50 protein-coding genes and 1 riboswitch (1 of these 51 only partly in view) are annotated in these 56536 nt (G+C 73.1%); of the genes, 33 read left to right on the top strand and 17 right to left on the bottom strand.

Annotated features, from left to right (window positions below):
• On the top strand, nucleotides 1-4118 hold the 3' portion of the coding sequence (locus AC07AZ_RS05610) for a ricin-type beta-trefoil lectin domain protein (protein WP_478844104.1). The gene continues 787 nt to the left of window position 1, outside the view; 4118 of the gene's 4905 nt are visible here — the last part of the coding sequence; the start codon falls outside the window, past its left edge; the stop codon is at nucleotides 4116-4118.
• A 65-nt stretch (nucleotides 4119-4183) separates the two neighbouring features.
• The gene (locus AC07AZ_RS05605; RefSeq protein WP_478844102.1) at nucleotides 4184-4780 is read left to right on the top strand and encodes a hypothetical protein; all 597 of its coding nucleotides are present in this window, start codon (nucleotides 4184-4186) and stop codon (nucleotides 4778-4780) included.
• Between the two features lie 223 nt (nucleotides 4781-5003).
• Here AC07AZ_RS05605 and AC07AZ_RS05600 read toward each other — a convergent pair whose 3' ends face one another.
• The 3 genes from AC07AZ_RS05600 to AC07AZ_RS05590 form a co-directional block, all read right to left on the bottom strand.
• Entirely contained in the window at nucleotides 5004-5672 is a 669-nt protein-coding gene (locus AC07AZ_RS05600; protein WP_478844100.1) for an 8-oxoguanine DNA glycosylase OGG fold protein, read from the bottom strand.
• 88 nt (nucleotides 5673-5760) lie between these two features.
• Nucleotides 5761-5961 carry a hypothetical protein gene (locus AC07AZ_RS05595; RefSeq protein WP_478844098.1) on the bottom strand — a complete coding sequence of 67 codons (201 nt, stop codon included), beginning with the start codon at nucleotides 5959-5961 and terminating at the stop codon, nucleotides 5761-5763.
• Between the two features lie 328 nt (nucleotides 5962-6289).
• Nucleotides 6290-7321 (bottom strand): medium chain dehydrogenase/reductase family protein, encoded by a 1032-nt coding sequence (locus AC07AZ_RS05590; protein ID WP_478844096.1) that lies wholly within the window; start codon nucleotides 7319-7321, stop codon nucleotides 6290-6292.
• A gap of 167 nt (nucleotides 7322-7488) precedes the next feature.
• Between AC07AZ_RS05590 and AC07AZ_RS05585 the strand changes: the two genes are divergently transcribed.
• A complete protein-coding gene (locus AC07AZ_RS05585) occupies nucleotides 7489-8148 on the top strand; it encodes a TetR/AcrR family transcriptional regulator (protein ID WP_478844094.1) in 660 nt (219 codons plus the stop codon).
• An 88-nt stretch (nucleotides 8149-8236) separates the two neighbouring features.
• Here the strand turns inward: AC07AZ_RS05585 and AC07AZ_RS05580 are convergent, their stop codons facing one another.
• Nucleotides 8237-10732, bottom strand: coding sequence for an ATP-binding SpoIIE family protein phosphatase (locus tag AC07AZ_RS05580; protein ID WP_478844092.1), 2496 nt, complete (start codon nucleotides 10730-10732; stop codon nucleotides 8237-8239).
• Between the two features lie 563 nt (nucleotides 10733-11295).
• Between AC07AZ_RS05580 and AC07AZ_RS05575 the strand changes: the two genes are divergently transcribed.
• The 13 genes from AC07AZ_RS05575 (at nucleotide 11296) to AC07AZ_RS05515 (ending at nucleotide 21879) form a co-directional block, all read left to right on the top strand.
• The gene (locus tag AC07AZ_RS05575) at nucleotides 11296-11499 is read left to right on the top strand and encodes a cold-shock protein (protein ID WP_045556499.1); all 204 of its coding nucleotides are present in this window, start codon (nucleotides 11296-11298) and stop codon (nucleotides 11497-11499) included.
• Between the two features lie 297 nt (nucleotides 11500-11796).
• On the top strand, nucleotides 11797-13404 hold the full coding sequence (locus AC07AZ_RS05570) for a DEAD/DEAH box helicase (RefSeq protein WP_478844089.1): 1608 nt from the start codon (nucleotides 11797-11799) through the stop codon (nucleotides 13402-13404).
• 44 nt (nucleotides 13405-13448) lie between these two features.
• On the top strand, nucleotides 13449-13832 hold the full coding sequence (locus AC07AZ_RS05565; protein ID WP_478844087.1) for a CBS domain-containing protein: 384 nt from the start codon (nucleotides 13449-13451) through the stop codon (nucleotides 13830-13832).
• Between the two features lie 6 nt (nucleotides 13833-13838).
• A complete protein-coding gene (locus AC07AZ_RS05560) occupies nucleotides 13839-14156 on the top strand; it encodes an SCO5918 family protein (protein WP_478844085.1) in 318 nt (105 codons plus the stop codon).
• Nucleotides 14157-14362: 206 nt separating this feature from the next.
• Nucleotides 14363-14731 (top strand): helix-turn-helix domain-containing protein, encoded by a 369-nt coding sequence (locus AC07AZ_RS05555; RefSeq protein WP_478844084.1) that lies wholly within the window; start codon nucleotides 14363-14365, stop codon nucleotides 14729-14731.
• Nucleotides 14732-15253: 522 nt separating this feature from the next.
• Nucleotides 15254-15580: a MerR family transcriptional regulator gene (locus tag AC07AZ_RS05550; protein ID WP_478844082.1), complete on the top strand. Its 327-nt coding sequence runs from the start codon at nucleotides 15254-15256 to the stop codon at nucleotides 15578-15580.
• Nucleotides 15581-15889: 309 nt separating this feature from the next.
• A complete protein-coding gene (locus AC07AZ_RS05545) occupies nucleotides 15890-16093 on the top strand; it encodes a cold-shock protein (RefSeq protein WP_033176054.1) in 204 nt (67 codons plus the stop codon).
• A gap of 323 nt (nucleotides 16094-16416) precedes the next feature.
• On the top strand, nucleotides 16417-17928 hold the full coding sequence (locus AC07AZ_RS05540) for a DEAD/DEAH box helicase (RefSeq protein WP_478844079.1): 1512 nt from the start codon (nucleotides 16417-16419) through the stop codon (nucleotides 17926-17928).
• Nucleotides 17929-18020: 92 nt separating this feature from the next.
• The gene (locus tag AC07AZ_RS05535; protein ID WP_478844077.1) at nucleotides 18021-18410 is read left to right on the top strand and encodes a hypothetical protein; all 390 of its coding nucleotides are present in this window, start codon (nucleotides 18021-18023) and stop codon (nucleotides 18408-18410) included.
• A 169-nt stretch (nucleotides 18411-18579) separates the two neighbouring features.
• Nucleotides 18580-18975, top strand: coding sequence for a luciferase domain-containing protein (locus AC07AZ_RS05530; RefSeq protein ID WP_478844075.1), 396 nt, complete (start codon nucleotides 18580-18582; stop codon nucleotides 18973-18975).
• 211 nt (nucleotides 18976-19186) lie between these two features.
• A complete protein-coding gene (locus AC07AZ_RS05525) occupies nucleotides 19187-19375 on the top strand; it encodes a hypothetical protein (protein WP_478844073.1) in 189 nt (62 codons plus the stop codon).
• A 261-nt stretch (nucleotides 19376-19636) separates the two neighbouring features.
• The gene (locus AC07AZ_RS05520; protein WP_478844071.1) at nucleotides 19637-21112 is read left to right on the top strand and encodes an MFS transporter; all 1476 of its coding nucleotides are present in this window, start codon (nucleotides 19637-19639) and stop codon (nucleotides 21110-21112) included.
• 113 nt (nucleotides 21113-21225) lie between these two features.
• Nucleotides 21226-21879 carry a hypothetical protein gene (locus tag AC07AZ_RS05515; RefSeq protein WP_478844069.1) on the top strand — a complete coding sequence of 218 codons (654 nt, stop codon included), beginning with the start codon at nucleotides 21226-21228 and terminating at the stop codon, nucleotides 21877-21879.
• Between the two features lie 110 nt (nucleotides 21880-21989).
• Here the strand turns inward: AC07AZ_RS05515 and AC07AZ_RS05510 are convergent, their stop codons facing one another.
• The 3 genes from AC07AZ_RS05510 to AC07AZ_RS05500 are packed head-to-tail and all read right to left on the bottom strand — an operon-like array spanning nucleotide 21990 to nucleotide 25459.
• Nucleotides 21990-24530, bottom strand: a complete 2541-nt coding sequence (locus tag AC07AZ_RS05510) for an FtsX-like permease family protein (protein WP_478844067.1) — start codon at nucleotides 24528-24530, stop codon at nucleotides 21990-21992.
• A gap of 6 nt (nucleotides 24531-24536) precedes the next feature.
• Nucleotides 24537-25292, bottom strand: coding sequence for an ABC transporter ATP-binding protein (locus tag AC07AZ_RS05505; RefSeq protein ID WP_478844065.1), 756 nt, complete (start codon nucleotides 25290-25292; stop codon nucleotides 24537-24539).
• Nucleotides 25289-25459 carry a hypothetical protein gene (locus AC07AZ_RS05500; protein ID WP_478844063.1) on the bottom strand — a complete coding sequence of 57 codons (171 nt, stop codon included), beginning with the start codon at nucleotides 25457-25459 and terminating at the stop codon, nucleotides 25289-25291. Before AC07AZ_RS05500 ends, AC07AZ_RS05505 begins: the two co-directional genes overlap by 4 nt.
• A 516-nt stretch (nucleotides 25460-25975) precedes the next feature.
• Here AC07AZ_RS05500 and AC07AZ_RS05495 point away from each other — a divergent pair.
• From AC07AZ_RS05495 to AC07AZ_RS05485, 3 genes are all read left to right on the top strand, one after another.
• Nucleotides 25976-27112, top strand: coding sequence for a sensor histidine kinase (locus AC07AZ_RS05495; protein ID WP_478844061.1), 1137 nt, complete (start codon nucleotides 25976-25978; stop codon nucleotides 27110-27112).
• Entirely contained in the window at nucleotides 27100-27759 is a 660-nt protein-coding gene (locus tag AC07AZ_RS05490) for a response regulator (protein ID WP_478844059.1), read from the top strand. Before AC07AZ_RS05495 ends, AC07AZ_RS05490 begins: the two co-directional genes overlap by 13 nt.
• A 243-nt stretch (nucleotides 27760-28002) precedes the next feature.
• Complete coding sequence (locus tag AC07AZ_RS05485; RefSeq protein WP_478844057.1) at nucleotides 28003-29940, top strand: YncE family protein; 1938 nt, start codon at nucleotides 28003-28005, stop codon at nucleotides 29938-29940.
• Between the two features lie 250 nt (nucleotides 29941-30190).
• Here the strand turns inward: AC07AZ_RS05485 and AC07AZ_RS05480 are convergent, their stop codons facing one another.
• A complete protein-coding gene (locus AC07AZ_RS05480; protein WP_046247661.1) occupies nucleotides 30191-30394 on the bottom strand; it encodes a cold-shock protein in 204 nt (67 codons plus the stop codon).
• A gap of 411 nt (nucleotides 30395-30805) precedes the next feature.
• On the opposite strand from AC07AZ_RS05480, the gene AC07AZ_RS05475 reads away from it, so the two are divergent.
• A complete protein-coding gene (locus AC07AZ_RS05475; protein ID WP_478844055.1) occupies nucleotides 30806-31177 on the top strand; it encodes a DUF6479 family protein in 372 nt (123 codons plus the stop codon).
• A gap of 200 nt (nucleotides 31178-31377) precedes the next feature.
• Here AC07AZ_RS05475 and AC07AZ_RS05470 read toward each other — a convergent pair whose 3' ends face one another.
• The gene (locus tag AC07AZ_RS05470) at nucleotides 31378-31881 is read right to left on the bottom strand and encodes a DUF7144 family membrane protein (RefSeq protein ID WP_478844053.1); all 504 of its coding nucleotides are present in this window, start codon (nucleotides 31879-31881) and stop codon (nucleotides 31378-31380) included.
• Between the two features lie 216 nt (nucleotides 31882-32097).
• Between AC07AZ_RS05470 and AC07AZ_RS05465 the strand changes: the two genes are divergently transcribed.
• Both AC07AZ_RS05465 and AC07AZ_RS05460 read left to right on the top strand, forming a co-directional pair.
• Nucleotides 32098-32634 carry a hypothetical protein gene (locus tag AC07AZ_RS05465; protein WP_478844051.1) on the top strand — a complete coding sequence of 179 codons (537 nt, stop codon included), beginning with the start codon at nucleotides 32098-32100 and terminating at the stop codon, nucleotides 32632-32634.
• Nucleotides 32635-32701: 67 nt separating this feature from the next.
• The gene (locus tag AC07AZ_RS05460) at nucleotides 32702-33826 is read left to right on the top strand and encodes a M24 family metallopeptidase (protein ID WP_478844049.1); all 1125 of its coding nucleotides are present in this window, start codon (nucleotides 32702-32704) and stop codon (nucleotides 33824-33826) included.
• A gap of 62 nt (nucleotides 33827-33888) precedes the next feature.
• Here the strand turns inward: AC07AZ_RS05460 and AC07AZ_RS05455 are convergent, their stop codons facing one another.
• Nucleotides 33889-34581: a DUF6445 family protein gene (locus tag AC07AZ_RS05455; protein WP_478844047.1), complete on the bottom strand. Its 693-nt coding sequence runs from the start codon at nucleotides 34579-34581 to the stop codon at nucleotides 33889-33891.
• 294 nt (nucleotides 34582-34875) lie between these two features.
• On the opposite strand from AC07AZ_RS05455, the gene AC07AZ_RS05450 reads away from it, so the two are divergent.
• Entirely contained in the window at nucleotides 34876-35571 is a 696-nt protein-coding gene (locus AC07AZ_RS05450) for a DUF4142 domain-containing protein (RefSeq protein ID WP_478844181.1), read from the top strand.
• Nucleotides 35572-35615: 44 nt separating this feature from the next.
• Here the strand turns inward: AC07AZ_RS05450 and AC07AZ_RS05445 are convergent, their stop codons facing one another.
• Entirely contained in the window at nucleotides 35616-37277 is a 1662-nt protein-coding gene (locus tag AC07AZ_RS05445) for a glycoside hydrolase family 13 protein (RefSeq protein WP_478844045.1), read from the bottom strand.
• 332 nt (nucleotides 37278-37609) lie between these two features.
• Between AC07AZ_RS05445 and AC07AZ_RS05440 the strand changes: the two genes are divergently transcribed.
• On the top strand, nucleotides 37610-38542 hold the full coding sequence (locus AC07AZ_RS05440; RefSeq protein WP_478844043.1) for an LAETG motif-containing sortase-dependent surface protein: 933 nt from the start codon (nucleotides 37610-37612) through the stop codon (nucleotides 38540-38542).
• A 108-nt stretch (nucleotides 38543-38650) separates the two neighbouring features.
• Here the strand turns inward: AC07AZ_RS05440 and AC07AZ_RS05435 are convergent, their stop codons facing one another.
• The gene (locus AC07AZ_RS05435) at nucleotides 38651-39001 is read right to left on the bottom strand and encodes an ArsR/SmtB family transcription factor (protein WP_478844041.1); all 351 of its coding nucleotides are present in this window, start codon (nucleotides 38999-39001) and stop codon (nucleotides 38651-38653) included.
• Nucleotides 39002-39080: 79 nt separating this feature from the next.
• A riboswitch (cobalamin riboswitch) is annotated at nucleotides 39081-39286 on the top strand.
• Nucleotides 39287-39314: 28 nt separating this feature from the next.
• Here AC07AZ_RS05435 and nicT point away from each other — a divergent pair.
• Nucleotides 39315-40421, top strand: coding sequence for a Nickel transporter NicT (nicT, locus tag AC07AZ_RS05430; protein ID WP_478844039.1), 1107 nt, complete (start codon nucleotides 39315-39317; stop codon nucleotides 40419-40421).
• A 45-nt stretch (nucleotides 40422-40466) separates the two neighbouring features.
• On the opposite strand, the gene AC07AZ_RS05425 is transcribed toward nicT, so the two are convergent.
• Entirely contained in the window at nucleotides 40467-41429 is a 963-nt protein-coding gene (locus AC07AZ_RS05425; protein ID WP_478844037.1) for a nucleoside hydrolase, read from the bottom strand.
• 252 nt (nucleotides 41430-41681) lie between these two features.
• On the opposite strand from AC07AZ_RS05425, the gene AC07AZ_RS05420 reads away from it, so the two are divergent.
• Nucleotides 41682-42464, top strand: coding sequence for a hypothetical protein (locus AC07AZ_RS05420; RefSeq protein ID WP_478844035.1), 783 nt, complete (start codon nucleotides 41682-41684; stop codon nucleotides 42462-42464).
• A gap of 727 nt (nucleotides 42465-43191) precedes the next feature.
• Here AC07AZ_RS05420 and AC07AZ_RS05415 read toward each other — a convergent pair.
• Nucleotides 43192-44535 carry a helix-turn-helix domain-containing protein gene (locus AC07AZ_RS05415; RefSeq protein WP_478844033.1) on the bottom strand — a complete coding sequence of 448 codons (1344 nt, stop codon included), beginning with the start codon at nucleotides 44533-44535 and terminating at the stop codon, nucleotides 43192-43194.
• A 110-nt stretch (nucleotides 44536-44645) separates the two neighbouring features.
• Here AC07AZ_RS05415 and AC07AZ_RS05410 point away from each other — a divergent pair, with 110 nt between their 5' ends.
• Entirely contained in the window at nucleotides 44646-44933 is a 288-nt protein-coding gene (locus tag AC07AZ_RS05410) for a hypothetical protein (protein ID WP_478844031.1), read from the top strand.
• Nucleotides 44934-45028: 95 nt separating this feature from the next.
• Nucleotides 45029-46267, top strand: coding sequence for an amidohydrolase (locus AC07AZ_RS05405; protein WP_478844029.1), 1239 nt, complete (start codon nucleotides 45029-45031; stop codon nucleotides 46265-46267).
• Here the strand turns inward: AC07AZ_RS05405 and AC07AZ_RS05400 are convergent, their stop codons facing one another.
• Together AC07AZ_RS05400 and AC07AZ_RS05395 are read right to left on the bottom strand one after the other, a co-directional pair.
• On the bottom strand, nucleotides 46268-47413 hold the full coding sequence (locus AC07AZ_RS05400) for a hypothetical protein (RefSeq protein WP_478844027.1): 1146 nt from the start codon (nucleotides 47411-47413) through the stop codon (nucleotides 46268-46270).
• Between the two features lie 153 nt (nucleotides 47414-47566).
• The gene (locus AC07AZ_RS05395; RefSeq protein ID WP_478844179.1) at nucleotides 47567-48775 is read right to left on the bottom strand and encodes a PP2C family protein-serine/threonine phosphatase; all 1209 of its coding nucleotides are present in this window, start codon (nucleotides 48773-48775) and stop codon (nucleotides 47567-47569) included.
• A gap of 317 nt (nucleotides 48776-49092) precedes the next feature.
• On the opposite strand from AC07AZ_RS05395, the gene AC07AZ_RS05390 reads away from it, so the two are divergent.
• Nucleotides 49093-49542 carry a hypothetical protein gene (locus AC07AZ_RS05390; protein ID WP_478844025.1) on the top strand — a complete coding sequence of 150 codons (450 nt, stop codon included), beginning with the start codon at nucleotides 49093-49095 and terminating at the stop codon, nucleotides 49540-49542.
• Nucleotides 49543-49875: 333 nt separating this feature from the next.
• On the opposite strand, the gene AC07AZ_RS05385 is transcribed toward AC07AZ_RS05390, so the two are convergent.
• The gene (locus AC07AZ_RS05385) at nucleotides 49876-50430 is read right to left on the bottom strand and encodes an SH3 domain-containing protein (protein ID WP_478844023.1); all 555 of its coding nucleotides are present in this window, start codon (nucleotides 50428-50430) and stop codon (nucleotides 49876-49878) included.
• A gap of 179 nt (nucleotides 50431-50609) precedes the next feature.
• Here AC07AZ_RS05385 and AC07AZ_RS05380 point away from each other — a divergent pair, with 179 nt between their 5' ends.
• The 4 genes from AC07AZ_RS05380 to metG all read left to right on the top strand — a co-directional run bounded on the left by AC07AZ_RS05380 (nucleotide 50610) and on the right by metG (nucleotide 56398).
• Entirely contained in the window at nucleotides 50610-51560 is a 951-nt protein-coding gene (locus AC07AZ_RS05380) for a hypothetical protein (RefSeq protein ID WP_478844021.1), read from the top strand.
• A 42-nt stretch (nucleotides 51561-51602) separates the two neighbouring features.
• On the top strand, nucleotides 51603-52604 hold the full coding sequence (locus AC07AZ_RS05375) for an endonuclease/exonuclease/phosphatase family protein (RefSeq protein WP_478844019.1): 1002 nt from the start codon (nucleotides 51603-51605) through the stop codon (nucleotides 52602-52604).
• Between the two features lie 259 nt (nucleotides 52605-52863).
• Nucleotides 52864-54678 (top strand): VWA domain-containing protein, encoded by a 1815-nt coding sequence (locus AC07AZ_RS05370; protein WP_478844017.1) that lies wholly within the window; start codon nucleotides 52864-52866, stop codon nucleotides 54676-54678.
• 103 nt (nucleotides 54679-54781) lie between these two features.
• Nucleotides 54782-56398, top strand: coding sequence for a methionine--tRNA ligase (gene metG / locus AC07AZ_RS05365; protein ID WP_478844015.1), 1617 nt, complete (start codon nucleotides 54782-54784; stop codon nucleotides 56396-56398).
• The last annotated feature ends 138 nt before the right edge of the window (nucleotides 56399-56536 follow it).

Here is a 56536-nt window from a genome sequence, read left to right as displayed (position 1 = left end):
CGGAATTCCGTATCGCGGTCGAGGACATGAAGGCCCGCTTCGCGTCGTGCGCGTGGCACGCGCCGATCGACCCGAACCGGGTGCTCGGCAAGGAGGTGGCGCAGGCGTCGGCGGAGTGGCAGCAGGAGATCGCCGCGCAGGCCACGCAGCGCCAGCAGATCCTCGCCCGCAACGTCACCGCGACGAAGGCGTTGCAGGACGGCACGTTCACCCTGGGGCAGGTCCTCGGACAGTCGTGGCTGGCGGACTACTCCACCCGCTGGCAGGACTACTGGTCCGCGGGCGGCCTGGGCTGGATCGGCGACAGCTATGTGACGATCGAGGTTCCGGGCGCGGCGGGCAGCTGCCTGGACGTTCAGGGCGGCGCGAAGACCAACGGCACGCCCGTCCAGATCTACACCTGCAACAGCGCCGCGTCCCAGCAGTGGACGCTGGAGGGCAGCGAGGACGACCTCCACCTGCGCAACGTCGGCTCGCAGAAATGCCTGGACGTGGCCGGGAACGCGTCGGCGAACGGCACGAAGATCCAGATCTCGGACTGCTACAAGTCCGCCGGTCAGTCGTGGCAGGGCGACGTCCGTGCCAGTGCTCCCCTGAAGAGCGTGTCCACGGGGAAGTGCCTGGACCTGAGCGCGTTCACCAAGAGCACGGACGCGCGGCTGTTCGACTGCAAGAACGCCGGCTCGCAGAAGTTCCTGATCAAGCCGTCCGGTCACCAGGGCTCGGGCAGCCCTCTGTACCCGGACAAGGCCCAGTTCGACAAGGCGAAGAAGGTCGTCACCGACGCCCAGACGACGGCGAAGAAGCAACTGACGACGCTGAGAACGCAGTTGGACACCGCCACCAAGGCGGCCACGTCTTCCGGTACGGCCGAGCAGGCGGCGTACGGCATCGCGGATGCCGCCGGTGCGCCGCGGGGCCGTGGGCTTCTGGTCGGCCGGCAGAAGGCACAGGTCACCAAGGGGTCGGTGGCGGCGCTGACGGCGATGGTGAAGGCCGGCGAGACCGCCGAGGCCGCGACCAGGGCTGCCGCGGGTGACAGTGAGACGATCAGGCAGCGGGCGCTGGCCCAGGCCGCGCAGGTCAACGCGGAGTTCCGCAAGGAGGCCGCGCACGCGGCCGAGTCGCAGGCGAAGGCCGCGGCGGACGCGGCCAGGCTGCACCGTGACAACGCGAAGCAGGACAAGGAGACCGCGGAGGCCAAGCTCGCCGTGGCGCTGAAGGCCGAGGGCGACGCCAAGGCGGCCGCCGCCGACGCCCACGCGAAGCGGCTCGCGGCCGAAGCCGAGGAAGCGACGGCGAAGGCGGAGAAGGACACCGCCGCGGCCAGGCAGGCCGAGGCCAACCAGCACAAGCAGAACGCGCAGGCCGAGGCGGCGAAGGCCAAGGACGCCAAGGACAAGGCGGAAGCGTCCGAGAAGACCGCCGAGGCCAGGCGGGACGACGCGGTGAAGGCCCGCGACAACGCCAAGGCCAAGCGGGACGACGCCTGGGACGCCGCTCAGAAGGCCGACGCCGCCCGCGCCAAGGCGGACGCGAAGGATGCCTACGCCGAGGCCCACGAGTCGGACGGTGAAGCCCAGCAGTCCAGGGCGGCGGCGGACGCGGCCGACGGGCACGCCGACGACGCCGAGGCGGCCGCCGGCCGTGCCCGCGACGAGGCCGACGCCGCGACCCGGGCCGCGGCCGAGGCGGACGCGGCGGCCACCCGCGCCGAAGCCGCGGCGAAGCGGGCGCGCTCCGACGCGGACGCCGCCCAGGCCGCGAAGCTGAAGGCCGACGCCGCGGTGAAGACCGCGACCAGCGCCACCGCGGACGCCATCAAGGCCGCGGCGCACGCCGCGGACGAGGCGAAGACCGCCGTCGAGCTGGCCGACGAGGCCGAAGCGCACGCCAAGGACGCCAAGACCAACGCGGACGCGGCGAACAAGGAGGCCGCCAAAGCCCTGGCCGCCGCGGCGAAGGCCGCGGGCTTCGCCCACGTCACCGCCCAGGCCGCCGTCGACGCGGGCACCGCGGCCGCTCAGGTCGCCAAGCCGGCCAACGACGCGATCGAGCTCGGCTCCCCCTACGTCGACACCGACTCGGCCGCCGGTCTCGTGGTGCTGACCGGACAGGCGTCGAAGACGATCGCCGACCAGCAGCAGGCCGTCGCCGACGCCCACGCCAAGAACGCGCAGGCCGAGGCCGACGCCGCGAAGAACCTCGCCGACCAGGCGAAGGGTGACACGAAGATCGCCTACCAGTACGCGGCCGACGCCGCGGCACACGCGGCCGACGCCCGCGGCTACGCCAAGGAGGCCCTCGGCTACGCGGCCGACGCCGCCAGGGCCGCCTCCCTGGCCTCGGCGTCGCTGGCCCGCACGGTCGACTACGACCGCCAGGCCACCGAGGACGCGGCCGCCGCCGACAAGGCCGCAGGCCGCGCCGAGGGCTACGCCAAGGACGCCCGCGACTCGGCCGACCAGGCGGCCCTCGATGCCCAGGCCGCTCGCTCGGCCGCCGCGGAGGCCGAGCAGGCCGCCAAGGACGCCCGCGCCGCAGCCGACCGCGCCGACGCCGCAGCCACCGAAGCCGAGGAAGCGGCGAAGGACGCGCTGAAGTACGCCAAGGAGGCGGAGGAGGCAGCCGCGGAAGCGGCACGCAACGCGGCGAACAAGCAGGTCTCGGCCGGCGCGGGAACGGGAGTCGGCGGCACGTGGTACGTCGTCGACGAGGACAGCATCGAGATCACCGACGCCCAGCAGCATGACCCCTGTGAGATCACCGTCGGTTTCGAGGGCTGCACCACCACCTTCACGGTCACCTTCACCGCGATGGTCGACTTCTTCCTCTGCACCGACCCCGACGCCGCGGCCGGCGCCGCCAGCTGTCCCCCGAAGGACACGCTGCTCATCGAGAGCAAGCGCATCCCGGGGCTCAAGCAGGACGTCACCCGGTACTTCTCCAAGCTGCAACTCATCCAGCAGACCCTCACCTACCAGCTCATCAAGGCGGTTCTGGTCCAGGACTTCGTCGACTGCTGGCACGGCAGCGCCAGCGGCTGCGCCTGGGCACTGAGCAACTTCATCCCGGGCAAGGCGTTCACCAAGGTCTTCGATGGGATCCGGGCGCTCGACGCCGCGATGAAGACCGGTGTCGGGGTCCGTGACGCGTTCAAGGCCCTCAAGGTCCTCGACCTGGACCCGGGAACGCTCGCCAAGCTCGACAACACCCTCAACGCCTACGAGGACCTGTACACCGCCTGCCGGGCGAACAGTTTCCCCGGCACCACCGAGGTGCTCATGGCGGACGGCTCGCACCGGCCGATCAGCCAGGTGGCTGTGGGGGACCTGGTCAGGGCCACGGATCCGGCCACCGGCCGGACGCGGACCCGGCAGGTCACCGACACCTTCCGGCACGACACCCGGCGGCTGGTGGACATCAGCGTCGCCGACGGGGGAACGGTGGCCAGTACCGCCGGCCACAAGTTCTTCGTGGTGGGCCGCGGGTGGACGCTGGTCTCCGACCTGCGCGTCGGTGACCGCCTGCGCACTCCGGGCGGCTCCGTCCGCGCGGTGACCGCCCTCCTCGACCGTTCGGGCCTGACTCCGCGCTCGGTCTACGACCTCACCGTCGACGACCTGCACACGTTCTTCGTGCTGGCGGGCGCCACCCCGATCCTCGTGCACAACTGCAAGGTCGCCCTGGGGTGGCAGAACAAGGGCAAGCTCGACGAGTGGGCCGGGCTTCCCGAGAACAAGTTCAACACCTTCTCCAACGCGTCCCCGAAGGACTTCGCCAGGATCGCGGAGATGGCCATCGCCGACCCGAGCGTGATGCTGCACGTCAACATGACAGGACTGAACGAGCTCGGAGGCTTCATGGAGGCTGCCAAGCGCGGTCTGAGGGCCGGTGAGAGCGGAGCTGCCACGGACTACGAGATGTCCATGATCGCGAGAGCGGTCGCGAACGGACAACGCCCGTGGAGTTCGGTGAAGTTCTACTCCCCGTCGGGCCCCGGGGGCGCCATGCGTCTGGACCCGCCGACGGAGATGCCGAATCTGTCGGCGCTGGGCAAACTCGACCCTGTGAAGGGTTCGATCATCGGCTACTGCCACTGCGAGGGGGTCCGTTGAACGGGGACACCCCTCGGGACGACCCGTATCCGGACGTGACCGCTTCGGGTGGCCTGGCGTCAGTCGTGAGACAGGCCGCGACGCTGCGCGGATACGACATCGGGCTGGCACCCTGGGCCACCGACGCCATCAGCATCGAGACGGCGCGGGGCTTCCTGTCGGTCGATCCCGTGGCCGGGGAGCGTCTGTTCCGGCTGGGCGTCCACATTCCCGGGTTCACCTGGGAGATCGGCTCGACGGGGGACCTCGGACTGCTCGTGGAGGCGATCGCCGCCTGGCGGGACGGCACACCGCTCGACGAACTGGAGGAGCGATTCGAGTTCATGAAGCTCGATGAGTTCGCCGGCGCGCTCGAAAGCGGAGAGCCCACGTCCACGCAGTGGTCCGACCTCCGGTCGTCCGACTTCCACCGGCGGCAATGGGACCTTCTGCGCCGCCTCCACGCGGACGAGGTGCTGCGGACCATGTTCCCGACGATCACGCACGGTGCCGTCCGTCTGCGCGTGGATCCGCTGGACGCGACGAGCCGTCAGGTCCTGGTGCACGAGCTGGACGGGGGACGGTACGAGGTCAAGCGAGTCGGAGTTCCCGAGGCCGACTGGGCCGAGGTGCCGACCGGTGATCTGATCGCCTGCCTGCGAGCCGCCCTGAACGAGGAGTGATCTCGGCGGACCGGTGACATCGAGACCCCGCCAGGTGATTCCCGGCGGGGTCTCTCGATGAGCGCGCCCGGCAGCGGGCGGAACGGGGACCGATCCGGTCGTCGGCGGAGGGTCGGCGGACATCAACTGCGGCTGGTGACGACCGACTTGCGCACCGGGCCACCCGGTGCGCGACGGTCCTCGACACGACTTCGGCTACGGCTACGGCTACGGCTACGCGAGTTCACTGTTCGTCCACGCGGCCGTCCAGATGGAAGAGCAGCCACTCCAGCCACTCGGCCGGGACCTCGAGAGACGCGGCCCAGGTGTGCATGGCGCTGACGTAGGTGGCGTAGCGGGTGGGCCAGTGGCGGGTGCCGGCCGCCTCGTAACTGGACCACCCGAGGGCGTTCAGCGAACGGAAGACGCGGTCGTCGAGGATCAACGCCCGTTCACATGTGGCGTCCCGGTCGTCCACGGCCGCGAACCACTTGGTGAAGAAGGACCGCCCCACCCCCTTGAGGACGAACTGCCGGTAGGCCCTGCTCAGGTCGCCGTCCCGGACCGACTCGCGGGTGGTCCGCAGGACGGTGGGCATGCGCGCGTCCGTCAGGGCCGCTTGGGTGTGGCGCGGCCCTCGTCCGTTCGTGGTGCCCGAGCCCCAGAGCATGACGGCCACGTACAGGTCACGCAGGTCGTCGGGGTCGTCGCCCAGCTGGTCGCGGAGACGGGCCACATCGTCCCGGCTGATGAGACGGTCGCCGCTCGGCCCCGTCGTACATGCCACGCCCACGTCGAGCACGTGCGCCGCTCCGTGCGGCTCCAACCGTGAGCGCCACGTCGCCGGGCGGAAGCGCACGGGCTTCTGCTCGCAGTCGCCGTAGCGGACGACGAGCTTCCGAAGTCGCTCCATCAGGCTCCCCCCTGGCCGTGACGGCCCCGTGCCGTGAGCCACAGCGTAGGGGGAGACATACCGCGGCGACATGCCGGCGCCCTCCGCGTCACCAGCTGATCGCGTCGTCCATCGACTGCTGCCAGGAGGTGACCTTGAGGGAGTATCCGACGTGGACGCCCTGCGCGGGGAGCGACGGGTGGGCGCTCGCGCTGGTGCTCTCGTTTCCGGAGCGGCCGTGGAAGAAGACCGTCAGGGATTTCGTGGTGTAGCCGTTCGCGCCGCTGCCGTCGGCGGACGACAGGTTCACGGGACCGAAGGTGCCCCGTGGGTACGGCCTCACCCCAGGTGCCCGCGCGTGCGGCCCCGCCCCCTGGGAGGCGCGATTCACGCGCCGGCAGGCTGTCCGTGCGGTCGAGGTGCTGGGCGATCCGATGTCCGGCGCCGTCGCCGGCGAGCTGCCAGGCGCTGACGCCGGCCTCCTGCCCGTCGGTGACGTTCCACGGGAGGCGGCCTTCGGCGGGCGTCGATCGCGTAGCAGCCGGGCCTGTTCCCGGAGGCCGGGACGTGGACCGCGTACGGGCCCGTGGCGATCGGGTCGTCCACCGCCCAGGCGGAGTTGACAGCACGTCAGGTCACTACGGCGTCAGCACGATCTTCCCGGCCACCGTGCCGGACTCCGCCAGCCGCAGCGCGTCGCCGGCGCGGTCGAGCGGCAGCCGGGCGGCGATCCGCGCGGTGACGTCACCGCGCTGGAGGGCGGCGAAGACCTGGGTGAGGTCGGCGCGCAGCCGGGCGCGGAAGCCGTTCCCGGCCAGGGCGCGGCCGGCCCACACGTTGAAGAAGTAGGCGCGGCGCCGGTTGGGCAGCGCGTTCCACAGCCACACCCGGCCGAGCAGCTTGAACACGGGCCACTGCTTGGAGCCCTCGTCGTCCCGGGTGGAGGCGCTGCCGTAGGAGACGAGGGTGCCGCCGGGGGCGAGCAGGCGCCAGGAGTCGGCCAGGCCGCGGCCGCCGACATGGTCGAAGACGGCGTCCACCCCGCCGGGGGCGAGCGCGCGGACCCGCGCGGCGACGTCCCCCGCGCGGTAGTCCACGGGGGTGACTCCCTGCTCGCGCAGGGCGTCGTGGTGGCGGGTGGACGCGGTGCCGATGACCTTCGCGCCCGCGGCCCGCGCGAGCTGGACCAGGACCGAGCCGACCCCGCCGTTGGCGCCGTGCACGAGGACGGTCTGCCCGGCGCGGACCCGGGCCTTGCGGTGCAGCATCTGCCAGGCGGTGACACCGTTGAGGACCACCGTCTCCGCCTCCGCCGCGCCGACCCCCGCGGGGACGGGCACCACGTCCGCCGCGTCGACCAGCACATGGCTGGCCCAGCCGCCGGTCTTGAGCAGCGCGGCCACCCGGGTGCCGGCCAGGGCGGGTTCGACGCCCTCGCCGGTCGTCAGGACCGTGCCGACCAGGTCGTAGCCGGGCACGAAGGGGAACGGCGGCTGGTCGTAGTAGCGGCCGCGGCGCATCTGCTGCTCGGCGAAGGAGACCCCGGTCGCCTCCATCCGGACCAGGACCTGCCCGGGACCGGCGACGGGGACGGCCCCGTGCCGGACCTCCAGCCCCTCCGGCTCGACCTTGCCCGGCAGTACGACCTCGACGAGTCCTTCGGCGCTCATGACGACCTCCGTGGATGGGTGCGAGAGCCGCAGTCGGTTACTGCTGCTCTCTTCCGTTACAAGTTCTAACGTGTCTCCGTAGAGGCTGTCAATAGCGATCGTGATAGCCTCTAACTAAATCTTGAAGATGTACGATCCAGCCGCGCCGCGGCGGAAGGTGGCAGACCATGCCGGAGACGGGCACGACGACCCCGCGCGAGCGCTACCGCGCCCAGGTCCGCACGGAGGTCAAGGAACACGCGTGGGAGCAGATCGCCACCGCCGGGGCGTCCGCGCTCTCCCTCAACGCGATCGCCAGGCAGATGGGCATGAGCGGACCCGCCCTCTACCGGTACTTCGCCGGCCGGGACGAACTGATCACGGAACTCATCCGGGACGCCTACCGCAGCCTCGCCGACACCTTCCGCGCCGCGGTCGCCTCGGGCTCCGACGTGACGGCACTGGCCCGCGCCCTGCGCGACTGGGCCCTGGACGACCCGCACCGGTACTTCCTCGTCTACGGCACCCCCGTCCCCGGCTACCACGCGCCCGACGACGTCACCGCGATCGCGTCCGAGATCATGACGGCCCTGCTCGACGCCTGCGCCGGCCTGCCCGCGGACCGCCCGGCGACACCGTTCGACGCCCACCTCGAAGAACACCGGCAGTGGGCGGACGACCACCCCGCCCCGCCCGCCACCCTGCACCGGGCCCTGAGCTTCTGGACCCGGCTGCACGGCGTCCTGTCCCTCGAACTCGCCGGCCACTTCGACGGAATGGGCTTCGACCCGGCACAGCTCTTCGCCGCCGAACTGGACGCGCTGACCGGGCCCCCGCCGGCGCCCTGACCGGCCACCTCCCGGCGCGACGGCCGTACGACGTCGCGAGGCGGCGCGCGGGGGTGTCCCCGGGGCGGAGCGCGGGGGTGTCCCCGGGTCAGAAGAGGCCGGGGGGCGCGCCGAGGTTCTGTTCCGTCCAGATCGTCTTGCCCTCGGCGGTCGGGCGGGTGCCCCAGCGGCGGGTCAGCTGGGCGACCAGGAGCAGCCCGCGGCCTCCCTCGTCGAAGCTGCGGGCGCGGCGCATGTGGGGTGCCGTGTTGCTGGCGTCGGAGACCTCGCAGATCAGGTTCCGGTCGTGGACGAGCCGCAGCTGGATGGGCGGCCGGGCGTGCCGGATGGCGTTGGTGACCAGTTCACTGACGATCAGTTCGGTGACGAAGGCGGCCTCCGTCAGCCCCCACTCCTCCAGGCGGGCGACGGCCTTCTTGCGGGCGGTGGCGACGGCGGCGGGATCGGAGGCGATGTCCCAGGCGGCGACCCGGTCGGCGTCCAGCGCCCGGGTGCGGGCCACGAGCAGGGCGACGTCGTCGGCGGGCCGCCGGGGCAGCGTGGCCGCGAGCACCCCGTCGCACAGCGCGTCCAGCGACGCGGTCGGGCGGGAGAGCGCCTCGCGCAGACGGGACACGCCCGCGTCGACGTCCCTGTCGCCGGCCTCGATCAGGCCGTCGGTGTAGAGGGCGAGCAGACTGCCCTCCGGCAGCTCGATCTCCAGCGACTCGAAGGGCAGCCCGCCCAGGCCCAGCGGCGGCCCCGCCGGCAGGTCGAGCAGCTCCGCACTCCCGTCGGGGCTCACCACCACCGGCGGCGGGTGCCCGGCCCGGGCCAGGGCGCAGCGGCGGGACACGGGGTCGTACACGGCGTACAGGCAGGTCGCGCCGACGTCACCCGCGGTCTCCCCGCTGTCGGCGGTCCCCTCGGCGCCCTCCGTCTCGGTGGGCGGACGGGCCACCAGATCGTCGAGGTGGGTGAGGAGTTCGTCCGGGGGCAGATCGATGTCGGCGAGGGTGCGTACGGCGGTACGCAGCCGCCCCATCGTCGCCGACGCGTGGATGCCGTGGCCGACGACGTCGCCGACGACCAGCGCCACCCTGGCCCCGGACAGCGGGATCACGTCGAACCAGTCCCCGCCGACACCGGCCCGGGCACCGGCCGGGAGGTAGCGCGAGGCGACCTCCACCGCCGACTGCTCGGGCAGCCGCTGCGGCAGCAGACTGCGCTGCAGGGTGACGGCCGTGGCGCGTTCGCGGGTGTACCGCCGGGCGTTGTCGATGCAGACCGCCGCCCGGGACGCCAGTTCCTCGGCGAGCACCAGGTCGTCCTGCTGGAAGGGGTCCGGATGCCGGTGGCGGATGAAGACGGCGACGCCGAGGGTGGTGCCGCGGGCCGCCAGGGGCACGGCCATCACCGAGTGGAAGCCGAACTCGCGGACGCGGGCGGCCCGCAGCGGCCTCTCGGCGAGCCACCGGAGGATCGCGGGCTCGTTCATCTGGTGCAGCACCGCCCGCGCCGACCGCAGGCTCGTCACCAGCGGGGAGCCGTCCGGATACTCGTCCAGTCCGCCGAGCGCCACGGCCGCCTCGGGAACGCCCGCGAGCACGGACTGGTGGGCCACGCGCCGCAAGGTCACCGAACCCCCCGCGGGCGGGGCACCCGCGAGCCCTCCGGGCTCCCCGGCCGGCGCGTCGACGGCGTGGACGGCGCCCTCCTCCCACAGCGCGGGCAGCAGGTCCACGGTGACGAAGTCGGCGAACTCCGGCACCGCCACGTCCGCCAGCTCCTGCGCCGTCCGTGTCACGTCCAGGGTGCTGCCGATGCGCTTGCCGACCTCGGCGATCAACTGCAGGCGTTTGCGGGCCCAGAACTGCTCGGTGATGTCGTGCGCCGTGAGACAGACACCCCGTATGCGGCCTTCGCCGTCCCGCAGCGGTGCCAGGACGACCGACCAGGCGTGCTCGCGGTTCTCGCCGGCCGCCCGCAGATAGTTCTCGCGGTAGTACGGCTCACCGGTCTCCAGCACCCGCAGCATGTCCTGTTCGGCCAGCTCACCGGCCTCGTTGTCGACGATCTCCCCCACTCGCAGCCCCAGCATCTCGCGCTCGGTGAGGGCCACGGACTGCTCCATCGCCCTGTTGGCCCGCCGCAGCCGCAGCCTGGTGTCGTACAGCGCCTGCGCGCAGCTCGGGGACTGCCGGAAGCCGAGTGCCACCAGGGTGTCGTCGGCCGGCAGCGGCTCCTGTCCGGTCAGCGGGGAGAGCAGCAGCCACGCACCGCTTCCCGCGGCCGGCATCCGGTGGTGGGCCAGCACGAAGACCTCGACGCGGCGGCCGTCCCGGTGCCGGAGAGCGAGCCGGCCGTGCCACCTTGGCAGCCGGGCGAGGGCCGGCCGGTCCCCCGCGGGAAGCTCCTCGGCGAGCAGCACGGCCGCCGAGCCGCCCACGACCTGCGCGGGCGTGTGACCGAGCAGCTGCCTGGCGCCCTCGTTCCAGCCGGTCACGGTGCCCTCGTCGGTCACGGTGACCCGCGCGGTGAGCGCCTCACCGACGATGTCCTGGACGCGGCTCGCTCCCTGGTCGCCGGCGGGACGCTGGTGCATCGTCACTCATCTCGCTCTCGTCGGGTTCTCCGTCGCGTCGAGGCCCCCGCTGCCGGGCGCGCACCGCCACCGCCACCCGGAACGCGCCGTGAGACATCTTGTTCATCCCGATTTCTCAGTATTCCGCAGTTCGACGGCATCTCGCACCGAATGCCGGGAACCGACGGCTGTCGGTCGCGGGCGCGCGCGGTGTGGCCTTCCTCTCGGTGCGGGGTTCCGGTGCGGGTGCCGGAGGTCCGCCCGCCGACGGCGGGGCTGACGGGACGGAAAGCCATCCGTGGGGGTCACAGCCCCGCGGCCGGGAACGGGAGGGGCAACACTGCGGCCGGAGCGCGGAAATATCTGTGGCGGGGAGGTGAGAATTGAGCGCGCCCCGCCAGGAATATTCCTCGTTCGACCGGCCGAGCGGAATTATTTTCCCCGGGCCGCCCGATCACTCCATGCTAGTGTCGACGTCAGTTGCAGTTGTGGTCTTGCCTGAAGGTTTTCCGACGGGGTGATCATCACGGCGACCGGAGTACGCACACGGCGAACTCCGAGCACCGTCCCGAAGGAGAATTGATATGGCAGCCGGCACCGTGAAGTGGTTCAACGCCGAAAAGGGCTTCGGCTTCATCGAGCAGGACGGCGGCGGCCCCGACGTCTTCGCCCACTACTCCAACATCGCCGCCCAGGGCTTCCGCGAGCTGCTGGAAGGCCAGAAGGTCACGTTCGACATCGCGCAGGGCCAGAAGGGCCCGACGGCCGAGAACATCGTTCCGGCCTGACGTCGTACAGCTCGCAGCTGGGGCCCGCACCTAGGGGTGCGGGCCCCAGCTCGCTGTGTTCGAGGCCCGGCCCGCCGCCGCTCGAACACCTCGCACATCAATACGCACATTGCATTTCATTGATTCCCCGCCGGTTCCGAATTCACATGTCCGTGAATTCAGCGAACCGGCCGGTCCGGGAGAGCGATCCGCTCCGGACCCGTATGCCTGGCTCGTTCTCGCGATTCCCACTGCCGCTTCCATGCCGCGGGAATTCCTTGATACGTGCCAAACGCGCCCTGTCAAGGAAGGTTTCGCATGAACCGCGCCCGCACGAACGAACGTTTCACCCGCACTCGCACCGGAGGCTCGTCCTCCGGCAGGAGCGGCTCCGGCTACGGCTCGGGCTACGGCTCCGGCTCCGGCTCGGCGTCCGGCTCCGCTTCCGGCCGTAGCGGTGGCCGGTTCGGAGGTGGCTCCGGCCGCGCCGCCGGCCCGCGCCGCTCCGGCGGCTACGGAGGCCGGCAGACCCTGCAGGGCGAGTTCGCGCTGCCGGAGACGATGACGCCGGGGCTGCCCGCGGTCGAGGCGTTCGCCGACCTCGACATGTCCTCGCATCTGCTGGCCGCGCTCGGCCAGCAGGGCGTGACGGTGCCCTTCCCGATCCAGGCGGCGACCCTGCCGAACACGCTGGCCGGCCGGGACGTCCTGGGCCGTGGCCGCACCGGTTCCGGCAAGACCCTCGCCTTCGGTCTCGCGCTGCTGGCCCGAACCGCCGGCCGGCGCGCCGAGCCCCGGCAGCCGCTGGCCCTCGTCCTCGTACCGACCCGTGAGCTCGCCCAGCAGGTCACCGACGCGCTCACCCCGTACGCCCGCTCCGTGCGGCTGCGGCTCGCGACCGTGGTCGGCGGGATGTCGATCGGGAAGCAGGCCGGTGCGCTGCGGACCGGTGCCGAGATCGTCGTCGCCACGCCGGGCCGGCTCAAGGACCTCATCGACCGGGGCGACTGCCGGCTGGACCAGGTCGACATCACCGTCCTGGACGAGGCCGACCAGATGGCCGACATGGGCTTCATGCCGCAGGTCACCGCCCTGCTCGACCAGGTGCGCCCCGGCGGTCAGCGGATGCTGTTCTCCGCCACCCTCGACCGCAACGTCGACCTGCTGGTGCGCCGCTACCTCACCGACCCGGTCGTCCACTCCGTCGACCCCTCCGCGGGCGCCGTCACCACGATGGAGCACCACGTCCTCCAGGTGCACGACACGGACAAGCACCGCACCACCACCGAGATCGCCGCCCGCGACGGCCGCGTGATCATGTTCCTGGACACCAAGCACGCCGTGGACCGGCTGACCAGGGACCTGCTGAACAGCGGTGTCCGGGCCGCCGCCCTGCACGGCGGCAAGTCCCAGCCGCAGCGCACCCGCACCCTGGCGCAGTTCAAGACCGGGCACGTCACCGTGCTCGTGGCCACGAACGTCGCCGCCCGTGGCATCCACGTCGACAACCTCGACCTCGTCGTCAACGTCGACCCGCCCACCGACCACAAGGACTACCTGCACCGCGGCGGCCGTACGGCCCGTGCGGGCGAGTCCGGCAGCGTCGTCACCCTCGTCACCCCGGGGCAGCGCCGCGGCATGACCCGGCTGATGGCCACGGCCGGCATCACCCCGCAGGTCACGCCCGTCCGTTCGGGCGAGGCGGAACTGAGCCGCATCACCGGCGCCCAGGCCCCGTCCGGCGTCCCGGTCGTCATCACCTCCCCGGCCCCGGCCCGCCGCAGCTCGTCCCCGTCGTCGGCCTCGCGGTCCTCCTCGTCGTCCCGCAGCCGTCGTGGCCGCGGCGGCCAGGGCGCGCCCGCCGGCACGGGCGCCCCCTCGCGCGCCAGGGCGCCGCGCCGGCCCGTCGTCGACCCGGCGGCCTGAAGGCCCTGTGGTCCGGCAGCTCACCCATCTCGGCAGGAGGCACCTTGACACCGGTTCGCACGCAACGGCACCGCGCGGTACCCGCCCACCTGACCGTGAGCGACGAGCCGGGCGGGCACGGACCGCGGGTCAGTGACGACATGACCGTCGAGGTCGCCGACCTGGTCATGACGAGTGCCCGGGTCGAACACCTGGTCCTGTGCGACGCCGACGACCAGCGCACCGGCTCGGTCAGCCGGGCCCAGCTCACCCTGGCCCGCGGCAGCTCCACGTACACGGACCGGGTCCGCCTGCGGGACATCCTCGGCGGATCATCCGCCTCCCTCGGTGTCCGGACCGTCGCCGTCGGCGAGAATGGCATCGTCCCGGGCGTTCTCGTCCCCGCCGATCCACTCGCCCGGCCGGCACCGTTTCCCTTCTCCCTGTGAGGCAACATGCGCTGTGTCATCGCCCGGTACCCGTTCGACCTGACCAAGGACGGAGTGCTGGCCTCGATGAAGGGCATCACGCCCGAGCCCGTCACGGGCGAGTCCGTGACCATCGGCCGCCGCCGCTACCCCGTCAAGCAGGTGGGTGAGGTCGTCACCCGTCAGGACCGCCGTGACTTCTCCAGCGGCGAGGTCACCCGGGCCATGGTCCGGCTCGGCTTCACCTGCCACGAACACCCCGAGGCCACCCCGGCCGTGACCCCTCTCACTCCGCTCGAGAACGCGTCGCAGCTGCTCGGCAGCACCACCACCGCGGACGCCTGAGAACGCTCCGCACCGCTCACCGAACCGTGAAGGCCCCGGCGAACACCAGAACCCAAGGTGTCGCCGGGGCCTTCGCCATGTCCCGCGGCGACGTCCCGCACCACCGGCCCGACGGCGTGACCGGCCGATGGTGTTGAATTCAGCCGGGGCCCTGGTGCCGTACGGCATCGGGGCCCCTCGACGCGCGCGTTGCACAACGAGGTGACATGACAGCAGACAGCCCGCTCAACGGTCGGCTGGACGACGACGACTACCCCGCCTACACGATGGGCCGGGCCGCCGAGATGCTCGGCACCACCCCCGGCTTCCTCCGGGCCGTCGGCGAGGCCCGTCTGATCACGCCGCTCCGCTCGGAGGGCGGCCACCGCCGGTACTCCCGCTACCAGCTGCGGATCGCCGCCCGCGCCCGCGAACTCGTGGACCAGGGCACCCCCACCGACGCCGCGTGCCGCATCGTCATCCTCGAGGACCAGCTCCAGGAAGCCCGGCGCATCCACGCGGAGTACCGCCGCGCGGCGCACGAGGCGGGCGGCGGCGGGGGTTCCGGGGCGGGATCGGGCGTCGGCTCGGGCTGATCGGGGCGTCCGGGCAGCGGCATCCCGGGCTCCCGACCGGTCAACTCCCCCCGCACACACGGTCCGTGGCGGGCGTCACCGTGTGCAGAGGGTTCCTCCACCCACAGACACCAAAAATCTGTCGCGGCAAGAGTAGACATTACGGAGTCGAGGGTCGTAGAGTTTCTCCCGTAACCGAGATATCGAGCGGGCGAGGCAGACAGCGAACTGCCTCGCGGCAGGACCGCAGTACCGGCCCCTGAAGGCCGCGAGCAGTACGCCAGCCTGTCCGAGGCAACGTAAGGAGCGAACGCCATCAGGATCGCCCGGGCAGGGCACGACCGGCCCGGGTGCCGCAGGCCCCAGAATGGAAGGTGGTCCCCGGTCAAGCATTCACGATCCCCGCACCCCCGCCTCTTCCGGGCGTCCGTGCGGAACCGCAGAGCCGGCGCGACACACAGCCGGTAGATGGTGTTGAACCCCTCGGGGCCCGGGTGCCGAACGCACCCGGGCCCCTCGATGCGTCCCTGAAACGAAGGTGCTATGCCCGCTGACTCCCCCGCCGTGGACAGCCTCGACGACGACGACTACCCCGCGTACACCATGGGGCGGGCCGCCGCCATCCTCGGCACGACCCCCGCGTTCCTGCGTTCCATCGGTGACGCCAAGCTCATCACCCCGCTGCGCTCCGAGGGCGGCCACCGCCGGTACTCCCGCTACCAGCTGCGCATCGCCGCGCGCGCCCGCGAGCTCGTCGACCAGGGCACCCCGGTCGAGGCCGCCTGCCGCATCATCATCCTCGAGGACCAGCTCGAGGAAGCACTGCGCCTGAACGAGCAGATGCGCGGGCAGAAGGACAGCAGGCACTGACCCGCCCGCCGATCTTGTACGACGCGCGGAGCCGGATATCTACTGCCGCTGCGACAGAAATACGGACGGAGGACACGCGGAATTACACAGGGGCCACCTGGCCCCCGAACCCCGCGCCCCGACGTGTGGTAACGTGATCAGAGTTGCAGTTTTGGTTACCAGAGACTTTGAGTGCTCTTCCGACCTTCCGTCGACGAGCACTCTTTTCGTTTCCCGGAGCTTTAAAAGCTTCGGGCGGGGTACATCGCCACTGCGACTCCGGGTCTGCAAGGTGCGGGCTCCGGGTACTGCCCCAAAGGGAGATTCAATATGGCATCTGGCACCGTGAAGTGGTTCAACGCGGAAAAGGGCTTCGGCTTCATCGAGCAGGACGGCGGCGGCGCTGACGTGTTCGCCCACTACTCGAACATCGCCGCCTCCGGCTTCCGCGAGCTTCAGGAAGGCCAGAAGGTGAACTTCGACGTCACGCAGGGCCAGAAGGGCCCGCAGGCCGAGAACATCGTTCCCGCCTGACGCTGACGCGTACTACGTGGCTGGGGCCCGCACTCTTGGGTGCGGGCCCCAGCGCATTGCCTTTTCCGCGTCCCCTCCGAAAGAGACCCACAGGTCCCGGCGGGGCCTCGCGGACGTACGGAAAAACCGCCCGGCACCGGCGCCAGGACACCGCACCGCGTTCTCGCGGCACGGCGTGCGGCCTTACCGACCGGGCGCACCGGTCCACGGCCCACGGACCGGCTTCATTTTTTTTACCTCGGCTCAGTCTTGTGAATCCTCAATGCGGCTCGTCAGCGCTCGAAGGAATTCCTCGATACGTGCCGCATCGAGGAAGGTTCCCCATGAACCGCACAGCTCGCACGAACAACAACTCCTCCGCCTCCCGCTCGCGCGCGGACCAGGGCGCGACCGGCTCCTCCAGGCGGGGCCGCTTCCGCCCCCAGCCGGCCGGGCGCCAGGGCGCCTCCGGCTCGTCGAAGGGCGGGGGCAGGGGCGGCCGTGGCGGAGGTGCGCCCGGCGGGGAGTTCGCCGTGCCGGTGACCCTCACCCCGGGCCTGCCGCCCGTCGAGGCGTTCGCCGAACTCGACATGCCGGAGCAGCTGCTGACCGCTCTCGGCGTCGAGGGTGTCGTCTCCCCGTTCCCGATCCAGGCCGCGACGCTGCCGAACTCGCTGGCCGGCCGGGACGTCCTGGGCCGTGGCCGCACCGGTTCCGGCAAGACCCTCGCCTTCGGCCTGGCCATGCTGGCCCGCATCGAGGGGCAGCGCGCCGAGCCCCGGCAGCCGCTCGCGCTCGTCCTCGTACCGACCCGTGAGCTCGCCCAGCAGGTCACCGACGCGCTCACCCCGTACGCCCGGGCGCTGCGCCTGAGGATGACCACCGTCGTCGGCGGGATGTCGATCGGCCGCCAGGCGAGCGCTCTGCGGGGCGGTGCCGAGGTCGTCGTCGCCACGCCGGGCCGGCTCAAGGACCTCATCGACCGGCAGGACTGCCGGCTGGACCGCGTCGCGATCACCGTCCTGGACGAGGCCGACCAGATGGCCGACATGGGCTTCATGCCGCAGGTCACCGCGCTGCTCGACCAGGTCCGGCCCGACGGTCAGCGGATGCTGTTCTCCGCCACCCTCGACCGCAACGTCGACCTGCTGGTGCGCCGCTACCTCACCGACCCGGTCGTCCACTCAGTCGACCCCTCCGCGGGCGCCGTCACCACGATGGAGCACCACGTGCTGCACGTGGAGGACGCCGACAAGCACGCCACCACGGCGGAGATCGCCGCCCGCGAGGGCCGCGTGATCATGTTCCTGGACACCAAGCACGCGGCGGACCGGCTGGCCAAGAAGCTCCTCGCCGTCGGTGTCCGGGCCGCGGCCCTGCACGGCGGCAAGTCCCAGTCCCAGCGCACCCGCACCCTGGCGCAGTTCAAGGACGGCCACGTCACGGCACTGGTGGCGACCAACGTCGCGGCCCGTGGCATCCACGTCGACAACCTCGACCTCGTCGTCAACGTCGACCCGCCCACCGACCACAAGGACTACCTGCACCGCGGCGGCCGTACGGCCCGTGCGGGCGAGTCCGGCACCGTCGTCACGCTGGTCCTGCCGCACCAGCGGCGGGACATGACCCGCCTGATGGCCGACGCCGGCATCACCCCGCAGACCACCCGGGTCCGCGCGGGCGAGTCCGAGCTGAACCGCATCACCGGCGCGCAGGCGCCCTCGGGCGTGCCCGTCGTCGTCACCCCGCCGGTGGCGGCCGAACGCCCCAAGCGCACCGGCTCCCCCGCCGCCGGACGGCGCGGCCGTCCCGGCCAGGGCCGCCGCCGGTCCGCCCCGCAGGCGAGCGGTCGCTGAACGGGTCCCGGCCCCCCGGAGTTCCGGGGCGGCCGGACCCAACCTCCCCCGCGACACCCGGTCGGTACGTCACTGGAGTAGGCTCCTGACCCATGTCGCACCCTGATGACCTGCTCGTCGACCTCGCCGCGAGAGTGGAGTCGGAGCAGCACAGTCGGATGTCCCTCACCGTGGTGATCCCCGGAGCCGTCATCACCGGACGTCTGGCCCCGGAAGCCATGTGGAAGCAGCGCGTGGCCGAAGTGCTGCGGGACTCCGCCCAACTGGCCCCCTTCTCCGACGTGTTCACCGCACCGGACCCGGTCACGGACTCCGGCGGCGAGGCACCGGGACCCCGCGCCCGGCCCACCCACCTCCACTTCCACGTGGCCCGCATCCTCCAGGGCAACTTCGGCATCCCCGACACGGGCGGCATGTACCGCGTCGCCCTGGAGGACGTCAACGCCTGGACCGTCGGGGACATCAGCTACTCGGATCAGTGAGCACGCCGGGCCGGCCCGCCGCGTGAGCGCCGGGCCGGCCCTTCGGCACATCGGGCGGTGGGCGTCCGTGACGGCGTCCCGCCGCTCGCTCGGACCCGCCCACCTCACGGCGCGGTTAATTTTCGCTCAACCCTTGGTTGCGGGGCGGTGAGCGGGTGACCATGGGGCCATGACTCTGGCCGAGCGAGCCATGGAACGACTGGAGGTCTGGCCCGATCTCAGTGCGGGCCTGCCCAGTTGTGGCACCGGGCGGGCTCTTCGTTCCGTCCACCACGAGATCGTCCACTTCCACTCGGACCGGGACGTCGACCTGCATCTCACCGTCCCCGCGATCGAGCGGTTCCGCGACGACCTACGCGGGTCGACCGCCGTACACCTGGTGCCGGGGTCCCGCTGGGTCACCGTCCACCTCGACTGCGGCGGGGACGTCGACCTGCTGATGAGTCTGGTCAGCGTCGCCCTCAAGGCCCATCTGGCCGAGGGCTCCGGCGCGGCCCCGCCGCTCGCCTCCTGCAACTTCCGCCGTGTCACGGTGGTGCCGCGCGGGCACGCCGGCGACCGCTGAGCCGACGGGCCGTACCGGCTACGGCCCGACCGCTGAGCCGACAGGCCGTCCCGGAGTACGGCCCGAAGGAGACCGCCGGGTGTAGCGGGCTACACCCCCGGTCGGGGAGAGCGCTCCCTCGTGACGGCGGGCGCGGCACGGGATCGTTGATCTCACCAGGTCAACGGCTCCCCGTCGGGGAGTCCACGGCTCTCCCCGAAAGGTCCCTCCCATGAAGGCGCTGCTCTCCTCCAAGCCCGTCCTGTGGTTCCTCTTCCTGTTCAACCTCACCGTGGCGGCGGTCGCCCCCTTCGCGGTCGACGGCGTGCAGGGCCTGGTGACCAGTGCCGGCATGGCCGTCGTCTCGGTCGGCGCGGGGGTCGCACTCCTTCAGGGGCGCCCCCGGCGGGCGCGGGGCTGATCCGGAGTTCGTCGCCCAGGGCCCCACGCCGGCCAAGCCGCACCTCCGCCGAGCTGGTGACAGCGTGCTTGGTGGCGGTTCGTCGACCTGGCGGACCGGGTCGGCATCACCGCCACCCACGGCGGGCGCCCAGCCGCCCCCTCCGCCACGACGGGCGACGGGCACGGTCCCCCTCGCTCTTGCACTTGCTTAACTCAATCAATCTTGTTTATGCTTGAGTAAGTCAAGCAAACCTCAGATGCGCCGACGGAGGTCCCTGTCATGTCCGACGCCCTTGCCCGACCCGCCGAGGCGGCCACGCCCGCCCCTCCCAGGTCGAACGCCGTGGTGGCGGTGCTGGCCCTGGCCGGAATCGTCGTCTCCCTCATGCAGACGCTGGTCATCCCGATCGTCCCCGAGCTCCCCAAACTCCTCGACGCCCCCGCCTCCGACACCGCCTGGGCTGTCACCGCCACCCTCCTCGCGGCCTCCGTGGCCACCCCGGTGGTCGGACGGCTCGGCGACATGTTCGGCAAGCGACGCATGCTGCTGGTCAGCATCGTGCTGCTGGTGACCGGCTCGGTGGTCTGCGCCCTCGCGGACTCCCTGCTCCCGATGATCATCGGCCGGGCGCTGCAGGGCCTGGCCGCCGCGGTCGTCCCGCTCGGCATCAGCATCATGCGTGACGTCCTGCCCGCCGAGCGGCTGGCCGGCTCCACCGCCCTGATGAGCGCCTCCCTCGGTGTCGGCGGCGCCCTCGGCCTGCCCTCGGCCGCCTTCATCGCCGACAACTTCGACTGGCACCTGCTGTTCTGGGTCTCCGCCGCCCTCGGCACCCTCGCCCTCGTCCTGGTCGTACTGATCGTGCCGGAGTCCAAGGTGCGGGCCGGTGGCCGCTTCGACCTGGTCGGCTCGCTCGGACTCTCGGCCGGCCTGGTCTGCCTGCTGCTCGCCATCTCCAAGGGCTCCGACTGGGGCTGGACCAGCGCCACCACCCTCGGTCTCGGTGCCGCGGCCGTCATGATCCTGCTGTCCTGGGGCTTCTACGAGCTGCGCGCCGGGCAGCCGCTGGTCGACCTGCGCACCACCGCGAGGAAGCAGGTCCTGTTCACCAACCTCGCCTCCGTCGCCCTCGGCTTCTCGATGTTCGCGATGTCCCTGGTCCTGCCGCAGCTGCTCCAGCTGCCCACCCAGACCGGCTACGGCCTCGGCAGGTCGATGCTGACCGTCGGCCTGGTACTGGCCCCGCAGGGCCTCGTGATGATGGCGATGTCCGCCGTGTCCGCCGGAGTCACCAAGGCCAAGGGACCCAAGGTCACCCTGATGATCGGCGCCCTGATCGTGGCCGCCGGCTACGGCGTGAGCCTCGTCCTGATGAGCGAGGTCTGGCATCTCGTCCTGGTGTCCTGCGTCATCGGCGCCGGCGTCGGCTTCACCTACGGCGCCCTGCCCGCCCTCATCATGGGCGCCGTCGACCCCACCCAGACCGGTGCCGCCAACAGCCTCAACACGCTGATGCGCTCGCTCGGCACCTCCTTCGCCAGCGCCATCGCCGGCGTCGTACTGGCCCAGATGACCACCGACTTCGGCGGCTACGCCCTCCCGGCGGAGAACGGCTTCAAGACCGTCATGGCCATCGGTGCCGGAGCGGCCCTGCTCGCCTTCGCCCTCGCCACCTTCATCCCGAAGCGTCCGGTCCCGGCCCGCACCACCGACCCGGCGCCCACCTCCCCGGCGACCGCCGAAGCCAGGGCCTGACCCGGGACCGGTCCCCCGGCCCACCGCACCACGCGCCTCACCGCGCCGCCTCACCCACACGCCCCGCACGGCCACCGCCCCGTCTCGTCTCGCCGTATCCGGAAGGAACGCCCATGAACACGCTGCTCTCGCCGAAGCCCGCGGCGGCGCACGAGGCGGGGCGCGTGGAGCGCCAGGAGACGACGGCCCGAGCGGCCGCCGCTTCCGGACCGCTCACCTCCTTCCTCCGGTTCACGGTGCTGGGCGGCGGCGTCGGGGTGCTCTCCAGCGGCGCGGTGGCGGGGCTGGCCGGGCTGATGCCCTGGGCGGTGGCGAACGCGCTGATCACCGTCGCGTCCACGCTGCTGTGCACCGAGCTGCACGCGCGCTTCACCTTCGGGACGGGCGGCCGGGCCGGCCTGCGCCGGCACTGGCAGTCCGCGGGTTCGGCGGCGGCCGCCTACGCGGTGACCTGCGCCGCGATGCTCGTCCTGCACCTGGTGCGGCAGTCTCCCGGCACGCTGACCGAGGAGATCGTGTACCTCGGTGCCTCGGGCGTCGCGGGCCTCGGCCGTTTCCTGCTCCTGCGGCTCTTCGTCTTCGCCACCGGCCGCACCCGCGCCACGGCGACGGCGGCCCCCGCGCGCGCCGGGGAGACGGTCGGCGCCGACACCCGTGCCCGGCGGACGCGGGCCCGCCTCACCGGGCCGGCGAGCCGGGCGGCGGCAGCGCTCGGGCGGTTGCGCCCGGCCTCGTCCTGGACGGTCTCACCGGCGCCCTCGGGGTGACGCCGGGCCACCCACCGCCAAGGGCGGCCTGGCACCGTGGAGTTCACGGGGGCCGGCCGCCCTCTCGGCGTCGGCAGCGGCGACCGTACGACAGCCCTCCCCGAAGGCCGTCACTGGGCGCGGACGACGTTCGCTGCCGGCATGCGCAGGGCCAGGCGGGTGGGGAGGGTCGTGGTGAGGAAGGCGGTCGCGGTGATCGTGACGGCGAGGGCGGGCAGGAGCCAGCCGGGGCCGGCGGGCCAGGGGCGGCCCAGGAAGGACTGGCCCAGGAGGATCAGCGGGATCGCGGACAGCAGCAGGCCGGCGGTGAGGGCGGTGGCGGCCGTGACCGCGGCCTCGCGGCGCATCATCGCCCGGATCTGACGGGGGGTCGTACCACTCAGCCGTAGCGTGGCCAACTCGGTTCGGCGCTGCGCGGTGGCAGCCACGAGCTTGTTCGCGATGCTGAGCAGGAGGTAGACCAGCAGGACCACGACGGTGGCCAGGTTGATCCACACCTCCGGCGGGGCGTCCTCCAGGCCGTCGGCGGCGGGGAGCCGGGTGCCGGCGAGCGCCAGGCCGGGCCGGGAGGCCGCGAAGGCGGTGAGGCGACGGTGGGCCGAGGCCGTGCCGTCGGTGCGGATCAGGACGGACTGGTCGAGGGCCGTCGTGGTGTGCCCGGCGGCGAGGTCGCCGGACAGGGCGAGCGTGCCGAAGCCGAGGCCCCGGGCGTAGACGGCGACCACCTCGGCGTCGGTCCTCGTGCCGTCGCCCAGCACCAGGCTCACGTGCCGGCCGGGCCGGGCCCCCCGGGTGCGGGCGACGTCGCTGCTGACGGCGACCGTGCGGCCGGTCAGGCGGCGCAGGCTGCCGTCCCTGACGTCCAGGTCGAGCACGCCGGCCGCGGACGGCGTGAGGATCATCGCGGTCTGCGCCTCGGCCTGGGGGTCGCCGAGCTGCTCGTAGCGCCACACCACGGTGGTGGAGCCGACGGGGGCCGCCGCGCGTACGCCGGGTGTGTGCCGTACGGCGGAGAGCGTACCGGTGGGCAGGCCGCCCAGGCCGGGCGCGGTGAGCCGCTGCTGGGCGAGGGTGCCGGCCCGCGTGTCGCGGGCGGTGGCGGCAAGGACCGTGGTCTGGGTGAGGACGTATGTCAGGACGAACACGACCGCCATGGCGAGCGCGCTGACGATCCCCGCGTTGCGCAGGGCGTAGGCGCGCACGTTGGAGGCGGCGAGCCAGGTCGGGGCGGACGCGGACCGGGTGCGCCGGACCGCCAGCGAGCCGATGCCCCGCACGAGCGCCGGGCCGGTCAGTGCCAGGCCGATCGCCCCGAGGATGCCCGCGATGGAGGTGGCCGCCGCGCCGACGACCGTGCGGGAGAACAGCGGGGTCACCGACAGGGTCGTCGCGCCGGCCAGCACCAGCAGGCCGGCGCGGGTGCGGGCCCTCGACGGGCCGCGGGGTTCGCTGCGCGACTCGGCGACGGCCTCCGTGGCGGGCATCCGCGAGGTGCGCCAGGCGGCTCCCCGGGCCGACAGCTGGACGGCCGCCGCCATCAGCAGGAGGGACGCGAGAGCCGGCAACGGGCTGATCGTGAGCGGGAGTTCGGGCGGGACGACACCCTGGTCGGTCAGCAGCCGGCGGAACCGGCCGGCCAGCAGGTAGCCGAGTCCCACACCGGGGGCCACGGCCACGGCCGCGACCACGCCGGACTGGGCCGCGGCCAGGCGGCGGATCTGCCGCGGGGTCGCTCCCACGGCCCGCATCAGCGCCAGGTCGCGGCGCTGGCCGCCGACCGCCACCGCCAGCGCGCTCGCCATGACGAACCCGGTGATCAGCAGGACGATCCCGCCGAGCGAACCGGACAGCAGGATCAGCAGGGAGCGGGAGGCGCCCACGCCGGGGGAGACCGTGTCGCCGCGCCCGCCCCCGGTGAGGGTCAGCAGCCCGGTGCCCGCCAGCTTCGTGTGGACCTCGGAGGCGACGCGTTCCCGCGCGCCGGGCGCCGTACGCAGACCGATGAGGTCGACGGTCGCGTCGGCTCCGGTGCCGTGGCCGGACAGCCGCAGGGCCGTCGGGTCGGCGAAGAGGAGACCCGCGTCCGGCGCGGCGACGACCGCCGAGACCCGGTACGCGGCGGCGGTCCGGCCGGCGGCCACCACCCGGACCCGGTCACCGGGCCGCACCCCGGCGGCGTCGGCCAGGGCGCTGTCGACCGCCACCTCGCCGGAGCCGGCCGGCGGACGGCCCGCCACGCGCGCGGCGGCCGACAGGCGCGACGAGGACCAGCCGTGCCCCGCCGTCGCCGGGTCCCGGACGCCCGGGACCGCCCGGCCGGAGTCGTCGACGAGAGCGGCGGGAAAGCCGAGGTCGCCGACCGCCCCGGTGACCCCGGGCAGCGCGGCGAGTTCGGCGGTCAGCCGGGCGGGGACGCGGCGCCGTTCCGGCAGCGCGACCGGCAGGTCGCCACCGCCCGGGCGGAACTCCTGGTCGGCCGCGACCACCACGTCCGCGCCTGCCAGCCGGCCGGCCGGCAGGTGGGAGCGCAGACCGGACTCGGCCAGCACTCCGGTGCCGGTGATCAGGGCCGCGCCGCCGAGCACCGCGCACGCCACGGCCGACAGCGCGGCCAGGCGGTGCCCGGCCATCCGTATCGCCAGATGCAGCATCGTCTTCTACCTCTCCCCCAACATGACCAGCCGGTCGGCGAGTCGGGGGGCCGTCGGGGCGTTCAGGGACTCGACGACCCGGCCGTCGGCCATCACCAGCACCTGGTGGGCGCGGGCGGCGGCCGCCGGGTCGTGGGTGACCATCACGACCGTCTGGCCCAGCGTGTCCACGAGTTCGCGCAGCAGGTCCAGCACGTCGCGGGCGCTGCGCAGATCCAGCGCGCCGGTCGGCTCGTCGGCGAAGACGACTGCCGGCCGGGCCGCCAACGCCCGTGCCAGGGCGGCTCGTTGCTGCTGGCCGCCGGACAGCTCGGCGGGACGACGGGTGAGCCGGTCGGCCAGTCCGACCCGCTCGACCAGCATGTCCACCCAGTCCCGGTCCGGGGCGCGGCCCGCCAGCCGCAGAGGCAGCGTGATGTTGTCCTCGACGCTGAGCGAGGGGATGAGGTTGTAGGACTGGAACACGAACCCGATCCGCTCCCGGCGCAGTTCGGTACGGCGGGTCTCGTTCAGGCCCGCGATCTCACGGCCGTCGACACGGACGCTGCCCGAGGTCGGGGAGTCCAGCCCGGCGGCACAGTGCATCAGCGTGCTCTTGCCCGAGCCCGAGGGGCCCATCACCGCGAGGAACGTGCCGGGTGCCACGGTCAGCGACACGGCGTCGAGGGCGCGTACCCCTCCCGGGTACTCCTTGGTGACGTCCGTGAGCTCGATGGCCGACGCCCGCCGCGTGGTGCTCGCGGGGTGTGTCGCGGCCCTCATCGCCGGCCCTGGAGTCCGCGGACGGCGAGGGCGGCCACACAGACGGCCGTCGTCGCGCCGATGGCCAGGTGTACGGCCGTACCGGCACCGGCGTACGACGCCACCGTGTTGGCGACCACGCTGACCACCACCAGCGTCCACAACAGTGTGCGCACCGCGTCCGACATGGAGGTCTCCTCCGCTCGATTCCCCGTCTGCTGTCGTCACCGACGCTATGGACCGGACCCCCTGCGAGCCGATCCCGCCCACCGCCCGGTTCGAGGTACAGCAGGCTGTACTCCCGGCCCCTGTGACTGACGTGAACTGCGGTGCGCTCTAAGGTCGTTCACGAGCCGGGCAGGGGAGTCGGGTGGGGGGGCGCGCGAACGCGCGGGTGCGGGAGAGCGGCTGCGGGTGCGGGTGCGGGGTGCCGGTACCGGCGCGGGCCGGGACCTGTCCCGTGCGTCCCGTCCGTCCGCGTCCCGTCGCGCCCGTCCCGCACCGTTCCGTTCCGTCGCGCGAAGAGGAGGGCTGATGACCATCAGGGGGCGGCATCCCGCCGCGACCGGCCCCGGAGCCGGCCGCGAGACGGCGGGGGGCGCCGTGCCGGGGCCGGGGAGGTCCTCGCGCGGGCCTTCGGCGAAGCGTTCGGCGCTCTCGGGCGGCTGGCCGGCGGGCTGGGCACCGCGGCGGGAGCGCTGGGGGTGCTGTGCTGGCTGGCTGTCACCGCCCTGACCGTCCCGGTGGGTGCGGGCCTGCTCATGGCGCCCGCGGTGCTGCGCGCCCTGCACGCCCTGGCCGGCCGGGAACGCGAACGGCTGGGCCGGCACGGTCCGGAGGTCCTCGCCCCACAGCCCCCGCCGACGCGGCCGCGCACCGCCCTCGCCGACCCCGTCACCCGGCGCGAGTTGCGCTGGCTGGTCCGGCACGCCACCCTCGGACTGCTCCTCGGGCTGCTCGGGGTCCTGCTGCCGGTCGCAGCCGTGCGCGACAGCACGTTCCCGCTGTGGTGGCGCCTGGTGCCCGACAACGTGACGAGCACGTCGCCCGGCATCGGGACCACACGCTCGTGGCCCGGCGCCCTCGCCGTGCTCCTCCTCGGGGCCGGCTGGACCGCCATCATCCTCGGCCTCACCCCCGGCATGGCCCGGCTCCAGGAGCGGCCGGGACGCCGGCTGCTCGCGGCCCGCCCCGAGACGGACCTGTCCCTGCGGGTCGCCGAACTCACCGCCACCCGCGCCGCCGCCCTGGACGCCCACGCCACCGAACTGCGCCGCATCGAACGCTCCCTGCACGACGGCACGCAGAACCGGCTCGTCACCGTGACCGTGCTGCTCGGCGCCGCCCGCCGGATGGTGGCCCGCGACCCGGCCGGCGCCGACGAACTCCTCGAACGCGCCCAGTCCGCCGCCGAACAGGCCCTGGCCGAACTACGGACGGTCGCGCGCGGCATCCTGCCCCCGGTGCTGGCCGACCGGGGGCTGGCCGGCGCGCTGTCGGGACTGGCCGCCCAGTGCGCGGTGCCCTGCCGGATCGACGTCGACGTACCCGTGCGCTGCGCCGCCTCCGTCGAGGCGACCGCCTACTTCGTGGTCGCCGAGGCCCTCACCAACATCGCCCGGCACAGCGGCGCCGGGCACGCCACCGTCACCGCCCGCGCCCACGCCGGCCGGCTGCGCCTGCGCGTCGGCGACGACGGCCGCGGCGGCGCCGACGAGAGCGCCGGCTCCGGGCTCACCGGCATCCGCCGCCGGATCGCGGCGCACGACGGCACCCTCACGCTGGCCAGCCCGGCCGGCGGACCGACGAGCCTGGAGGTGGACCTGCCATGCGGATCGTGATCGCGGAGGACGACCCGCTGCTGCGGGAGGGGCTGGCGCTGCTGCTGCGCGCCGAGTCCCTCGACGTGGTGGCCACCGCCGGGACCGCCGACGGCGCGCTGGACGCCATCGGCGCGCACACGCCCGACGTCGCCATCCTCGACGTACGGATGCCGCCGACCCACACCGACGAGGGGATCGTGGCGGCGGTCGAGGCCCGGCGCCGGCAGCCCGGGCTCGCCGTGCTGGTGCTGTCCGCGTACGTCGAGCAGTCCTTCGCCACCGAGTTGCTCACCGGCGGCGTGGCCGGCCTCGGCTATCTGCTCAAGGAACGGGTCGGGCGGGTGGAGGAGTTCCTCGACGCGCTGCGCCGGGTGGCCGCCGGAGGCACCGCGATCGACCCGGAGGTGGTCGTGCAGCTCTTCACCCGCTCGCGTGAGGACAGCCGCCTGGACCGGCTCAGCCCGCGCGAGCGGGAGGTGCTCGCGCTGATGGCCGAGGGGCTGGGCAACACGGCCGTCGCCGAACGGCTGGTGGTCACCGAGGGCGCCGTCCACAAGCACATCCGCAGCATCTTCGCGAAGCTCGACCTGGCCCCCACCGACCGGGTGGACCGCCGGGTCGCCGCCGTCCTGCGCTACCTGGAGGACGTCCGCCGGCCGGCCTGAGCGACGCGGGAGGGTCCGCGGGGATGGGAGCGCTACCACCGGCCGGCGGACCCGGCGCGGCCTTGGCGGCCGACCCCGCGGTCCCCGGCGGAAAACCCCCTCCTCATCTGTCACAGGCATGCCATACGCTGCGCATAGCAGCCGCGCCCCGGACGCCACCGCGATCAGCGGTCGTATCCGGGCGTTGCGCGGCGCACTCAACTACCGGTGTCCCACCGGTTTTCTTGTGGGGGTATCAGCACTGTGCGCAGGCGCAGCATCTCTACCGCGACGACGCTCGCGGTTCTCTTCAGCTCGGCGGCGCTGAGCGTCGTCGCGGCCGGTACGGCGTCGGCCGCCTCGGCGACCGTCACCTCGCCGGGCGGCATCGTCGCGGACGGGGCCCTGCAGCGGGTCTTCGTCGGCGACAGCTCGGCCGGCCGGATCGTCGCCGCGAACTACTCCGGCACCCTCGTCGACTCGATCAGCGGCATCGGCCAGATCTCCGACCTGGCGCTGTCCGAGGACGGCGCGACCCTGTACGCGGCCGCGCCCGACCTGCACGAGATCGTGGCCCTCGACGCGGCCACCCTCGACGTCAAGCACCGCTACACCGTCTCCACCACCACCGGCCCGCGCCACGTCGCCTTCGCCGGCGGCAAGCTCTGGTTCTCCTACGGCGACCAGTGGGACGGCGACCTGGGCTCGGTCGACCCGGCCGTGGACCCGGCGGGCGAGACCGACCCGGTGACGCTCGGCCAGTACTCGAACAAGGTCTGGGGCCAGGCGCTCCTGGACACCGACCCGAACCAGCCGGGCGTGCTGGCGGTCGGCGAGACCGGCATCTCCACGGACTCGATGGCCGTCCTCGACGTGTCCGGCGCCACCCCGCAGCAGGTCGCCTGGTACCAGGGCGACTACTCGCTGAACAGCGGCATCGGGGACATCGACCTGATACCCGGCGGCAAGCAGGTCCTGGTCAACGGCCACGACCGGGACGCCTACGCGGACGGCACGTTCAAGGCGGCCGGCTCCTACCCGGCCGGGCAGCGCGCGGACATCGCCGCCGACGGCCTGATCGCCCAGGTCGCGGGCGACAAGGTGGCCGTCTACAAGCCGAACACCACCCAGCCGGTGCGCACCTACACCACCAGCAGCGACGGCACGGGCGACCTGGCCTGGGCCCCGGACTCCTCGCGGCTCTTCGCGCTGGTCCCCTCGGGCGGCGCCTACGTCCTCAAGGCGCTCACCGGTCCGACGCTGAACGCCCCGACGCTCACGGTCAGCGCCCCGGCGACCGCCCCGCGGGCCAAGCAGCTCACCGTCAAGGGCAAGCTGTCGGCGACGGTTCCGCTGCCCGCCGGCGTGAAGGTCCAGGTCACCCGCACCGACCTGGAGAGCCCGGACGGCAAGGCGCTGCCCGCCGCCACGGTGAAGGCGGACGGCACGTACTCCTTCACGGACACCCCGCCGGCCGGCGGCACGGTCACGTACAAGGTCAGCTACGCGGGCGACGCCGAGCACTCCTCGGCGAGCGGCTCCGACAAGGTCGCGGTCTCCCGCGCCTCGACGGCCCTGACGCTGAACAAGAACGGCAACCTCTACGACTACGGGACCGACGTCTCGTTCACGGCGCACCTCGGCACGACGTACAAGAACCGTACGGTCGAGATCTGGGCCGACCCCTTCGGCGGCGACAAGCCGAAGAAGCTCATCAAGACCGGCAAGGTCAACTCCCACGGCAACCTCTCGGCGACCGTGGACATGACCCGCGACACGACCGTCACCGCCGTCTTCAAGGGTGACGCCCGCTACGCGCCGAAGTCGGTGAAGTCCACGGCGTACGCCCGCGTCAAGATCTCCACGTCCGTCTCCAGGCACTACAAGACGGGCCGGATCGGCTCGCACTCGTACTACTGGTTCCACAAGAGCACCGACCCGCTGCTCACCACGACGATGACCTACTACCCGGGCCGCCAGCAGCGGTTCGACCTGGAGGTCTACTACAACGGCACGTGGAACTCGGCCGACTCGGAGTACTTCGGGCTCGGCACGAACGGCAAGTCGGCCGTGAGTCTGGGCGCCCCGGGCGAGGCCGGCATCAAGGCGCGGATGCGCTCGACGTACGTCAACGGTTCCTCCGGTGACTCCGTGAACTCGACGACGTACGGCTCCTGGAAGTACCTGTACTTCTCCAACTGACCCGCCAACCGGCCATCGGGCGGCGGGGTTTCCCCTGCCGCTCGTGGCCGTCGGTCACCCGTCGCCGGCCCGGAGAGCGGGCCGGGGGCGGGTGCGGGGGGTGAGCCCCGCGGAAGCCACGGGGGAGCCCGGGGAAGCCACAGGGAAGCCCCGGGAAGAAGAGCAGTAGAACTCTTGAACAATTCGGGAAAACAGCCAGGGGCCCGCACCGGAAGGTGCGGGCCCCTGTGTTACGCCGGGTGAGCGCAGATCAGGCGGGGACGATGTTCTCCGCCTGCGGGCCCTTCTGGCCCTGCGTGACGTCGAAGGTCACCTTCTGGCCTTCCTGCAGCTCACGGAAGCCCTGGGTGGCGATGTTCGAGTAGTGGGCGAAGACGTCGGGACCGCCGCCCTCCTGCTCGATGAAGCCGAAGCCCTTTTCCGCGTTGAACCACTTCACAGTACCGGTGGCCATGTCATAACTCCTGAAACAGTGCTGGGAGCTCACACCGCGTGAGCCCCGCTCATCGCCGTGATGATCACCTGCCAGGGAAAAACCGTCAGCAAAATGGCAACCAAAACTGCAACTGGGACCCAACCCTAGCACCCGAAAAGCGCGGAAAGAATATGCGCAAAAAGAAGTGTCCGACCCCGACGGAATTCCTGCTCCGCCGACACCAGATTTTCCGTCGCGGCCCCGACCGTATCTCTCCGCCGGGGGTCACAGGTCCCCACTGTGACCCGGGGAGACACCACGGGCACCGGCGGTGAGGCCACGCCGTCGGGCGGGGTCCGCACGTCACCCGTACGGCCGCCACCCGAACGCTGGGCGGGCAGGGGGCGGCAAAGAGTCGCTATTGCACCCGTACGGGCGAATAATTGACCTATGAGCAACGTGATGTTTGAACTGGCGGCCCAGTCGGGTGACGTGCTGAACGTGCTCGCGGCCTTCGCGGGTGGCCTGGTCATCGCCGGCGCCCTGGTGTGGGCCGTGCGACTGGGCATGAAGGTCGGGGACGAGGAGTCCCCGAGACCCAGGCCGGAGGAGCAGCCCCGGCTGCCCGCGACCGGCGCGATCCGCGAGACACGGGAGATGCGGGAGGCCGAGGAGGTCCCCGTCGCGGCGGACGAGACGGAACGGCTCATGCCGTACCAGCTCCGCCACGCCGGGACCAGGCGGGGCGAGGACCAGCGGCGGCGGCGCTGGCAGCCCGGCTCCAGCGGCTCCTTCGGCAGCGGCGGCCTGGGACACACGTAACGGGCCCGGACGACGCGGGGGCCGCCCTGCCGTCCACGGGGGACGGGGGCAGCCCCGCTTCGGGTACTTCGAGTGCCTCGGCCACTCCGGGCGCCTCGGACACTTCAGGCGCCTCGTCGTGCACCTGGAAACCCGTGGCCCCGGGTCAGGTGGCCCCGGGTCCGGCGACCTCGGGCCCGGGGGCCCGGACTCCGGTCACCTCAGACCCGGCTGTCCGCCGGCCGGTAGACCGCCAGCGCCCAGATCACGAAGAAGTCGATGGCGATCATGACGAGCGACCAGAGCGGCGCGTACGGCAGGAACAGGAACTGCGCCAGCATGCTCAGCGAGGCCAGGAAGATACCGGTGACGCGCGCCCAGGTGAGACCCCTGAGGATGCCCGCGCCGGTCGCCACGGCCAGCGCGCCCAGGATGACCAGGATCCAGCCCCAGCCGGTCAGGTTGATCTTGTAGACGTAGTCGCCGAGGCGGGCGTACACGTCGTCCTTGGCGAGCGCCGAGATGCCCTGGAAGATCGCCAGAACACCGTTCATCAGCATCAGGACACCGGCGAAGACGGCGCCGCCGGATGCCCAGGCGGAGTTGGTGTGTCCCGTGCCGGGGCTGCCCGCCTCGGGTGCCGAGCCGGCCGGCCGGTGCCCCTCGGCCCAGGCCGAGGTCTGCTCCTGTCCGGTCGGCGGCTTCGCGTGCGGCTGCTGGGTCATGGCCGTACCCCACATCTTCCGGGGCGTCGGGTGTCGTACACCGTCCGCCCGTATGTCGTCGGTTCTCCGACGATCCGGCCGGAGCCGGGCCGCCACCACGGGAGCTGGGCCGAACGGGTGACGCCCGGCATGCGGCCGGGCGCCCGCCGATCTTCACTGGGACGGAAGACACCCACACGGGTTACGCAGGCCCGGGGCGAGACTTCTGGAGGCGAGATGGCCGGTTACCGTGCGCGCCGGACGACGGCCGGAGCGCTGACCGCCACCGTGGTGGCCGTGGCCGCCGCGCTGACCGGCTGTTCCAGCGACGACAGCCCGTCGGACGCGGTCAGCAAGGCCGCCTCGGCGGCCCGGTCGGCGGGCGCCGAGGTGACGGCCGCCGCGTCCTCCCTCGCCTCGCGGGCCTCGGAGGCGTACGCGTCGGCGACGGCCGAGGCCGGCCGCACCTTCGACGACATCAAGGGCGGGACCGACGCCAAAGGGTCCGTCACGCTCGGCACCCCGGCCACCGACGCCGACGGACGGACGACGGTCGACGTCACCGCCGCGAACACCGCGGGCTCGGCGAAGTCCTTCGCCGTGCAGGTCGACTTCACCGGCCAGGACGGCGGGCTGCTCGACGTGGTCGTCGTCACCGTGTCCGACGTGCCGGCCGGCGGGTCGGGCAAGGCCACGGCCCGCAGCAACCGGAAGCTGACCGACACGGGCAAGGGAGAGGTGCGCACGAAGGTGGCGCGGGCGGTGCGGTACTGAGCCCGCCCACCGCCTGCGCGGCCCCCGGGCCGCGTGAGAACCGGGCGACGAGGCACCGAGGCAGGCGATGAGCGAGACACCGGAACTCTTCACGGAGGCGGACTACGCGGCCCGGATGACGCGTGCCGCCCGGGAGGCGGCCCTCGCCGGGCTCGCCGGGCTGCTCGTCACCCCCGGACCCGACCTGGTCCGGCTGTGCGGCTACCGGCCCGCGGCGGACACCGGGCGGCTGACCCTGCTGGTGCTGGCCGCGGACTCCGAACCCCGGCTGCTGGTACCGGCCCGGGAACTGCCGGACGCCGAGACCGCTCCCGGCGCGGGAGCGCTGCGCACCTTCGTCTGGCACGACGGCCAGGACCCGTACGCCGCCGCGGCCGGACTGCTGCGCCCGCACGGCCACTACGGCGTCTGCGACTCCACCTGGGCACTGCATCTGCTGGGCCTCCAGGAGGCGCTGCCGCTGACCACCTACCGGCCGCTGACCGTGGTGCTGCCGCTGCTGCGCGCGGTCAAGGACGCGCACGAGGTGGCCCGGCTGGCGGCCGCGGGCGCGGCGGCCGACGCGGCGTACGCGGAGATCCTCTCCGTGCGCTTCGCCGGGCGCCGGGAGGCCGACGTGGCCGCCGACCTGGCCCGGCTGCTGCGTGAACACGGCCACAGCCAGGTCGACTTCACCCTGGTCGGCGCCGGCCCCAACGGCGCCGACCCGCACCACGAGGCGGGCGAACGCACCATCGAGGACGGCGACATGGTGGTGCTCGACTTCGGCGGCCTGCGCGACGGTTACGGCTCCGACACCACCCGCACGGTCCACGTCGGCGAGCCGACCCGGGAGGAACGGCGGGTCCACGGGGTCGTCCGGGCCGCGCAGCAGGCGGCCTTCGAGGCGGTACGGCCCGGCACGCCCTGCCGGGAGATCGACCGGGTGGCCCGCACGGTGATCGAGGACGCCGGCTACGGCGACCGTTTCGTGCACCGCACCGGACACGGCATCGGCGTCACCACCCGCGAACCGCCGTATCTGGCCGAGGGCGAGGACGAGCCGCTGGTCGCCGGCATGTGCTTCTCCATCGAACCCGGCATCTACCTGCCCGACCGCTTCGGGGTGCGCATCGAGGACGTCGTGACGTGCACCGAGGAGGCCGGGCGCCGGCTCAACACGACCCCGCACGACCTGGCGATCGTGTCCTGAGCGGTCGTCGGCCCGCACGCCGTCCGGAACCGGGCCCCACGCCATCCAGCCGGAACCGGGCCTCACGCCATCCAGAAGAAGACCGCCGTCATGCGCTTCTCCTCCAGCGTGGTCCCGCAGTAACCGGTCGCGCTGTGCACGAGGTTGGCGCTGTACAGGAGCAGCCGGTTGTGGCGGTGCGGCACGCGCACGTCCTCCTCGAAGGCGTCGGCGGACACGAACCGGGTGCCGAGCGCGTCGACGAGGTTGTTGTGCGGGGCCTGTACGACGTTGCCGCCGAGCCGTCCGCCGGGCAGTGACTGCCGGTAGAAGCTCGTCCCGCAGTCCTTGGGCACCGACGGGTTGAGGTAGAGCACGGCCGCGTACCGGCACAGGGCCCGTGAGTCGGTGTGCGGCCGGGGCTCGCTCTCGCCCTCGCCGACGACCTGCACGCAGTTGTGGTTGAGCGTTCCGCCGCCGGGCGCCTGCTGCACCCACAGGCGGCCGGCCCCGGTCGCCTTGCGCACCAGTGCCTCGACACGCCCCAGTTCGGCCGCGTCGAGGCCGGGCATGGCCCGCAGTCCCGGCCAGCTCTCGGGTTTGTGGGGGTGGCCCTCGATCCAGTCGTCCTTGGCGAGGCACCGCTCGCGGACGGCGTCCGGATCGGACAGGACGTCGTCCAGGACCCAGTAGTCGCGCCCCTTGGTGGGCTTGCGGTAGGGCAGGACGGGAAGGGCGGGACGAGCCGTGGGGAGGCGGGGAGGCTGTGGGGGCATGCGGCCGAATGTAGGACGGGGGATCGTCTCGACTCTCCCGCAGCGCGGTCAACATTCCGTCAACTCGCGCGTGCACCTAGTGACTTATGCGCCCTTTGACCACCGGCACCGGACGGCCGCACGCGGTCCGGCTGAGGCCCTCGTCACAGCACCCGGCCTCACTCTTTACCAATTCAAAAGGTTTCCGGTGGCGCCGCCTCCGTATTTCCCTGCGTCCGACCCGCCTGACGGCGGGACCGCCACGAGGCAGGAGGCATGGTGCGCTTTTCGCGGAACGCGACGGGAACGATCTTCGTGGGCGGTGCCCTCGGCCTGACCCTTGCCGCGCTGGCCTATCCGTCGATGCTGGGTCTCAGCACCGTCTCCAGTGCGCCGGACCGGATCATCGCCCAGACGCAGTGGGGGCCGCTGACGGAGTCCGACCGGGACTTCGTGGTCAAGGTGCGCGCGGCGGGGCTGTGGGAGTACCCGGTCGGTCAGATCGGCCTGCAGAAGGGGACCACCAAGGGGGTCCTCACGGCGAGCCAGCACCTGATCGACGGGCACGCCGGGCTCGACGCGACCTGCCGCAAGATCGCCCCCATGCTCAACATCACGCTCCCCAACGTGGCGAGCCCGCAGCAGCAGGGCTTCGTGTCGCAGCTGAGCGCGGACACCGGCAAGCAGTTCGACGTGGACTTCGCCAACATCCTGCGCGTGACGCACGGGTCGATCTTCAACACGGTTGCGAAGATCCGCTCCACCACCAAGAACTCCCTGGTGCGGGCGCTGGCCGACCAGGCCAACGTGACCGTCCTGGACCACATCACGGTCATGGAGAAGACCGGTCTGGTCAACTTCGACCAGGCGCTCTTCACGCAGACCACCCCGCCGAAGCTGCCCAAGACGGACCTGACGCCGCCGGCCCCGCCGGCCGGTCAGCCGGAGGTCGTCCTCACCCCGCCGGCGAACAGCACCCAGACCCCGCAGCCGCTGCCGACCGTGGGGTGACGGCCGGCCCCCGCGGGCCCCTGCCCCGCCGTCGGCCGCCCCCGCTAACTCCCGAGCCACACGGTCGTGTCCGGGCCCAGCAGGCCGCCCTCCAGCGGCCCGCTGGTCAGCAGTACCTCCCCGGCCGGCAGCGGGACCGCCTGGTCCGACAGGTTCGCCGCACAGCGCCAGCCCTCGTGCCGGGCGAAGTGCAGGATCCCGGGCGGGACGTCGTCCGTCCAGGCCAGCGTCTCCCCGTCGAGCAGCTTGCGGCGCAGCCTCAGGGCCGTGCGGTAGAGCTCCAGCGTCGAGCCCTCGACCCCGTCCTGGGCCTCGACGGCGTACGCCGCGAAGCTCTCCGGCTGCGGCAGCCAGGCCGCGCCCGTCCCGAAGCCGTACGACGGTCCCGTGCGCGTCCACGGCAGCGGCACCCGGCAGCCGTCGCGCCCCTTGCGGACCCGGCCCGTCTGCTCCCAGATCGGGTCCTGGAGGACCTCGAAGGGCAGGTCGGCGACCTCGGGCAGACCGAGTTCCTCGCCCTGGTAGACGTACGCCGATCCGGGCAGCGCCAGCATCAGCAGCGTGGCCGCCCGGGCCCGGCGCAGGCCCGCCACCGGGTCGACGGCGGGGGCGTGGCCGCCGGACAGCAGCCAGGCGTTGTCGTCGGTGCCCGGCGGGAGCATCAGACGGGAGGCGTGCCGGACGACGTCGTGGTTGGACAGGACCCAGGTGGCCGACGCCCCGGCCGACGCGGCCGTGTCCAGCGAGTCGGTGACGACCTGGCGCAGTTGGGCCGCGTCCCAGCCCGCCTGGAGGTACTCGAAGTTGAAGGCCTGGCCGAGTTCGTCGGGCCGGGCGTACAGCGCGCGCCGGGCGCCCGGCACCCATGCCTCGGCGACCGCGGTGCGGGGCGGGCGGTAGGCGTCGAAGACGGTCCGCCAGTCGCGGTAGATCTCGTGCACCTCGTCGCGGTCGTAGAAGGGGTGCGTGCCGGGCGGGAGGGTGGCGAGCGCGGCCTCGCCGGTGGTCTCCGCGGTGCCGAGGTCGCGCAGCGGCTCGCCGAGGTCCTTGGCCAGGGCGTGCGCGACATCGACGCGGAAGCCGTCGACCCCGCGGTCGGACCAGAACCGCAGGGTGGTCCGGAAGTCGGCGCGGACCTCGTCGTTGTCCCAGTTCAGGTCGGGCTGTTGGGGGGCGAACAGGTGCAGGTACCACTGGCCGTCCGGCACCCGGCGCCAGGCGCTGCCGCCGAACACGGACTGCCAGTCGGTGGGCGGCAGTTCGCCGTGCGCGCCGCGGCCGTCGCGGAAGACGTACCGGTCGCGGGCGGCGGAGCCGGGCCCCGCCCGCAGGGCCTCCTGGAACCAGACGTGCTGGTGCGAGGTGTGGTTCGGCACCAGGTCGACGATCACCTTCAGGCCCAGCCGGTGGGCCTCGGCGACCATGGCGGCGAAGTCGTCGAGAGTGCCCAGGCGCGGGTCGACGTCGCGGTGGTCGGCGATGTCGTAGCCGCCGTCGGCGAGCTCCGAGGGGTAGAAGGGGCTCAGCCACAGCGCGTCGACGCCGAGCGCGGCGAGGTGGGTCAGGCGCCGGGTGACGCCCCGGATGTCACCGAGCCCGTCACCGTCGGCGTCGGCGAAGCTGCGCGGGTAGACCTGGTAGACGACGGCCTGCCGCCACCAGTCGGGATCCTTGCCGGAGAGGTCGGGCGTGGTGCGAACGGTCACGCGTGTTCCTCCGTGCTGGGTGTGGGCGGATGCCGTGCGGCCAGGGGGCGTATGACCGGATGCCGTACGACCGGATGCCGTACGGGCGATATCCAGAACCCTGTCCACTTGGCCGGAAAAGTGAACATCCGGCCTGCCTCCCCACGGCCCGGAGCGAGGTGTTCCCTATGTGGGGGAATGGTGATGACCGACTCAACCCGCTTTGCATCGGCGCAGGTTGACAGCCCTGAGCCGAGAGATCCACGATGTCCGCACGCTGTGGCGCATGTGACCTATGAGCCCAGTGTTTCTTCGGGTTACTCACCCCCTGCACACGCCAAGATGGGATACGCATGTCCATAGCGAGACGTGTCACCGTGCGCCGCCTGCTGGGGACGGGCGCCGCGACGCTCGCCCTCTGTACCGCCTCCGTCGCCGCCGCCTCGGGCGCCTTCGCCACCGGCACGCCCGGCGGTGACGGCTGGAAGTCCGCCGACGGCTACCGGCCGGGATCGGGCGCGGGCACGATCACGGAGACCGACCGCTGCCAGTTCTCGCTCGACGGCACGAACTTCTACGACTCCGTGAAGGTCGACGACCAGAACCTGCGGCCCACCGACGACGGCAAGGTCCACATCAAGGTCCGTACCGCCGGCGACGCCACCACCTGCACCGCCTCCCTGGCCTCCTACCTCGCCCACGGGTCCAGCTTCCGCACCTCCGGCGAGCAGGTCTTCGTCGACTTCGACAGCGTGACGGTCAAGCCCGGCCAGACCGAGTCCCTCGACATCGCCGTGCCGGACGCGGGCTGCTTCGCGCAGATCGACCTCTACCGGGGCGCGGTCAGGTTCGACGGCGAACTCGACGCGAAGGACGGCTTCGAACACGGCGACCTGCCCAAGGGCCCCGACCACCCGGTCATCAAGGACAAGCTGATCGCGGCCTGGAACGGCGGCACGAAGGAGTGCACGACGGCCCCCTCCCAGACGCCGTCCACGCCGACGCCGACCCCGGCGGCCCCGGGGTCCTCCGAGCCCTCGCAGCCCGCGCAGGAGTCCACGCCGCCGGCGGACGAGACGCCGTCGACGGACTCTCCGACCCCGACTCCGGCCACCTCCGAGTCCACCACCGCGCCGGCCACCACGCCCGACGGTGGCGGTGACGACCTCGCCGAGACCGGTGCGAGCAGCACGACGGGGCCGATCGCGATCGGGGCGGCGGTGCTGCTGGCCGGCGGCGCGGGCCTGGTGATCGTGACGCGTCGGCGTCGGGGCACGGGTGCGTGAACCGTTCCAGGGGGCTCAGCCCCCTGGACCCCCGCTCCTCGAACGCCCGAGGGGCTGGGAATCAACGCGCCGGCGGGGCGGAGAACGCCGCGCCGGCGCGGCTGAGGACTAGGGGCGGGCCTGGTCGAGCAGGGTGGCGACGGTTTCGTCGACCAGCCGGTAGCGCACGATCCGGCCCTCCTTCTCGCCCTCCACCACCCCCGCCGCCCGCAGCAGCCTGAGCGCCTGCGAGACGGCGGGGTCGTTCATCCCGGTCGCGATCGCCAGGTCGGACACGGCGAGCGGTCCGGTGCGGTGCAGGGCCAGCAGCAGGGCGAGCCGCCGGGGCTCCCCGAGCAGCGAGAAGCGGTCGGCCCAGGTGCGGACGTGGCCGGGTTCACCGATGGCGGCGATGGCGTCGCACACCCGGTGGCCGTCGATGGTGCGCCGGTCCGCGCGGTCGGCCGGGACGAGATGCATGGCGTCATCCTCGCAGGCCCACCGTGTGATCTTCCATACCTGCGCAGGTGCGCAGCTATGCAGCGGACCGTCCGCCGTCCTACGGTGGGCGGGCCGTGGTGTTCGGGAAGCCGGTGACGACCCCTCAAAGGTCCATGCCGGCGCGGCCCTCGCCACTGTGATCGGGGAGTTTCCGGCCCACCGTCCCGCGAGGGACAGCCACTGGTCGCCGCAGGGTGACCGGGAAGGCGGGCCGGCGGCGTATCACCCGTAAGCCAGGAGACCGGCCACGGCATCTCACGAAGTGATCCACGAGGTGCTGGAGCGTGACCGCATGACCCTGCCCGAGCCTGCCCAGGCGTCCGGACCCGCGTCCTTCAAGTGGCGCCGGGAGGACACCGTCAAGACCGCCGGCCTGCTGACGGCCGTGGCCGTCCTGCACGTCGTCGCCTTCGGCATCCTGTTCCTGCTCGTCGTCCCGGAGCACTACGAGGTCGGGACCAAGGCGTTCGGCGTCGGCCTCGGTGTCACCGCCTACACCCTCGGCATGCGGCACGCCTTCGACGCCGACCACATCGCCGCCATCGACAACACCACCCGCAAACTGATGGCCGACGGCAAGCGGCCGGTGTCGGTGGGCTTCTGGTTCGCGCTCGGCCACTCCAGCGTGGTGGTCCTGCTCGCCGCGCTGATCGCCGGCGGCACACAGCTCGCGGGCCGGGTCATGAACGAGGGCTCGCGCACTCACCAGGCCCTCGGCTTCATGGGGACGACCATCTCGGGGACGTTCCTCTACCTGATCGCCGCCCTCAACCTGGTCGCTCTGCTCGGCATCCTGAAGGTCTTCAAAGCGATGCGCGCGGGCACCTACGACGAGCGGGAACTCGAACAGCACCTGGACGCACGAGGGTTCATGAACCGCATCCTCGGCCGGCTCACCAAGTCCATCAGCCGCCCCGGGCAGATGTTCCCGCTCGGCTTCCTCTTCGGTCTGGGCTTCGACACCGCCACCGAGGTCACGCTGATGGTGATGGCCGGCTCGGGCGCGGCGGCCGGCCTGCCCTGGTACGCGATCCTGTGCCTGCCGCTGCTGTTCGCCGCCGGCATGAGCCTGTTCGACACCCTCGACGGCACCTTCATGAACTTCGCCTACCAGTGGGCCTTCTCCAACCCCGTGCGCAAGGTGTTCTACAACCTGACCATCACCGGTCTGTCCATCGCCGTCGCGTTCTTCATCGGCACCATCGAACTGGTCGGCGTCCTGCACGAGAAGCTCGACCTGCGCGACGACCTCAGCGGCTGGATCGCCGGCCTCGACCTGGACAACGTCGGCTACGTCATCGTCGGCCTGTTCGTGGTGGTGTGGGCGGCGGCCGTGACCTACTGGAAGGTCGCCAAGGTGGAGCAGCGCTGGGCGGTACGGCCGGCCGACAGCCGCTAGTGCCGCGACAGGCAACGGGTCCGGACCGGGCCGCCCCGGGGGGGCCTACGCGCCCTCGACCGTCGTCAGCCACAGCTTCACGTACCGCTCCACGTCCACGCCCAGGCCGACGTCCACCAGGGTCTGCTCCCGCGGGCCCTCGTGGATCTCGGACTCGCCGGGGCGCGGACGGCGGTCGACGAGGGTCTGGCCGCGGGTCGGGCCCGGAGCCAACGCGACCTCCACCGGCAGGCGTTCGGTGGTCAGCCCCGCCGGGTCGACGACGGCGCAGACCGCGCCCGCGTCGCCGAGACCGCCCGTCGGGGTGGGGTCGCCCGAGGTGGCCGGGTCGCGGTGGGCGAGCAGCTCACCGGCCAGCCGCAGCCGGGGTTCGGCGCTGGCACGCAGCCGCTGCACGTCCCCGGCCGGCACCAGGACCCGCTGGAACACGTCGAGGCCGTACATGGTGATCGGCACCCCCGCGGTGAGCAGGACCGCCGCCGCCTCCGGGTCGTGCCACACGTTGAACTCGGCGACCGGCGTGGCGTTCCCGGTCGCGACCGCGCCGCCCATGAACACGATCCGCTCGATGTTCCGCACCACCTCCGGGTGCGTCCTGAGCAGCAGCGCGATGTTCGTCAGCGGTGCCGTCGGGATGAGGGTGACCGGGCGCGGAGAGGCGAGGATCTCGCGGCGCAGCAGCGTCACCGCGTCCACGTCCACCGGCACCCGGGTCGGCGCGGGCAGCCCGAGGTCGCCCATGCCGTCCTGCCCGTGCACGTGCCGGGCGGTGCGCACCGGCTCGATCAGCGGCCGCTCGGCACCTCGCGCGACCGGGATGCCGGGGGCGCCGGCCTGCTCCAGCACGGTCAGGGTGTTGCGCACGACCCCGTCCACGTCGGTGTTCCCGGCCACGCAGGTGATCGCCCGCACGTCGAGCCCGGGGTGGCGGACGGCGAACAGCAGGGCGAGGGCGTCGTCGACACCGGTGTCGCAGTCGATGATCACCGGGATGGGCTGACCGTTCACGGCGGAGCTCCTGTTCCTACGACCGTCTCAGCGCGGGCACTACGGAACCGACCTTACGCAGCCCGGCGCGGTTCCCCGCACCCCGCGGTCCGGGTGGGCGGCGCGGGGGCGCGGCCGGTCGCGCGCGGGCGGGTTCCGGGCCGCCGGGGCCGCGGGCGGTAACCCGGACGGACCGTCGCGCTGGTGGCGGGAGCGGCGCGGTGGTGCTGTGGGCACACGTACTCGATCTTCGCCGCGCGCAGGAGGCCCCCGATGACCCGCCCCCCGGCCCGCCGTCTCCTCGCGGGCGCCTCGGCACTGTGCCTTGCCTGTCTGCCGGTCCTGACCGCCTGCTCGGCGGAGACCCCCGACCGGCCCGCGCCCGCCGCCTCGCCCACGGCCGGCCGCTCCACCCCCGCCGCCTCGCCCTCCCCGTCCGCCGCCGCGCTCACCGCGGCCCAGGCCGAGGCCGCGCTGGTCACCGCGGCGGACCTGGGGGAGCCCTGGGAGCCGACGCAGGGGGCCGGGACCTGGCGGGACACCCTGCTCAAGGCGAAGGCCGACCCGCCCGACTGCGGGCGGCTGCTCGACGCGGTCTACACCGAGGAGGTGTTCGGCCCCGAGACCGCCGTCCACGCGGTCGCCGGCCTCGACGACGCCATGGACCAGGCCCAGTTGCGCTACCAGGTCCTCGCGCACGACCCGGCGGACGTGGACCGCACCCTGGCCTGGCTGCGCTCGCTGCCGGGCAGGTGCGGGCAGTTCAAGGCCACGACGGCCGGCGGCGCCGTACAGGGGGCGCGGGTGGCCGAGGCGGCGCTGCCGGCCGTCGGGGACGCCCGGGAGGGCCTGCGGCTCACACTGGCCGGGGAGAGCGCCGACGGCGAGCCGACCACGCTCACCGTGGACCTGGCCGCCGTCCGGGTCGGCGACGACGTGATCGTCCTGACCAACGGCGGCCTCGGCAACGTCTCGCCGGACGTCACGGCGGCGGTCGTACAACTGGGGACGCAGCGTCTGACGGAGGTCCGCAGACAGGCCCGGCTGGAGGTGTGAACCGGAGCGGGACCTCCGCCTTGCGGGGCGGCTCGGGGACGTCCCGGTGCCCGCTGGCACAAGTCCGCCGGTTCCATGGCGCGCGGCCGGTTCGCGGGCACCGAGGTGAGGGTGGTCCGCCTGCTCTCCGCGTGCCGGCGCAGGATCCTGAGCGCCTCGCCGAAGCCGGGCTGGAGCGGCAGCGCGAGGAGCGGGCCGACACCCGCCGTCACGATGAGCAGGACCGCCTCGACCGTGAGCGCAAACGGCCGGACGGCTCCGGGCGGACCGGCTCCCGGCAGACCGCCGGACGGAAGCGGGCAGACCGCCGGACGGACGCTGACGGCCAGCGGTCGGCTCCCGGCAGAACGCCGGACGGAAGCCGGCAGGCCGCCGCGCGGACGCTGACGGCCAGTGGTCGGTCCGCGGCAGACCGCCGGACGGCTCCCGGCAGAACGCCGGACGGAAGCCGGCAGGCCGCCGGACGGACGCTGACGGCCAGCGGTCGGCTCCCGGCAGAACGCCGGACGGACGCTGGGCAGACCGCACGGAAGCGGGCGACCAGCGGTCGGCGGTCAGCTCCCGGCAGGCCGCCGGTCGGACCCCCGGTCGGCACGACGGGCGGCCCCCGGCAGGTCGGCACGACGGGCGGCCCCCGGCAGGTCGGCACGACGGGCGGGCCCCGGCGGGTCGGCCCGACGGGGCGATCCGGCGAGCCGCCCGCGCGGTCGTGGCTCGGCCCCGGCCGTCACAGCGGGGGCTGGGCCGGGGCCGGGCCCAGGGTGGTTGTGCCGGGGGCCGTGCGGTGTCCGAGGCCCGTGCGGTAGGCGTCCAGGGCGGCCTCCACCCGGCCGGTACGGCGCAGCAGGTCGCCGAGCAGCCGGCACAGGTCGGCCAGGTCGCCGACGGCGCCCGCCCGTTCCAGGAGGCTCAGCGCCCGTACGTAGTGCTCCTCGGCGGCCTCGGTGTCGCGGGCGTCCTCGGCGATGATGCCCAGGAGGCGGTGCGCGGCGGCGGAGTGCAGGGCGCCGCGCTCGGGGCTGAAGTCGCTGAGGACGTGCCGCAGCAGTTCGGCGGCCTCCTCGCTCTTGCCGCGCCGGCGCAGCACGTCGGCCAGTTCCACGGCGACCTGGCTGGAGTAGAGGGAGGCCCGCTTGGCGGAGAGCATGGTGAGGGCCTCGCGCATCTCGGCCTCGGCGCGCTCCAGTTCGCCGTTCTGCGCGTACACGTACCCGCGCATCCAGTGGCAGTTGGCGAGCTCGGTGCGGATCTGGAGCTGCCGGTACAGCTCGGAGGCCTTGGCCAGCGAGACGTCGGCCTCCGCGAGGCGGCCCTCGGCGAGCAGGGTGCGGGCGACGGACCGGTGCATCCGGGCGACGAGCGCCGGGTCGCCGGACTGCGGGGCGAGCGCGAGGGCGAACTCCGCGGCCTGGGCGGCGCGGGCGTGGGCGCCCATGTCCATGTAGGGCCCGATGACGCTGGCGTAGAGGAGGAGCAGCGCGTCGGGATCGTGCAGGCCACCGCGGTTGAGCTCGTCGAGGGTGGACTCCAGCAGGTAGACGGCGTACCGCAGTTCACCGGCCAGGTAGTGGGAGACGGCACGTCCGCGCAGGGCCGGGACCCGGGCGGGCAGGGGGGCGTCGGCGAGGGCCTGTTCGGCCCGCTCGAAGTACTCGCGTCCGGCGTCGAGTTCCCCGGTGTCGAGCCCGCACTCGCCGAGCCCGAGCAGCGCGGCCGCCTGCACCTCGACGATCCCGTGCGTCCGGGCCTCGCCCAGCAGCGCGGCGTACTGCTCCGCCGCCTCCTGCGCCTCTCCGGTGGCGAGCGTGCGCTGCGCCTCCGTCAGCCGCAGCCGCAGTCCGGTGACGAGGTGGGCGGGCCGGCCGGTGGTCAGTTCCTCGAAGGCCACGCCGAGCCGGTCGGCGAGATGGCGCAGCGCCTCGTCGGAGGGGCGCACCCGGCCGGACTCCAGGGTGGAGATGTACGCGGGCGTGTAGGCGGGTTCGGCGAGCTGCTTCTGCGTCAGTCCCCGTTCGACCCGCAACTGCTGCACCCGGCGCCCTATGGTGCCCGGTTCGTCTCGGTCGGACATGGGCCAACTCCCCCTGTGGGTCTTGCCGTTCGGGTTCGAGAGCCCCTAGGTTAAACGGCGTATTAAACGTGCTTAACACAATGTCGCTGTTGTTGCCGTAGACATTGCCGTTGCCGTTGTCAGTGCTGTCGCCGGTGTCACTGTCGTTGTCCGTCCGCCGTTGCTGCGAGGTCGCCGTGCTCGAACGCCCCAGCACCACCACGCGATACACGAGGGGGGCCGCCGCCGCCGTGGTGGCCGTCGTGACCCTGGTACTGGCCGCGAACGCGGGCCCGACGAGAGCGGCGGACAGGACCTCGCCCCACCATGCGGCGCGGGTCGAGCGGGCCGAGCCGATCGGGCAGTCCGGCGACGGCCTCCCCGGCCCCGCCGGCGCCTCTTCCGCCACCCGCCGGTGACGTGACGCCATCGTAGTCATGGCGCGACCCCGTGGTCCCGGCCATGGAAAGGCTCGTCCCCGCCCGTCGTGGGCCGCCCCGCGTACGCTGCCCCCGTGACCTCTCCCGCCGCCCGCACCGCGCTGGATCTCACCGCCGGCCTCCCGGTCCCCGCCCTGGAGGACTTCTACCGGGATCTGCACCGCCATCCCGAGCTGTCCCTGCGTGAGCACCGCACCGCCGGAAAGCTCGCCGAACGCCTGCGCGCCGCCGGGTACGAGACCACGGACGGCATCGGCGGCACCGGCGTCGCCGGGGTGCTGCGCAACGGTGACGGGCCGGTCGTGCTGCTGCGCGCCGACATGGACGCGCTGCCCGTCCAGGAGGAGACCGGACTGCCGTACGCCTCCCTGACGCCCGGGCTGATGCACGCCTGCGGACACGACCTGCACGTGACCTGGCTGGTGGGCGCGGCCGACGCGCTGGCCGCCGGACGCGACACCTGGTCGGGAACGCTGGTGCTGGTGGGCCAGCCCGCGGAGGAGACCGGGGGCGGAGCCGCCCGCATGGTCGCCGACGGGCTGTACGAGCGGGTCCCGCGCCCCGACGTGCTGCTCGGCCAGCACGCCGTGCCCGGCCCGGCCGGGCTGTACGGCCACACACCGGGCCTGATCCTGTCCGCCTCCACCGACATCGAGATCCTCGTGCACGGGGTGGGCGGGCACGGCTCCCGGCCGGAGTCGGCGGTCGACCCGGTGGTGACGGCCGCGTTCCTGGTGACCCGGCTGCAGACCGTCGTCTCGCGCGAGATCGCCGCCGGTGAGGCGGCCGTCCTGACCGTCGGCCGCATCGAGGCCGGTTCACGGTCCAACATCATCCCCGGCGAGGCGCGTGTCTGGCTGAACATCCGCACCCGGTCGGAAGCGGTCCGCGACCGCATGATCGCGGCGGTACGGCGGATCGCGGCGGGCGAGTGCGCGGCGGCCGGATGCCCGCGCGAGCCGGAGATCCTCGTCGGCGACTCCTACCCGCTCACCGTCAACGACCCGGAGACCGACCGGCGGGTGGCCGCCGTGCACGGCGAGGTGTTCGGCGCCGGCACGGTCATCGACCCGGGCCCGGCGATGGCCAGCGAGGACTTCCCGCACCTGGCCGAGGGGCGACTGCCGTACTCCTACTGGTTCGTGACCAGCACTCCGGCCCGGGTGTGGGACGCGGCGCCCGGCGAGGACCTGGGGGAGAAGCTCGCCGCCGTCCCCGGCAACCACAGCCCCCGCTTCGCCCCCGACCTGTCGACGGTGGCGCCGGGCGTGCGGACGCTGGTGTCGGGAGCGCTGGCGTATCTGGTCGACTGATCAGCTCTGCGTCTGGAGTTGCCGCAGCTGACGCCGTACGTGGTCCAGCGCCCCCTGTCTGCGTCCCGGCACCCGCAGGCGCAACTCGGCCAGTGCGAGGCCGAGTTCACGGGCCCGCGCCGGGTCGGTGATCAGGCCCCACTGGTGGTGGGCCCGGTCCACGGCCGTCTCCACACCGGGCGCGTCCGGCGCCTGCCCCGACGACAGCCGTGCGGTGGCCACCGCGAGCCAGGCGCGGCAGCTGCGCGCCGGGTCCCCGGCGAACATCGCCAGGTCGGCGCGGACCTCGGTCCAGTGCAGGGCCTCCTCGGAGGCCGGACCGTGGGCGTGCGCGGCGGCCTGCTCGTGGTGTGCCGCCAGGGCGTCGGCGTCGGAGTGCCGGTCCGCGGCGACCGCGGCGGAGATCGCCGCGTGCGGATCGGTGTCCCCCGGGCCGTCCGGCGCCGACGCGCGCGGGGCCGGCGGCCGGGGCGGGACCGGCGGCCGGTGCGCGGGCCCGGCGTCGAAGGCTCCGGCGGCGCCGGGCGCCGTCAGCACCAGGTCCGCGTAGCCCTCGGCACCGAGCCGTGCCGAGGCGTGCTCGTGCAGTTGCCGCAGCGGCGGCCGGTGCCCGCTGCGCAGGATCGTCGCGACCGCCTTCATGTACGACGGGACGGCCACCGCGCGCCGGGCGGGCGGCGGTCCGATCCGCCCGTAGACCGCGTTGTTGCGGCCCGAGTCGAGCGGGTTCGCGCGCAGCCACTCCCAGGTCTCCGGGTCCGCGCGCAGATCGAGGAACAGCGTCGTCGTGCCCGGGGAACGCAGCCGCAGTTCCTCCCGGACCCAGTGCCAGGGCAGCGCGGTGTAGCGGACCGAGGCCGGTGTGGTGCGGGCCAGCGCCAGGTGCGGCAGCCGCTGGCGCCGGTCGAGCTGGAGCTGCCCGGCGACGAAGACGGTCAGCGGGCCGGGGGCCGCGGCGGCCGCCCGCAGCCGGGTCAGGACGGCCTGCGGCTCCAGCGGGTCGACGAGCTCGACGACGTTCGCGGTGTCGGTGCCGGACAGCACGGCGGGCGGGACCGCCGCGAGGACGGGGAGCACGGACGCCGCGTCCACCAGACACCCCTTGCCCGCCGGTGAGGCGGCGAGCAGCAGCACGGTCCCGGGCATCGGTCCCTCCCCATCCCCCGTCGATCACGTATGGCAGCACCGTAACGGGTGCGGCTGCAAAGCAGGGCGCCAGCACCGAGAAGCCCCCCACTCGGCCCCGCCCCCCTACCGGTTCGACCCCCGGTGCGGCTTTGGTTCGATCCAGGCCGGCGGCTACGGGTGTGGGGGGTGGGGCAGTTGGGGGTTGGGGTGCGGCTCGGCCGGCGGTCGGGTCTCGCTTCGGCGGACCGCGAAGATGGTGGTGTCGTCGGCCAGGCGGCCGGCGCTGTGGCGGAGGGTGCCGTCCCGGACGAGGGCGACCAGGCGGTCCGGTGCGGCGGTGCGCGGGTCGGCGGCGACGGCCTCGGCGACCCGGTCGGCCAGGGCGTAGAAGCGGCCGTCGCCGTCCCGTGCCTCGGTCACGCCGTCCGTGGTCAGCAGCAGCGTGTCACCCGGGGCGAGCGGGACCCGCAGGGTGGGCGGCGGGCCGGGGGCGCCGGTCAGCTCGCCGAGGCCGAGCGGGAGTCCGTCGCCGGCCGGCAGGGGGCGGACCCCGCCGGAGCCGACCAGGAGCGGCGGTTCGTGGCCGAAGTTGACGATCTCGATGTGGCCGGCGGCGCGGCGGCCCTCCGGCGCGGGGAAGCCCAGCAGGACGGCGGTGGCGAAGCGGTCGCCGTCGTCACGGCCGAGCGCCGTGCAGTGCAGGCCGTGTCGCCGCATCCGGATCTCCAGCCGGTGGGCGACCGTCCGAAGTTCCGGCTCGTGGTACGCCGCCTCGCGGAAGGCGCCGAGCAGCGCGGCCGCCGCCTCGACCGCGCCCAGTCCCTTGCCCTGGACGTCGCCGACGAGGACGCGGGTGCCGTGCGGGCCGGGCTGGATGTCGTAGAAGTCGCCGCCGACCCGGGCCTCGCTGTCCGCGGCGAGGTACACGGCCGCGTGGTCGAGGCCGCCCCAGCCGGGCGGGAGGGGGCGCAACACGGTACGGCGGGTGGTCTCGGCGATGTCCCGCATGTGCAGCAGCCGGCGCTCCCCGCGCAGGCGGACCACGCAGGCGAGGACGGCCAGGACGCCGCCGACGGCGACCAGGATGAAGTCGGGCAGGCCGGTCTCGTACTGGTTCGGCCAGGCGCTGTCCGCGAGGACGTACGTGACGAGTGCGAGCACGGCGAAGGCGGCCGTGCCCCACACCCCGCAGATCGCGGCGGCGATGCCGGGCACGAGCACGATCCAGGTGATGGTGCGGAACTCGCCGTCGGTGTCGAGGTCGATCAGCGAGATCCCGCACAGCAGCAGCAGCGGCGGCACCCAGGCGGCACTTCGGCCCCGGACCCGCAGCAGCTGCTGGCTCGGCGCCGGGTCGTGCGCGGGGTCCACGCGCGGCAGCGGGCCGACGAGCCTCCGGCCCCCGTCGTCACCGGCGCGCCCCACGCGCCGGCCGCTCACCGTCCCGGGCCCGGGCGCGCGGCCGGCCTCGGGCGGCCCCGTACCGACGCCCGCCGGGCCGCCACGGCCTGTGTGATCGTTTGTGCCACCTCTCCGCGGGTGCCGGGCGCGCCGGGGAGTACGGGCTTCATGATCCCCAGCGAAACACGGGCCGGGACGGCCCGCACCTGGGCGGAAACTCCCGTGTCCGCCGACTTGCCAGGGCCTGTCGCCAGGTGTGCTCTGGAAGACGGGGGCGAGGAGAGAGGAGTGCTCTCATGGCTCATGCGGCACCCAGGTCCCGCGGGGCGACCCGGCAGATCCGTCCGATCCGGACGCCCGACATCTTCGACGAGCGGGTCCACCGGGCCGCGGAGGTCGGCGTACCCGTCGTCCTCGGACTCGTCTACGGCTACTGGGCCGCGGCCAACCGGCGCGGCGGCGGGCCCGTCACCGGCTGGAACGTCCTGTTCGGCTTCGTCACGGCGATCGCGTTCATCGTGCTCTGCCTCGCCGTGGCGAGGCTGGCCCCGCTGCTCAAGCGCGAACTGCACTCGCTGACGAAGTCCGCCTTCGCCGGCGCGTCCGTGGGCTTCCTCTACAGCCAGAGCGGCGACAGCGTGCTGCGGTCGGTGGCCCTGGGAGTGGTGGTCACCGCGGGCGTCTTCGGCGTCTTCTTCTACCGCTACTACACACGCGAGGACGGAGAGGGCAACCGCATCCGCTGACCGGCCGTCCGCGGACCGGCCGTCCGCGGACCGGCGGAACGCCTCACCGGCCCGGCACGCCGGTGGGGCGTTCACGTATACCGGTGACGCGTTCACCCTCGGCCGGGCCCGTGACGCGTTCACCGGCGCCACCGGTGGGGCGTTCACGAACCCTCCGCCCGTGGAGCGCTCATGAACCCCCTCTGCCCGTGAGGCGTTCACGAACGCTCTGCCCGTGGAGCGTTCACGAACCCTCCGCCCGTGGAGCGTTCACGAACCCTCCGCCCGTGAGGCGTTCACGTGCGGGCCCCGGCGGGGTCTGCCGGGGCCCGCACGTTTCCCTCATCCCTCCACTCACCAGACGACGGGGAGCGTGCTCCAGCCGTCCGACGAGGCTCCGGACGTCACAGTGAGGTTCCACGAACCCGAGAAGCTCCAGGACAGGGAGCCCGAGACGGCCCAGGGCCGGCTCCAGTCGGGGTCGTTCCGGTCGGCGTTCGACCAGGCGCCGTTCTTCCACTGCGGACAGGGGTCGGCACAGGGCGCCACCCGCGTTCCGCCGGTGTCCACGAACGCGGCGCTCGCCCAGCCCTGCGCGCCGACGAGCCAGTACCAGTACGGGTTTCCGTCGACGCGCTGTCCGCGCACCTTGCACTGGACGCGGACGTGACTGCCGGGTGCGAGCCGGTCGACGGTCGCCGACCGGGTGGTGGGCTCCGCCCTCACGTGGAGCGCGGTGCCGGAGACGACGGTGCCCGGGACGGGCCTGTCTGATCCGCCGTCACCGTTTCCTTCCCAGTACGACGGTGCGGTCGCGGCGGACGCGGAGGTACCCGCTCCGGCGGCGACGAGACCGCCGCAGGCGAGCACGGACGCGGCGACGGCCCGCAGGGCCACAGTGGTGCGCATGAATCGGCCTCCTTCTCCCCAGAACCAGGTAACACCCGTTCGGGTGAACCCTCCACCGGAGAGCGGAGTGCCCGGTTCCGCCGGGGGTCATGGCGGTGAACGCCCGTTCGGCTTGTCCGGTGCGCCCGAATGCAGTCACTCCGCTCGCGCCGGGCGCCGCCCGGCCGTTGCCTGACAGCGTGGCCCCTCGACCCGCACGCATCCGGAGCGCCCTGTCGGCCGTACTGATCGCGCTGTCCTGCCTGTTGCTGCCGTTCGGCGCCCTGGCCGCCTGGGCGGCGTACGGGCTCACCGACACGACCCGGTACGTCACCACGATGGCGCCGCTCGCCACCGACCCGGACGTGCGCGACGCCGTCGCGGACGCGGTGGGCGCCGGCATCATGCAGCAGGTCGGCGACCGGCTCGACGCCGGACCCATGCGGGCCACCGTGCGCCCCTTCGTGCACGACGCGGTGCGCTCCTTCACCCGGACCGAGGCCTTCCGCACCGCGTGGGACGCGGCCAACCGGGCCGTCCACGACGCCGTGCTGCGCGCGCTGCGGGACGAGGACGAGGACGCCGCCACGCACGCGGTGACCGTCGACCTCGCCCCGGTCACCGCCCAGGTCAAGACACAACTCGCCTACGAACACATGCCGTTGGCCGGCCGAATCCCGGTCGAGCACACCGCTGTCGCCGTGCTCCCGGCCCAGGACCTGGCCCGGCTCAGGAAGGGATACCTCGTGCTCGACGTCGCCGGTTTCTGGCTCCCACTCGCCGCGGCCGCCCTCGCGGTGGCCGGGATCGCCGTCGCCACCTGCCGCCGCCGCGCGGTCACGGCCACCGCGCTCGGCACCGCCCTCGGCGGCGGCCTGCTCGCCCTCGCCGTCTCCGTCGGCCGCCGCCTCACCCTCGCCGACCTGCCCGACGCGGCCCACCAGCCGGCCGCGGGAGCCGTCTACGACGCCCTCACCGCCACCCTGCGCACGGTGTCCTGGCTGTTGGTCGCCCTCGGCCTGGCCGTGGCTCTGGCGGCCTGGCTCAGCGGCCGCTACGCCCACCTCCTACGGCGTCCGCGGCCCCGGCCGGCCACCACCGTCCCCTCGGCCCTCACCCCGCAGACCTCCGCCCCGCCACCCCGTCTCTGAGGGAGGATGCGGTCATCCGATCCGTGAGCGGAGGGCCGGGACGTGGACACTGCGACGACGGCCGGACGGAAGCTCCCCGGCGACCCGCGCGGGCGGCGGACCGGGCGACGGGCCGGAGTCCGGTGCGCCGTGGCGCTGTTCGCCGGAGTGAGCGTGGTCGTCGGCTGCCGGGCCGCCGACACCGACGGCGTCACCCCCGTGCCGCAACTGCTCGCCTTCCTGCCCTGGCTGCTCGTGCCCACCGGACTGGGACTGCTGGCCGGGCTGTTCGCCCGCTGGTGGGCCGGCCTGGTGTGGGGCCTGGTGCTGCTCGGTCTCCTCGCCTGGTTCATCGAGCCGTACGGCAGGGCCGGCGAGCCGTCGGGGCCGGCTGTCGCCGAACTGCGGGTGCTGACCTCGAACGTCGAGTTCGGACAGGCCGCCGGCCCGCTCGTCGCCGCCGTCCGCCGGGAGAGGCCCGACCTGGTGTTCGTCGAGGAGTGCGAGCACACCTGCGACGTGCGGCTGAAGCGGGCCCTCGGCAGGGACTACCCGCACCGGCGAGCCGTCGAGGGCGACGGCTCCGAGGGCTCGGTGATCCTCAGCCGCTTCCCGCTGCGGGCCACGGCGGGCGTGCCCGGCACCATGGGCATGCCCGGAGCCGTCGCGGACGTGCGGGGTCGTGCCGTACGGCTGCAACTCGCGCACCCCATGCCCCCGTTGCCCGGTCAGCTGGGCCTGTGGCGCCGCGAACTCGGCGCACTGCGGCACTTCGCCGCCGCCGACGGCACCACCCCGACGGTCCTGGCCGGCGACTTCAACGCCTCCCAGGACCACGCCGTCTTCCGCCGCGTCCTCGACACCGGGCTGCGTGACGCCGCCCGGCTGTCCGGAGCCGACCGCGTCCCCAGCTGGCCGGCCCGCACCGCCCCCACGCTCGGCGCGCAGATCGACCACGTCCTCGTCTCGGAGCAGTTCGCCGCGCGCGACGCCCGCTTCCTGGACCTGGCCGACACCGACCACCGCGCGCTGGTGGTGGACCTCAGCCTGCACGACGCGCGCTGAGCGGTCGCGATCACCCACAAGGCGTCGCTTTACTCTTCCATTGCCCGATCTTGGCATCAACTTGATGATGGACGCACGAGGCGCGGCGACGCGGTGACCTGCTGAATCAGGGGTGAACTGCCAGGACGTGACGCGGTGTTGACACGGGCCGTCCATCACACCTTGCCCCTGCCGAAGATCACCCTTCAGGGCCGCTAACCTTACGTGTCCGTCCTGGCCAGGGATTGACGGGCTTCAACTCACTCGAAGGGTTGCGCACATGGGCATTCTCACCTCCCTGCGGAACGCGTTCGGCAGGTCACGCAAGGGGCGTGCCGCCGACGCGGAGGGTGCGGAAAGCACCCCTTCGCCGGCACCGCAGCCGACCGTCCCCTCCCCGTCCCCGGAACCGCGCCCCACGGCGACCGCGACGGTCCCCGAGCCCCGCACGTCCGCCATGGACGACGACGAGCACGACCTCGTCTCAGCGGCCTTCGACAAGGTCTCGGTCCCGGCCCCGACGCCGGAACGGACCCCCGAACACACGGAGCCGGCAAAGCCGGAGGCGGCGGCGCAGGCGCCGGAGGCGGAGGCCGAGGCTCCGCTGGCGGAGGCACCGGTGGCGGTGCCGGAGGCCGAGGCTCCGGTGGCGGTGCCGGAGGCCGAGGCTCCGGTGGCGGTGCCGGAGGCCGAGGCTCCGGTGGCGGTGCCAGAGGCCGAGGCTCCGGTGGCGGTGCCAGAGGCCGAGGTGAAGCCGGAGACCGAGGCGGCGGAGCCGGCAAAGCCGGAGGCCGAGGCCCCGGTGGCGGAGGCGCCAGCCCCGGTGGCGGAGGCCGAGGTGAAGCCTGAGCCGGAGGCCGAGGTGAAGCCTGAGCCGGAGGCCGAGGTGAAGCCTGAGCCGGAGACCGAGGCACCGGCTCCGGTGGCGGAGACGGTGCCCGAGCCGGAGGCGAAGCCGGCCGCCGAGGCCCCCGCGGCCGCCGACGGCGAGGACGCCCCACAGGGGCCACTCGCGGCCGACGACGAAAGCAGCACGGGCGGTGCGGGTGGGAACACCAAGGCCGAAGGCGAAGCCGAGGCCGCACCGAAGCCCACCGAGCCGGAGATCACAGCCGCACCCGCCGCCGAAGAGCCGCCCGCCGCCGAGGAGCCGCCGGCCGCCGAGGCCCCCGCGGCCGCCGACGGCGAGGACGCCCCACAGGAGCCACTCGCGGCCGACGACGAAAGCAGCACGGGCGGTGCGGGTGGGAACACCAAGGCCGAAGGCGAAGCCGAGGCCGCACCGAAGCCCACCCCCGAGCCGGAGGCCAAGGCACCCGCCGAGCCGGAGATCACAGCCACACCCGCCGCCGAAGAGCCGCCCGCCGCCGAGGCCCCTGGTGCGGCTGGGAACCCCAAGGCCGAAGGCGAAGCCGAGGCCGCACCACAGACAGCGGGCGTCACAGACGCCGCCCCCGTCCCCCCGGGCCTGGCCACCGCCTACACCGCCGCCGCGGCCGCCCTGAAGGCCACCGACCTCACCGGCACCCACGCGAAGGTCTACCTCGTCCTCGACCGCTCCGCGAGCATGCGCCCGTACTACAAGGACGGCTCCGCGCAGGCCCTGGCCGACCAGACCCTCGCCCTCGCCGCCCACCTCGACCCCGGGGCCACGGCGACCGTCCACGTCGTCTTCTTCTCGACGGAACTGGACGGCACCGCCGACCTCACGCCCGCCGACCACGAGAACAAGATCGACGAGCTGCACGCCTCCCTCGGCCGCATGGGCCGTACGAGCTACCACGTGGCCGTGGAGGAGGTGCTCGCGCACCACCGGAAGTCGGCGGACCCCGCCGCCCCCGCCCTGGTGATCTTCCAGACGGACGGCGCCCCGGACGCGAAGACCCCGGCGACGCAGTCCCTCACGGACGCCGCGAAGAACCACCCCGCGGTGTTCTTCTCCTTCGTGGCCTTCGGCGAGCAGGACAACAAGGCGTTCGACTACCTCCGCAAGCTCAGGACGGGCAACACGTCCTTCTTCCACGCGGGCCCGACCCCGCTTGAGCTGACGGACACGGAGCTGTACGAGGGCGTCCTGGCGAACTGGCGGCCGTAGCGCCCAGGCGGTACAAGAGCTGTTCGGGGGGTGGACCGCACCACGGGTCCACCCCCCGAAACGCGGGTGAGTCGATCTGCGCGGGGCCAGTAGGATTTCGACCATGGCGGCCACTGGATCCGAGAAGCAGGGTGGAAAGGCGTACTACGTCACCACCCCCATTTACTACGTCAACGACGCTCCTCACCTGGGCCACGCCTACACGACCGTCGCAGGCGACGTGCTCACCCGCTGGCACCGTCAGCGCGGCGAGAAGGTGTGGTACCTCACCGGCACGGACGAGCACGGTCAGAAGATCATGCGCACCGCGGAGGCGAACGGCGTCAGCCCGCAGCAGTGGGCCGACAAGCTCGTCGACGAGTCCTGGCGCCCCCTGTGGGAGCACCTGGAGATCGCGAACGACGACTTCATCCGCACCACGCAGAAGCGGCACACCGACCGCGTCCAGGAGTTCGTGCAGGACCTGTACGACAAGGACGAGATCTACAAGGGCGGCTACGAGGGCCCGTACTGCGTGGGCTGCGAGGAGTACAAGCTGCCGGGCGAACTGCTCGACGGCGAGGGCGAGTTCGCCGGGCAGAAGCTCTGCCCGATCCACAAGACGCCGGTGGAGATCCTCAGCGAGGAGAACTACTTCTTCAAGCTGAGCGAGTACGGCGACAAGCTCCTCGCGCACTACGAGGCGAACCCCGGCTTCATCCAGCCCGAGTCCGCGCGCAACGAGGTCCTGAACTTCGTCCGCCAGGGGCTCCAGGACCTGTCGATCTCCCGCTCGACCTTCGACTGGGGCATCCCGATCCCGTGGGACCAGAAGCACGTGATCTACGTGTGGGTCGACGCGCTGCTGAACTACGCGACGGCGGTCGGCTACAACGAGAACCAGGAGAAGTTCGAGTCCACGTTCCCGGCCGACGTCCACCTGGTCGGCAAGGACATCCTGCGCTTCCACGCGGTGATCTGGCCCGCGATGCTGATGGCGCAGGGCCTGCCGCTGCCGGGCAAGGTCGCCGCGAACGGCTGGCTGATGGTCGGCGGCGAGAAGATGTCGAAGTCGAACCTGACCGGCATCAAGCCGCAGGACCTGACCTCGCACTTCGGCGTGGACGCTTACCGCTGGTACTTCCTGCGGGCCATCGCCTTCGGCCAGGACGGCTCCTTCTCGTGGGAGGACTTCTCCGCCCGCTACACGAGCGAGCTGGCGAACGACTACGGCAACCTCGCCTCCCGCGTGGCGGCGATGGTCGGCAAGTACTTCGGCGGCGCCCTGCCGGAGTCCGCCGCCGACGGAGACGCGGAGAAGGCGCTGCACGACGGCCTGGCGAAGGCGGCCGCCGAGGCCGACCGGAAGATCGGCGAGGAGCTGGACTTCCAGGGCGGCATCCTGGCCGTCTTCGACTTCGTCAAGCAGGTCAACGGCTACATCACGGAGCAGGAGCCGTGGAAGGTGGCCAAGGACGACAGCCCGGAGGGCAGGGCCCGGCTGGCCACGATCCTCTACACGGCCGCCGAGTCCCTGCGCGGACTGGCCGTCCTGCTCAACCCGGTGATGCCGGACACCTCCCAGAAGCTGTGGGAATCCCTGGGCGCGGAGGCGTCCCTGGGTGCCCTCGCGGACCAGCGCATCGGGGAAGCGGCCGACTGGGGCCGCCTCCCGGCCGGCTCCACGATCACCAAGGGCGCGGTCCTGTTCCCCCGCCTGGAGGAGAAGCCGACCGCGTAACGCCCCACCGCGACGCGAGGGGTGGGGGGGGGGGGGGGGGGGGGGGGGGGGGGGGTGGGGGGGGGGGGGGGGGGGGGGGGGGGGGGGGGGGCGGACTAGGAGCTGATGGAGAGGGGCGAGTAGGGAGGAAGGGGAGAC

The sequence above is a fragment of the Streptomyces sp. NPDC043878 genome, assembly GCF_056435735.1.
The sequence above is the reverse complement of the archived record's forward strand: the minus strand, read 5'-3'. Positions and strand labels throughout refer to the sequence as shown.

What these genes read in the sequence shown, in the direction of transcription:
- AC07AZ_RS05460 (WP_478844049.1), top strand. Translation starts at nt 32,702, where the DNA reads ATGAGCGAGACACCGGAACTCTTCACGGAGGCGGACTACGCGGCCCGG.
- AC07AZ_RS05590 (WP_478844096.1), bottom strand. Translation starts at nt 7,321, where the DNA reads ATGAGCGCCGAAGGACTCGTCGAGGTCGTACTGCCGGGCAAGGTCGAG.
- AC07AZ_RS05520 (WP_478844071.1), top strand. Translation starts at nt 19,637, where the DNA reads ATGTCCGACGCCCTTGCCCGACCCGCCGAGGCGGCCACGCCCGCCCCT.
- AC07AZ_RS05420 (WP_478844035.1), top strand. Translation starts at nt 41,682, where the DNA reads ATGACCCGCCCCCCGGCCCGCCGTCTCCTCGCGGGCGCCTCGGCACTG.
- AC07AZ_RS05525 (WP_478844073.1), top strand. Translation starts at nt 19,187, where the DNA reads ATGAAGGCGCTGCTCTCCTCCAAGCCCGTCCTGTGGTTCCTCTTCCTG.
- AC07AZ_RS05535 (WP_478844077.1), top strand. Translation starts at nt 18,021, where the DNA reads ATGTCGCACCCTGATGACCTGCTCGTCGACCTCGCCGCGAGAGTGGAG.
- AC07AZ_RS05390 (WP_478844025.1), top strand. Translation starts at nt 49,093, where the DNA reads ATGGCTCATGCGGCACCCAGGTCCCGCGGGGCGACCCGGCAGATCCGT.
- AC07AZ_RS05455 (WP_478844047.1), bottom strand. Translation starts at nt 34,581, where the DNA reads ATGCCCCCACAGCCTCCCCGCCTCCCCACGGCTCGTCCCGCCCTTCCC.
- AC07AZ_RS05500 (WP_478844063.1), bottom strand. Translation starts at nt 25,459, where the DNA reads ATGTCGGACGCGGTGCGCACACTGTTGTGGACGCTGGTGGTGGTCAGC.
- AC07AZ_RS05465 (WP_478844051.1), top strand. Translation starts at nt 32,098, where the DNA reads ATGGCCGGTTACCGTGCGCGCCGGACGACGGCCGGAGCGCTGACCGCC.
- AC07AZ_RS05385 (WP_478844023.1), bottom strand. Translation starts at nt 50,430, where the DNA reads ATGCGCACCACTGTGGCCCTGCGGGCCGTCGCCGCGTCCGTGCTCGCC.
- AC07AZ_RS05505 (WP_478844065.1), bottom strand. Translation starts at nt 25,292, where the DNA reads ATGAGGGCCGCGACACACCCCGCGAGCACCACGCGGCGGGCGTCGGCC.
- AC07AZ_RS05370 (WP_478844017.1), top strand. Translation starts at nt 52,864, where the DNA reads ATGGGCATTCTCACCTCCCTGCGGAACGCGTTCGGCAGGTCACGCAAG.
- AC07AZ_RS05550 (WP_478844082.1), top strand. Translation starts at nt 15,254, where the DNA reads ATGCCCGCTGACTCCCCCGCCGTGGACAGCCTCGACGACGACGACTAC.
- AC07AZ_RS05475 (WP_478844055.1), top strand. Translation starts at nt 30,806, where the DNA reads ATGAGCAACGTGATGTTTGAACTGGCGGCCCAGTCGGGTGACGTGCTG.
- AC07AZ_RS05530 (WP_478844075.1), top strand. Translation starts at nt 18,580, where the DNA reads ATGACTCTGGCCGAGCGAGCCATGGAACGACTGGAGGTCTGGCCCGAT.
- AC07AZ_RS05510 (WP_478844067.1), bottom strand. Translation starts at nt 24,530, where the DNA reads ATGCTGCATCTGGCGATACGGATGGCCGGGCACCGCCTGGCCGCGCTG.
- AC07AZ_RS05435 (WP_478844041.1), bottom strand. Translation starts at nt 39,001, where the DNA reads ATGCATCTCGTCCCGGCCGACCGCGCGGACCGGCGCACCATCGACGGC.
- AC07AZ_RS05575 (WP_045556499.1), top strand. Translation starts at nt 11,296, where the DNA reads ATGGCAGCCGGCACCGTGAAGTGGTTCAACGCCGAAAAGGGCTTCGGC.
- AC07AZ_RS05585 (WP_478844094.1), top strand. Translation starts at nt 7,489, where the DNA reads ATGCCGGAGACGGGCACGACGACCCCGCGCGAGCGCTACCGCGCCCAG.
- AC07AZ_RS05580 (WP_478844092.1), bottom strand. Translation starts at nt 10,732, where the DNA reads ATGCACCAGCGTCCCGCCGGCGACCAGGGAGCGAGCCGCGTCCAGGAC.
- AC07AZ_RS05470 (WP_478844053.1), bottom strand. Translation starts at nt 31,881, where the DNA reads ATGACCCAGCAGCCGCACGCGAAGCCGCCGACCGGACAGGAGCAGACC.
- AC07AZ_RS05560 (WP_478844085.1), top strand. Translation starts at nt 13,839, where the DNA reads ATGCGCTGTGTCATCGCCCGGTACCCGTTCGACCTGACCAAGGACGGA.
- AC07AZ_RS05555 (WP_478844084.1), top strand. Translation starts at nt 14,363, where the DNA reads ATGACAGCAGACAGCCCGCTCAACGGTCGGCTGGACGACGACGACTAC.
- AC07AZ_RS05480 (WP_046247661.1), bottom strand. Translation starts at nt 30,394, where the DNA reads ATGGCCACCGGTACTGTGAAGTGGTTCAACGCGGAAAAGGGCTTCGGC.
- nicT (WP_478844039.1), top strand. Translation starts at nt 39,315, where the DNA reads ATGACCCTGCCCGAGCCTGCCCAGGCGTCCGGACCCGCGTCCTTCAAG.
- AC07AZ_RS05540 (WP_478844079.1), top strand. Translation starts at nt 16,417, where the DNA reads ATGAACCGCACAGCTCGCACGAACAACAACTCCTCCGCCTCCCGCTCG.
- AC07AZ_RS05600 (WP_478844100.1), bottom strand. Translation starts at nt 5,672, where the DNA reads ATGGAGCGACTTCGGAAGCTCGTCGTCCGCTACGGCGACTGCGAGCAG.
- AC07AZ_RS05570 (WP_478844089.1), top strand. Translation starts at nt 11,797, where the DNA reads ATGAACCGCGCCCGCACGAACGAACGTTTCACCCGCACTCGCACCGGA.
- AC07AZ_RS05515 (WP_478844069.1), top strand. Translation starts at nt 21,226, where the DNA reads ATGAACACGCTGCTCTCGCCGAAGCCCGCGGCGGCGCACGAGGCGGGG.
- AC07AZ_RS05490 (WP_478844059.1), top strand. Translation starts at nt 27,100, where the DNA reads ATGCGGATCGTGATCGCGGAGGACGACCCGCTGCTGCGGGAGGGGCTG.
- AC07AZ_RS05400 (WP_478844027.1), bottom strand. Translation starts at nt 47,413, where the DNA reads ATGCCCGGGACCGTGCTGCTGCTCGCCGCCTCACCGGCGGGCAAGGGG.
- AC07AZ_RS05415 (WP_478844033.1), bottom strand. Translation starts at nt 44,535, where the DNA reads ATGTCCGACCGAGACGAACCGGGCACCATAGGGCGCCGGGTGCAGCAG.
- metG (WP_478844015.1), top strand. Translation starts at nt 54,782, where the DNA reads ATGGCGGCCACTGGATCCGAGAAGCAGGGTGGAAAGGCGTACTACGTC.
- AC07AZ_RS05545 (WP_033176054.1), top strand. Translation starts at nt 15,890, where the DNA reads ATGGCATCTGGCACCGTGAAGTGGTTCAACGCGGAAAAGGGCTTCGGC.
- AC07AZ_RS05440 (WP_478844043.1), top strand. Translation starts at nt 37,610, where the DNA reads ATGTCCATAGCGAGACGTGTCACCGTGCGCCGCCTGCTGGGGACGGGC.